Raw genomic sequence first — 57142 nt, forward strand, 5'->3', positions numbered from 1 at the left:
TTGAGCGATGCGTGATACCCGGCGGCCACCTGCTCTTCGGTGATGGCCACATCGATGATCTGACTGGGGTCGGTGCACAACAGCTTGACCTGGCCAGTCGTGACTTTGCGGTTGTCACGGTCTTTGGTAGAGGTGGTGATGTCGGTGGCAGACAGGATTTGAGCAATAATTTTCATTTTCTTACCTCGATTCGTTGCGTTGTGTAGTTGGTGGTTGAGTGCTTAGGGCAGTTATTGACACGGGTCCAAGGGGACAGGAGGCGCGACTGGACAGGAGTCGCCAGCGCTGCGCGCTGCCCACTCCTGCCAGTCGGCCCAGTCCAGGGCGAGGAGCTGGGAGTTATCAAGGTCTTCCAAGAGCTTCTGCCGCCCCTCCTGATACAACTCATCAGCCATGTGGAGGTATTCGCCTGTCTCAGTGGCCGTGATGAAGTAATCGCGAACGGCTTCAAGGATTTTCTTCTTCTGGGCCTCCCACGCTTCCAGGCTCTTGATCTGGTAACGCTTGAGACGGGTGGCGATGTGGATCTGGTTGAACAGAAGGCCATCAATGGTGGCGCGGGCCTTGTCGCCATACTGGGTGATGCGCCCCTCGGGGCTGATGAGGAGTTCGAAATCCTCGGCGTTCTGGTGGTATGGGCGACCCACGTTGCCAGCATTGAGGCGAGTGAAGGCGCGGGGAGTGGAGTAAGCAGGGCGAAGGGCCTGCTGGTCACGGGGGCAGAAAATACCGCCCATGGCAACGCAGAACTCGGCCCAGTCACCAGCATCAGCAGAGCGCCGGCAGGCTTCAAGAAGCAGCCAATCAGCTTGGGAAAGGGATTCAAATCCGGGCATATCGTAATCCTGTGTAGACATGCGGCGCAGCTCACGCCATGAGGTGACAGTGGGGCCGCCTATCTGCTGGAACTGGCGGATGTTATTGGCTCCCTTCCAGGCAAGGACGCGCTGGACGGTTTGAAGGGCAGCCGTACCCGTTTCGTAATCCTCACCAACTGCGAAGCCGTCAACGTTCTTGGCGATGTACTTGGAGCAGTAGCCAACAGCAGAGCCGCGCTTGAGAGATAACGGTTTGCAGGTAAAGCGATGTTTGCGGGCACCCGGCTCATCAGGGGAGTCTTTGAAGCACTCACGGCGGCAGATGGTGCGGAACTCATTGGCCTGCTTGTAAGGGACGAAGATGATGGCGTGCCAGTGGGGGGTGCCATCAGCATGAGGCTCAGCGAATCGAAATCCGTAAACAGAAATCGGCTCTTTGGGGTTGGCATCGGTGCCCTTGTCAGCACAGCGGCGACCAATGTTGCGCCATACGCCGTTGAGATAGGATTGCCCATCTTTGACGGTAGGGCGACCAGCATCCAACCAGTTGGGGTTAGGTTTGCCACCACTGGTCGGATGGAAACGGGAAGGGCAGGTTAAGGTGAGGAAGAGGGCGGCATGGCGCTCTTGCTTGGCGACTTGCTCGAAGCCCTTGAGGCGAGCCATCAGCTCGGCGCGTTGAACCTCGGGATTGGAGACGGAAGCATCTATGGCGTCGGTGAGAGGACAGCCCACAAGTTCATCATCGAGGCAAACAGCTGCAAGACCTGAAAGAGTGGATCGATTCTTATGGATACGATGCCCGCGGCGAGAAACAAGATAGTCAGGTGCGTATGGCTGGGCGAACTTGCCAACCACGCCAGCAAGCCGAGCGGCGTCGAAGAGTCGGCGAGCAGAAACGCGACGAATAAGCCGAACCAGATAAGTAGGGTCACACCAACGATTGAGCCAGTGACACGGGCGAGGAGCATTGGGATTTTCGAAATCGTAATCGAATCCAGCATCCCGAAAATCGTACCCAACGAGTAAGGCGTGAACCACCTTAAACGCCCGATATTCATCTTCATCGCCATCGTAGTAATCCCTCCGAATGGTCATCACATGCTTAGCCAAGCGCTCAGCAAATGCCTCAAACCCTTCATCGTCAGAGGTGAGGGAGAGGGTACCGCAGTCGCCGGACACGTTCATGAGGTCGTAAAGCTCTTTGATACGCTGGTTCGCGGTGAGCAAATCGGCGTACTCAAGGGCTTGACTGTAGGCAGAACGGAACCAGGGCAGGAGGTAGTGATTGCGCACGGTCATGTCATGACGGTACTGGCAGTGCTCGGGGGCATTGATGTCGCCATACTTGAGTAAGGCGGTGTCATCGAGGTAGGCGAACGAGCCTACCTGAATATGATGGGTCTCTTTGTCGGCGTAGTGGGCCTTGAGGTCTAAGGGGAGGGCGGCTGCTTGGTCTTCCGCCCACTGCTGCCGGAGCATCGCCAGATACGGTTCAGAAGAGCGTAATTGGTAGAGGTAACTTTCATGAGCAGACAAACCAAGGTGAGAAAGATCCCTGGAATGACGAAGACCCAGAGAAGGATGTAAGAGAGCATCGACGGCAGATCGTCCATTGATGACAGTACGTCCATTGTTGAGGTCCTTTTGAGCGGAGTAGGAGGGGAAACGAATCATTTTAAGAACCCCTTTTCACGCAAGAGCATGATGGTGGAGTCATCAAACGTCCACAGAACAACTTGCTCAGCAATGAGACCTGCAACTGCAATTGCAAAGAGACAAAGAATGAAGGCAGCGACCAATTCACGCATGACGGTCACCAATATGTGAGATGCGGAAGATGTCGGAATCAACGAAATGACAACCGTCGGCATGATAACCAACGGCGCCACAGTAAACGCACTCATCGGGAAAGGTATCGATTTCACCTTCCAGAATGCAGAGGTCAGAACATGCCTCGCAGCCATCGCCGCCGCATTGCTGGCAGACGTGGTAAACAGGGGGTTCTTGCTGTAGGGTCTGGCGTTCCATGTCACACGCTCACTAAGTAGTAAGTTCGAATGACTTATATGTGAGGCGCTAACTTATTACAACGTGCGGAATGAGAGCGTAAGATGCTGTGATAAGATCGATTTGAATAAAAATGAGGGTAGATAAATGGACTCGAAAACGCTGATGGAGGCCTACATGAGGGCCAAAAACTACACCAGTTATGCACAAGTGTGCCAAGACCTCGGTTTTAGCAGTGCTTACATCGCTGGCATAAATAAAGGTCGAGCACAATTCACTGATGAAACAGCAATTTTTCTTGCTGAAGGGGCAGGACTAGACCCTTTAGAAGTCATGATTTCGCTGCAAGCGGTCAGAGCAAAGACTCCAGGTGTGAAAGCCGCTTGGTACGACGCCCTAAAAAAGTACTGCGCCAGCACAGGGACCGCGCTGGCAGTGGGGTTGATGACGATAGGGGCGAGTAGTCTGGCTGGCACCCAAACCGCGCTTATGCTTTTTTTATGTTAAATGATATCCTGTTGATCTGATGGTATATTCAATCCGTCCTCCACAGACATCATGACGGTGGGGGAGTCGTAATCCGATTTACTTTCGTAGAAGATGCCAACGAAAAATGAGAGATAACATTCGCGACAATAATATGTCAGAGGGTGATGGCAGCCAGGAATTGAAGAAAAGCGCCGCTCAAGAGAACGCCGAACGGCAGCGCCAGCACGTGAAGCGCAAGCAGGAAACCCACTGCCGGTTGCAATGCTGGATAAGCAATCGTCATGCAGAGCGGTTGGCCATGCTGGGGCAACAATTGGAAGACAGTCAGGCCTCCATCATCGAGCAGGCGATCGATCTGCTCTATCAGCACGAACTGCAACAAACGACCAACGCGCAGCAGAGCGATATTCCCGAGTCGGCAGACATGCTCGAATAGACGATGGTATCGTGCCGGCATGGTTGAAAAAGGAAGACAAAAAAAGCCAGGTACGAATTCCTTGTACCTGGCATAGGGGAATTGGCTCCTTGCAGAGCCGTGCGCTAACTGGTATGCGGATAGCCTTAAGCTTAGACAAGGCTCTAGGCATTTCAAGAACCGGATAAAAGTTCAACCAGAGTGGGGGTTTTTCAGACTCGAACAGGCGCTGTTTTTGCTCGAGCGACCCCACTCTCACGCATTGAACAGGTTGTTGTCCCGTACCAGCTCCCGGGGCAGGGCATTCTTGATGCGACTCCCCACCCATTTCCCCATGCCTAGCGGGTGCCCCTGGTAACGAACGATCACTTCCCCAGTCCCGGCATCCTGCTCTGGCCAGAGATCTCGTCCCATCATGAATTCACGGGCATTGGCGGCATCCAGCTCGACGCATCCCTTGCTCGCCTCATGGCCGTAAGCCAGAGCCCATTCATGGGTCAATCGATATCCCTTCTTGAAGGTTTCAGCCAGCTTGATGCCGATGCGATCGAAACGCAGCTTCCCCTGTACCTGCTCGAAGGCGTGAGGGAAGAGCCAAATCTCGTCATTGCGGCTAAACAGTTGGCCATGGGGCACAATGCCAAAATTCCCTTCAATCTCCCGCAGCATGGGGCCGACCTCTTTCTCTGGCAGCGGCGAGAAGGGGAACTTGCCGAGCTTGCCCGGTTTGAACATGGTGTTGGGCACGGAGTGATGCTTGTGCAACCGGGCGACGAAAAAGCCTTCACTGTCGAAGATCTGGGGCCACACATGCAGGTATCCCTCCGGCGTACAGGCTTTCTCCGCCCCCGGAAAGAGATCGGCCAACGAGTCAAAGCTGAAGGCATCGCCGAACTTCTCTTGCAGTGACTGGCAGACGTCCTGGTTCTCTTGCAGGCTCAGGGTGCAGGTGGAGTAGACCAGTACGCCGCCGGGTTTGAGGGCGTGAAAAGCGCTCTCCAGCAGGCCACGCTGCACCGCGGCGATCTCCTCGATGCTCTCCAGGCTCCAGTTGCGCAGTGCGTCTTCATCTTTTCGCACTGTCCCCTCCCCGGAGCAGGGGGCGTCGAGCAGGATGGCGTCGAAGGTTTCCGGCAGCCATTGGCCAAAGACCTTGGCATCGAAATGGGTCATGCCGACGTTGGTCACACCGCAGCGCTGGATATTGGCGCTCAGCACTTTCAACCTGCTGCTGGAAAACTCGTTGGCGATCAGCATGCCGCGGTTCTCCATCAGCGCCGCGATCTGGGTAGTCTTGGAGCCAGGGGCGGCGGCCGCGTCCAGCAACATGCCATCCCCTCTGGTTTGCTCACTGGCAAAGAGCGCCGTCACCGGCAACATGGAGCTCGCTTCCTGGATATAGAAGAGGCCGCACAGATGCTCGGCCGTGTTGCCAAGGGGAACGCTCTCATCACTGCGGATGAGCCAGAAGCCGGTTTCACACCAGGGAACGGGATCCAGCTGCCAGCCAAGCGGCGCCATGCGGGCGACAAACTCGGATACCGTGACCTTGAGGGTGTTGACCCGGATGCTGCGCCGCAGCGGCTGCCGGCAACTCGCCACGAATGCCTCCATGGAGAGATGGGATGGCATGAACTCCGCAATGTGACGCAGGAAGTGATCGGGGAGGTAGGTGTTGTCGTGCACGGCGCAATCTCGCTGACCCAAAATGAGGGGCGACATCTTACCACAGTGCGCCGCCCTTCTTGATGGGAGAGTCCATGAGGCCATAAAAAAACCGGCACAAGGCCGGTTTTTGACGAGCAGGGGAATAACTCAGGGCAAGATGCGGGGACTCCACTCCAGCCACTCTTTTTCCGCCTTGGCATGAAGCGGATAACGATGGCCCGCCTTGACGGTCGCGCCCATCTCCCGCTCCGGCGTATTGAAGGCAATCCCGCCCGCCAGCAGGCTTTGCACCGTTTCGACCTCGATGGTGCCACCGGTCAGCCCGATATCGGCCTTGACCCCGGAGACATTCCAGAAGCGGCTGTTGGCGCGTATCAGATGGGCGTACTGTCCATCCACATTCACATCGATCAGTACCTCGCTGCCATCCCGGGCCAGGGTCACGCCGGTGACGCTGCCCACCACCATCTTGCGAAACAGCAGGGGGCTGCCCACGCTGATGCCATCGACGGAGGGGCTCTTGAGGGTCAGGGCAAGACCGGCGGGGCCACTCTGGCTCAAGGGGAAGGTCTCCTTGCCAGCCCCTCGGCCCGGTGTCGCCTCCACAAAGGCCCCCTTGATCAGGGTATCGAGGTGGGCAACGCCTCCCAGCCCGACCTTGGCCTGCACCAGGGCATAGCGCGCCCCGGATTGCAGGAAGCGCGCGGCATATTGCTCATTCAGCTCGGCCTTGAAGCTTACCTGGCCCAGGGTCGGGTCCAGTTCCACCTGCTCCACCTTGCCGATGTCCACTCCGCGATAGCGGATGGGGCTGCCGACCCCGAGACCCGGGTTGTGATCCGCAGTGAGGGTGAGGGTGCGCACCTGGGAGCTTGCCTGCTCCTTGCTGTCAAAGAGCTGATGACTGCTGCGACCTGTCCCCAGCTTGTCGAATTCGATGGCACCACGTAGCAGGGTGGCGAGGTTCCCCATCTTGACCTGCACGCCGTCGAGCCGGATCTTGCCGTCGATGGCGGCCTTCTTCCAGAACTGGGGTTGCTGCTTGAGCAAAGGGGAATAGATGGCATCGATCTCCAGGGTGATGGCCACCCCGCGATCATCGGCATCCAGCGCCTTGACCTTGCCCGCTTCCAGTCCCAGGTAGAAGACGGGGGAGCCCACACCGATCCCATCAGCCTGAGCGGCACGCAGCGTCCAGCTGACCGCTTTGGCATGGCGGCTCCCAAGCAGGGCCAGCTCCTGGCTGGGGTAGAGGCGGTCAATCCTGTCACCCTTCGCAGCCTGTACCAACTTGATGCCCCCCGCCAACCAGGCACTGGCCGGGCTGGTCTCCACCTTGATACCGCTGAGATCCGCCTCCACCTGCAAGGGGGCGGCGCGATAGAAGCGAGCCCGTTGCAGCAGATGGCGATAACGCTCGTTCACCAGCAACTCGACACTGGCATTGCCGCCGGCATCCAGGGTCAGTGCCCCGAGCTGACCTATCTGCAACCCCTTGAACCAGAGCGGAGCCCCTTCGCTCAAACCGGCGAGATCCTCTGCCTGCAGGGTCAGCTTGATGCCGCCGCGCTGTGCCTGGCTCTCCAGGGTCATGGTGTTTACCCGTTTACCGGGTTCATAGTCCAGACGAATGGCGGGCCCGGCCAGCAGGCGATCCGCATGCTTGATCCCGGCAGGGGAGAGAGAGACCGTCTCCCACACCAGACGACTCTTGCCGGTCACCCGGAACGCCTGTTCGGGGTTGATGAGGGCCGTCACGCTCCGTCCCTGTTCGGTGAGGCGAATAGGGTCGACTCGTCCAATCTCGATGCCCTCATAGAGGATGGGCATCCCTTCCTTGATGGGCAGAGTCCCCGCCTGGATGGTGATGCGCTCACCCCGGGCGGCCTCGGCAAGCCCCTTGTAGAGGATGAAGTTGACCCCTTTTTGCGCCACGGGAGAATCCTTGGGGGAGTCAAACGCAATGCCGCCGCTCAGAATGGAGGTGAGACTGCCCGCTTCCACGCTGACGCCAGCCAGGCTGAAGGAGCCTTTGATGCCGCTGATGTTCCAGAATCGGGTATCCGCCTTGACGAGGTGCTCGAAACGCGGCTCGATCACCAGATCCAGGATCACGTTCTGGTTCTCTTCCCCAAGACGGGTATTGATGACACTGCCCACCTCCAGCCCGCGGAAATAGATCTTGGCGCCGATGCCCACCGATCCCAGAGAATCGGCTGTCAGGTGCAGGGTTCGCCCCTGGGCCTGATAACCGGGGGGAGGGCCATCCAGGGCATCGAACTCATCCTCCAGCGGGTTGTTCTCCCGTCCGGGTTGCAGGTTGATGTAGTTGCCGGACACCAGGGTGTCCAGGCCGGAGATCTCGGTCAGTGACGCCTTGGGACTCACCAGCCAGAAGTCGGAGCCCTTGCGTATGAGGGAGCGGGCACGGCTGTCCACCTTGGCTAGCACCGCAATCTTGCGACCATCCTGTGCCAGTTCCAGCTCCTGGACCACGCCGATGGCGACCCCCTGATAGCGCAGCTGGGTCTTGCCCGGCAAGATACCGTTGCCCTGGGCAAAGTTGATGCGAATGAGTTGACCACTGCTCGTCCACTGCTGGTAGAGAAAGCCTCCCGCCAGCAAGAGGGCGATGAAGGGCAGCAACCAGACCGGGGATAACCAGCGGTGCTTCTCAATGACGGGCTCAGCCCCGACCATACCGACTCCTTACATTGGCTGTGATGCACAGCACGTTTGACACAAAAAACATTAACGGGCCGCCTTGTCCCACAACAGGCGGGTATCGAGCATCCTGGCCGACATCATGGTAAGCACGACCACGCCGGCGAACGCCGTCGCCCCGGGGCCGGCACGCACGTTGAGCAGCACGCCGCGATCCACCAGGGCCACCATCAGCGAGATGACGAACAGGTCCAGCATGGACCAGCGTCCGATGAAATCGATGATGCGGTACATGACGAGCTGGCGTTTGCGGCGCACCGGCTTGCTGCGCTGCAACTGCCAGCAGATCCAGCCAAGACCCAGGATCTTGCCGATGGGCACGATGATGCTAGCCGTCAGTACTATGGTGGCGATGCCGGACATCTTGCTGCGATAGAGCGCCATGATACCGCTGAAAATGGTATCGGACTGCAATAATCCCTTGTTGTAGAAGTGGGTGATGGGCAGCAGGTTTGCAGGCAACAACATGAAGGTGGCCAGCGCCAGCAGGCCCCATGACCAGGCGAGGGAATGGGGGATGCGCATCTGCAAGGGGGTGTGACAACGAGGGCAGCTCATGCCGTGTTGATGGCGCACCAGCAACCCGCAGGTATGGCAGCGGCAAAGCCCCAGTTCACGGGCGCTGATCGGGGACATGGTCCGGCTCCCGGGAGGCGTGTTGCAGCGGAATCCGTTCCCAGTAAGGGGCAGGATCAAAGAGGATCAGCAGTGTCATGTTGAGCAGCATCAGACAACCCAGGCTCAGCAGACCGCCTCCCAGGCGCACGTCGGCGATGTCGATGAGCTTGAACAGGGCGACCAGCAGGCTGACGATGTACACCTCCAGCATGGCCCAGTGGCGAAATACCTCGACCGCTTTGAGGGTCCACGCCAGCAGATGCCAGCGCTTGGCCAGGCCGGAGGCGAGGGCAAAGATCCCGAGCAGCAGCCCTGTCGGCGCCAGCACGGCGCACCAGAGCACCAGTGTTGCCACCCAGAGCTCGCTCTCGGCATACAGCATCATAATTCCCTTGATCAGGTTGGCGTCCGAGTTCACGCCCGCCAGACGAAGATAGATCAAAGGCTCAAAAAACGCGGAAGGCAGCAACAGGAATCCGGTGATGGTCAGCGCCATCAACTGGGAAGGGCGAAAGGCATAGCGCCCATACAGATGCTGATGACAGCGGGGGCAATGGGCGTGACGGCGCAGCGGCAGCAACTTGCGTTCGATCAGCAAGTCACAGGCCGGACAGACAATCACCGAGTGCGGATCCGACATACGATTCAACCTGTTGAAGGAATTGATGAAATTTACCTTAAAACGCCTGCCCTGTCTTGCCGAGCTGCACACCCCCCTTTGAAAAGACGTGTTTTCCGCTGTGAACTGGCCGCCGCCAGCCAAGCAGGAGCTGGCGATGCATGCCGACATGCTGAGGGTATTTGCAATACTGTATATATGTACATATACTTGCAATCACTATCATCAGGAGGGCGCCGCGATGGCCGTTGAGATCAAGTATGTTGTGGTACGTGGGGGAGTGGAGAAGATGACCTTTGCCAGCAAGAAAGAGGCGGATGCCTATGACAAACTGCTGGACACCGCCGATGAGCTGATGACACTGCTGGCGGGTGCGCCGGTCGCGCTTGCACCGGAGCAGCAGGAGAGTCTGGCCTTTTATCTGGCCGAGCAGCGGGATCAGTTGCAGCAGGTATTGCGCGGTGGAAAAGGGCAGGGGAATTCCCCCAAAGAAGACAAGCTGGATACTGAACTGCCAAAGGGGAAACCCCTGAAGAGCGTGGCTTGAGACGAAAGGGCGGGGAAGGGGATGTGAGGCAGAACCCGCTATCTCATTCATGAAAAGTGCAACTTAAGTCATTGTCACGACTCTTTTCCCCGAGAATTTTCCAACCACACCGCATATTTATTGAATATGCCGATTGCTCGTCATCATGGGGTATCACAGCAAGATGCCTCAGGTCGTTGCCCCCAAGGCGCACTGCAACCCCTGATGCCGATAACCCCATTTATCGGCATCAGGGGGGTGCGGCCCCGTTCAAAACATTCAACCGACATCACACACCATCATGACTCATCCAGCACTTCCACCCGCCATGCCACTGTTCGATAGCGTGGACCACCTTGAGGCGGGCAATCCCCAGGTCAACCAGTACCTCGCCACCCTGAGTCTTGGCAAGGTCCCCGACGCGGGGATCGTGTATGAGCTGGCCGTCGACTGGCTGCTGGAGCAGCGCCACAGCGAAAACAACTACAAGACCTATCGCAGTGAGCTGACCACTTTTTTGCACTGGTGTTTTTGCGAGGTGGCCATCAGCCCCAGGGATCTCACCAGGCGCATCATGATGCGCTATCTCGACTATTGCCAGGCGCCACCGTCCGGACTGATTGCCTATCGCAACGTCGCCCAGTTCGTGCTCGACAAGGAGTGGGGGGAACGGTTGCCAAACCCCCTGTGGCGTCCGTTTCTGGGCAAGCGGGAACTGGGCCGGGAGCTGCCGTATCGACTGAGTGAGCAGGCGATGAAGACAAAACTCGCCATTTTGTCCGCCTTCTTCCAGTTTCTCATTCAGGAGGAGTACATGGATCGCAATCCGGCTCTCCTGCTGCAGCGGGTTAAACGTGCGGGCCCCCAGGAGGCTGGTGAAGACGCGCAATCCTTCACTGAGCTGCAATGGTCTTATGTGATGCAAGCCGCCGAACAGCTCGCTGCCGAATGCCCGGCCCAACATGAGCGCAGCCGCTTTCTCATCTGTTTGATGTATGCCTGCTATCTGCGGATTTCCGAGGTGGCGGCCAGGCCGGGTTTCAGCCCCGTCATGGGCCAGTTTCGACGTGACGCCAAAACGGGCGTCTGGGGTTATGACATTCCCCGCAGCAAAGGCGGTAAACGGCGCACCGTGGCCGTTTCTCAGGCTCTGCTCGAAGCCCTGGCTCGCTATCGTACCTTTCTTGGCCTTTCGCCACTGCCGGCCCCCGGGGAGCAGGCCCCGCTGTTCGTACGCCACAAGGCGGCGGCCCATGGCCGCGAACAAGGCGAACTCTATGCCAATCTGGGTATCCGCCAGCTACGAGACCTGGTAATGGCGGTATTTGAACAGGCCGCAAGCCTTGCCGAAGAAGACGGTTTTGATCAGGATGCCGCTGAAATGCGAACCCTGACGCCGCACTCCATTCGCCACACCGGTATCACCCATGACATCAATCTGCACGGCCGACCTTTATCCCACGTACAAGCCGATGCGGGACATGACAGCATCGACACCACCTCCAAGTACCTGCACACCGGCAACCGGGAACGTCACGAGAGTGCCAGCCGCAAGCCGCTGGACCACTTGCTCGACCAGAACCGTACATATGACTGATAACCAATGGTGAACAATAAAACTGCACTCATAACCAAGACACGGGACCTAAAGGCAATCCTTGATTGATCATGCCCTGGGACTCATAAAATACGACACTGCGCATAATGTATATTATGTTAAATGGAATATCTTGGTATTCTGTCACCCTCAACCGAACTGTGTATAATGGTGGCAATTGATCCTATCCCCGACCGGATGTCTTAAGTGGCTGAATTAACATCAGAACAATTAAAACCCGCTTTCTCGATTGAGCAGTTCCCCACACTTGGCGAACTCGACCCCATTCCGTTTGCCGCCCTGCAACCCAGAGCGATTTCGGGTATCAAACGGCTGGCCAGTTTTGATGGTGACTGCCCGGTCATGATCCTCAACGGTTTCCCCGGTGCAGATTACGAGAATGTCTGCCAGACCCTGATCGCCTCTTCGAATGGCAAGGATGGCGACCTGTTCGATCTCTGTTATACCGAGAATCTCAACAACCCTTTCAAGCCCATCTGGCTGCGCCTGCAACCGGGCTCGGGTTTCGAGTTCTGCGAAATGGTCGGTGAGCTGCTCAAGCTGATGAGCCACCATCTCGACGCCGAGCGGCTGGTCACCCGGATCATCCGCAAACAGAACAACGACCCCAAGATCGTGGATTTCCTCTCCGATCTGGCCGCCCATGTCGCCCAGGGCCTCGAGTTCCAGCACCCGGTACTCATCAACCTGCTGATCCATCATGAGGATCAGCAAGCCCCTGTCGTCTACGGCCGTGACCTGAACTGGGATACCTTGTTCGGTTCCATCAACTATCAGACGGAACAAGGCTCCGTTTACGCCAACCAGCATCTTTTGGAACCTGGTCTGCTGCGGGAAGCCAACGGTGGTTACCTGGTACTTCAGCTTGATGAGCTGCTGGATCAGCCTCATCTCTGGTTCAAGCTCAAGAATGCCATGCAAAAAGGCGAGCTGGACTGGAATGCCTATCAGGAAGGCAAGACGCTGACGCCGTTCTTCACCCCGGAGGCGACCCCCATCCGGTTCAAGTTGATCCTGGTCGGTGACAGGCTGGACGTGGCGGAATTCCAGATGTTGGACAGGGACATGGCGGAGCGCATCTTCCTGCGTGCCGATCTGGTCTCCGAAGTGAACATCGAGGAAGATCTCCCCGCCTTCCTGCAATATCTCGCCTGGCTGCGAGCGCGCTGGGCGCTGCTGGATTTCACCCCAAGTGCCCTCCTCGCCCTCTGTCGCCATGCCAGCCGCCTGTGTGACCACCAGGAGTGGCTATCCCTCTCCGAGGTACAGCTCGGCGCCATCATGCGCATGGCCGACAGTCTGGCCCGCGAGCTGGAAGCGACCTGCGTCACTGACGAACATATCCTGCTCGCTCTGGAAGAGCAGGATTACCGCCTCAACTATCTGGTGGAGCAATCGGATCAGGGTGTCATCGACGGCCAGATCCTGCTGCAGACCGACGGTGAAGAGGTTGGCCAGATCAACGGCCTTTCCGTCATCCAGGTGGCCGGCCATCCCTATGACTTCGGGGAGCCGGTACGTCTCACTGCGACCGTCCACCTCGGGGATGGCGATGTGGCTGACATCGAGCGCAAGGCGGAGCTCGCCGGGCACATTCACGCCAAAGCCATGATGATCATCCACGGCTACCTCTCCAACAAGTTCGGCGCAGAGAACCCCTCGCCGCTCTCGGCCAACCTGGTGTTCGAGCAGTCATACCACGAGATAGATGGTGACAGCGCCTCCCTGACCGGCCTGTGTGCCCTGCTCTCCGCCCTCGCCCGCCAGCCCATCTACCAGCACTTCGCCGTGACCGGTGCGGTCGACCAGTTCGGCAATGTGCAGGCCGTTGGCGGCGTGAACGAGAAGATTGAGGGCTTCTTCCGGGTGTGCAAGATCCACGGCCTCACCGGCAAGCAAGGCATTCTGCTGCCAGGCACAAACGCCCAGCAGCTCAACCTCTCTGACGAAGTGATCGCGGCAGTAGAGGCCGGCCAGTTCCACATCCACCCGGTGGATCACGTGGAAGAGGCTATCGAGCTGCTCACCGGCTGCGTTGCTGGCGAACCGGACATGCCGGATACCCTGTTTGGTCGCATCCAGGAGAGACTGGACGAACTCAATGGCACGGCCACCAAGAGTGGCGGCCTGCTGCGCAGCCTGCTGGACCGGCTGCTTGGCCGTTAAATGAAGTGATCGGAGTTGTTTAGCGAACATCTGTAAGCTAAATTGGCCCGGCTTTGACCCATATGAAGGATAAACAGCGTGACCCTAGATAACGACACCACTGATCCCCGCCTCTCCCTGTGCGAACAAGGCAAAGAGTCCTTTACCCGTGAAGAGCTGCTTGCCTGCAGCCGTGGCGAATTATTTGGTGAAGGTAACAGCCAGCTGCCCGCCCCCAACATGCTGATGATGGATCGCATCGTCAAGATCAACGACCATGGCGGCGAGCACGGCAAGGGTGAAATCCTGGCTGAACTCGATATCACGCCGGATCTCTGGTTCTTCGACTGCCACTTCCCCGGCGATCCCGTCATGCCCGGCTGCCTGGGCCTGGATGCCATGTGGCAACTGGTCGGCTTCTTCCTGGGCTGGAAAGGGGGTCCTGGCAAGGGACGTGCGCTGGGTGTCGGTGAAGTCAAGTTCACCGGCCAGATCCTGCCGACGGCCAAGAAGGTCACCTACAAAATCACCTTCAAGCGCGTCATCAACCGCAAACTGGTCATGGGCATTGCCGATGGCGTCGTGGAAGTGGATGGTCGCCCCATCTACAGCGCCACCGATCTGAAAGTGGGCCTGTTCAAAGACACCACCGCATTCTGATCCTGCTCCTGGGTGAGCAGAGACAACGTAAAGGGGCCACGATGGCCCCTTTCCTTTTGTAATGAGTGATGAAGTATCGGTTACTTCATGAAGAGGCCTGAGCCTCGCCCTTCCATGGCATCGCGCCAACCACCAAGCCAATGGCCCCTGGCATCCAGGCACTGGTACGGACACGCTTCTTTCTGTTTGCCGACTACGCCAGCCTGATAACCACGAGCGCGAGCTCTCTCCAGACGGTCCCGTTTCTGTCTCTTCATCATCTACGACCCTCTTCGTGGAACAAAAAAAGCGACCAGTTTTTCACCGGTCGCCTTCATCTTTACCCCAGGGGGGAGGCAGGGTCAAACAAAAAATTCCATGCTATTCAGGGGTTGTGACACAAGATACTGAACTGCATTAATTTTTGATGACACTTATTTATCGCTGATAGCGACGCAGCCAGGCAAAGGGCAGCGCCAGCAGAGTCAACCAGAACAGGCTGCCGCCACCACCCTCGCCGCCATCCTGACCGGTCTGGTTGTTGACCGGCGCATTGCTGACCACATAGCTGGCCGGGGCATTGCCCTGATAATCCGCCACGGCCGGCGTCAGTTTGACGGCGACCACGGTGGCGTTGGCGCGTTTGTTGAGGTCGCTCTCGCTGTCATAGCGATAAGCCGTCGCGGCAATGGTGCCGTCGCTGCTGATGCCGCTGGCGTAAGCGATGTGATAGTACTTGCCGTTCTGGGCACACTGCTTGTTGCCGGCGTCATCCTTGCCACAGATGAGATCGTTCAGATACCAGCTGTTGGCTGGGGCGGCCGCGTTCAGCAGGAAGGCTTCCTGCATGCGGTTGGTGCCATTGACCACCGGTTGGGTCTGATGGCGGGAGTCGCGCCAGCCAACCACCATGTTGTGCTCGTTGATGGCGGCCGCTTCCGAGCCTGCCCCCGAGACCGGCTTGTCCTGGAGAGGAAGGCTGGCCGCCGTACCCGGCTTGCTCAGGTTGAACAGGAACATCTCCACCGGGCGGTTCTGGCCCTTGTTGATGCGATAGCGCTGGTTGCCGATCACGTAGCCGTTGTCGTTGACGGCCACGGCCCAGCTGTGTTGCAGCTTGGCATCGTCCTTGCCAGGCTCGCCATCCGGCAGCGGGATGATCTTGGTGGTGCCCACGGTGCCGGCAGCCGTATCCAGGGTCCAGTAGCTGGCGAGGTTGCGGCCATCCAGATCACCAGTGCCCACCTCCCCGGTGGAGCTGTAGCCCACGCCGTAGAGGGTGCCGTTGTACTTGGCCACGCCCAGTGCAGAGGCGGTTTGCAACACCTCGTCACGCTGATGGCCATAGGTGCCGGCCTGCATCAGCTTGTTGAACCCGCCCGAGCTGTTGAGCAGCCAGAAGCTCGCCTGGGTATCGACCCCGGGGCAGTAGCGGAAGTCACCGTACTGGCTGTCATTGCCCGTCTCGAAACACCACTTGTAGAAGTCACCGCCCACCTTGTGGCGATACTTGTCGCTGGCCGCGGTACCGGTCACCAGATACTGACCGTTGTCCAGCTTCTTGATGGAGGTGGGGACGCTCAGGCCGTGGGTGCTGGCCGCATCCTTGAGCTCGACCGGGTTGCCGTCATTGACCACGGCAAAGGCGGTGCGCAGCTTGCCATTCATCTTGTAACCGACCCGATCCTCCGGAACATCCCCGAGGGCCGTCACCAGGCCATCGACCTCGGAGCTGGTCACGTAGCCCAGGTTGCTGCGTTGATCCACCTTGTCCAGGAAGTCGCGACGCCACTGGTAGGCAAAGCCCGAGTTGTCGCTCCAGAAGGAGTTGCAGACCGAGTTGGAGAGCATGCAGCCCTGCTCGAAACGGAAACGATCGACCAGGAAGTCGGCAAACCGCACGGTGGAGAAGTATTCCGCCATGTTGTTCTTGGTGTTGAGCCCGATGAGGCCGTTGGCATCGCCGCTGATCCCGCTGGCATAGCCTTTGACTTCGTCATCGACGATGGTGAAAAAGGAGCTTTGTGCCGCCTGCGCGTTGAGGCTGGCGCCGACCAGGATGGCCAGCATGGATAATTGCTTTTTCATCTACTTCCTTAGTCTTGATGTTTCAACGCTTCCAACTCCTCCCAACGGGAGAAGGCGTGTTCCAATGCGGCCTCTGCCGCATTCAATGCATCCAGTTTGGGCTGGGTCTGCTCTGCTGGCAGGGAGAAGAAACCGGGGTGGTTAATCTCGGCCTGCAGGGCATCGAGTTCCATTTCCAACTGTTCCAGCCGGGCTGGCAGATTATCCAGCTCCAGTTGCAACTTGTAAGAGAGTTTTCGTGTTTTTTTCGCAGGCTCCGCTGCCGACGCGACAGGCTCTGCCACCTTGACCGGGGCCAACTTGGCCGACTGTTGGGCGGCCTGCAGGGCTCGTGTGGCCATCATGTCGGCGTAGCCCCCGACATAATCGCTGATCCGACCATCCCCTTCAAACAGCCAGCAGCCGGTCACGGTATTGTCGATGAAACGGCGATCATGGCTGACCAGCAGCAGGGTGCCCGGGTAATCGGTGAGCAGCTCTTCCAGCAATTCCAGCGTTTCGACATCCAGGTCGTTGGTTGGTTCATCCAGAATCAACAAGTTACTGGGTTTGAGGAAGAGTTTGGCCAACAGTAGACGGTTTTTCTCGCCCCCTGACAAGGCCTTGACCGGGGTGCGCGCCCGCTTGGGCTCGAACAGGAAGTCCTGCAGATAGCCGAGGATGTGGCGGGAGCGGCCGCGAACCATCACCTCCTGCTTGCCCTCCCCCACGTTGTCCACCACCGTCTTCTCGGGATCGAGCTGCTCACGGTATTGATCGAAGTAGGCCACTTCCAGGTTGGTCCCCTGGCGCACCGAGCCACGGCTCGCCTCGAGCTGGCCCATCAGCAGCTTGATCAGGGTCGACTTGCCGCAGCCGTTGGGGCCCACCAGAGCAATCTTGTCCCCGCGCAGCACCTGCAGATCCAGTCCCTGGAACAGGGTGCGATCACCAAAGTCCAGCCCCAGCCCCTCGGTCTCGAACACCAGCTTGCCGGAGCGGCCCGCCTCGTCCAGTTGCAGCTTGGCCTTGCCCTGCAGTTCCCGGCGCTGGGTGCGCTCCATGCGCATCGCCTTGAGGGCCCGCACCCGTCCCTCGTTGCGGGTACGACGCGCCTTGATCCCCTGGCGCACCCATACCTCTTCCTGGGCCAGCTTGCGGTCGAACTCGGCGTTTTTCAGCTCCTCGACCCGCAGCCACTCCTCCTTGCCTTGCAGATATTCGTCGTAGTTGCCGGGCCAGGAGGTGATCACGCCGCGATCGAGATCGATGATCCGGGTCGCCAGCTTGTGGATGAACTCCCGGTCGTGGGAGATGAAGACGATGGCGCCGCGAAAGTCCTTGAGGAACTCTTCCAGCCAGTTGATGGCATTGATGTCCAGGTGGTTGGTCGGCTCGTCCAGCAGCAACAGATCCGGATCACACGCCAGGGCGCGGGCCAGAGCCACCTTGCGCAGCCAGCCGCCAGACAGACTGTCGAGCGTCACATCAGGGTCGAGATCAAGCAGGGTCAGCACCTGATTGATGCGGGTCTCGTACTGCCAGCCGTTCTGATAGTCGAGCTGCTCCTGCAACTGGCTCATGGTGCGAATGTTGGCATCGGAAGGGTCGTGCGCCAGGGCGTGGGAGACATGGTGGTACTGCTTGAGCAGCTCCCCTACCCCGGCCAGCCCTTCTGCGGCGTAATCGAACACGGTGATCTCGCTCGAGGCGGGCGGATCCTGCTCGAGGCGGGTCACTTTCAAATCTTGTTGCAACACCAGACGGCCGTCGTCCAGCGGCAGTTCGCTGGCAATCACCTTCATCAGGGTGGACTTGCCCGCCCCGTTGCGACCCACCAGACAGAGGCGCTCGCCCCGCTCTATGGTGAGCTCGGCATGGTCGAGCAGCGGAAAATCACTGAACGACAGGGACGCGCCGTGCAATGTCAAAAGAGCCATGTTTGTTCCTTGTTGCTTATGAAAAAACGGGCGGCAGCGTGAGTCTGCCCCCGTTTTGTCGTCAAATCCTGCTCACCCCTGTGCCAGCCAGCCTTGCAGCTCCCCCAGGGTGAAGGGCCAGCCCAGCTCCCGGCCGGCACTGTCTTGCAGCACCGGGATGCGCACCCGGTAAGCCTCGAGCCAGGCCTCCTCCTCCAGGATGTCGCAGCGGCGGGTCTGCGCGGCCACCCCGGCCTGTTCCACCAGCGCCCACGCCTGTTCGCACAGGTGGCAGCCGTCGGTGTGAAACAGGGTCAGCATCAGCCTTGTGCCTCGGCGTGAGTGATGATCCAGCAGTTGTGGATATGCTGGTTGCGCTCGAAATCCTTGGGCCGGGTCTTGTTCGTGATGTTCTGCGCCTTGAGACCGATGGCGCCAAGGCCGGCCAAGTCCATCTTGAAGTGGCGCTTGTTGTTGGAGAAGACCAGGGTGCCGTCCGCCGCGAGCAGGCGCTTGAGGTGCTGCATCAACAGCAGGTGATCCCGCTGCACGTCGAAGCTCTCGTCCATCCGCTTGGAGTTGGAGAAGGTGGGCGGATCGATGAAGATGAGGTCGTACTGCTCGTCGGCTTCCGACAACCACTTCAGGCAGTCCGCCTGCACGAACTTGTGCTCACGGCCCACCAGCGAGTTGAGGCGCATGTTGTCCTGGGCCCAGTTGAGGTAGGTGCGCGACATGTCTACCGTGGTGGTTTCGCGGGCGCCGCCGAGCCCCGCGTGCACGGTGGCACTGCCGGTGTAGGCAAAAAGGTTCAGGAAGCGCTTGCCCCGAGCCATCTGGCCCAACATGCGGCGGGTCTGACGGTGGTCGAGGAAGAGGCCGGTGTCCAGATAGTCGTAGAGGTTGACCCAGAGGCGTGCACCGTACTCCTGCACCTCCATCCGGTGCTGCTCTTCGGAAAGCTTCTGGTACTGCTGTTTGCCTTCCTGGCGCTCGCGCACCTTCAGGATCACCTTCTCGCCGTCCATGCCGGTCACCTTGATGGCGGCCTGCACCATGTCCAGCAGACGCTGGCGGGTCTTCTGGGCGGGAATGTCCTTGGGCGCCGCGTACTCCTGTACCACCAGATAGTCCTGATAGCGGTCGATGGCGGCGTTGTATTCCGGCAAGTCGGCGTCATAGAGGCGGTAGCAATCGAGGTTCTCCTTGCTCGCCCATTTCTCGAGGGTCTTCAGATTCTTGCGCAGACGGTTGGCAAAGTCCTGGGCCACCTCTTTCTGGGAAGCGACGGCATCGAGGGCGATCTGATAGTTGCGCAGCTGGCACTCGAGGGCGCCGTTGAACAGGCGATACTGCTTGTCGGCACGCAGGCGCAGGCAGCTCAGGAGTTCGGGAGAGGCGGAGAGAATGGTGACCTTCCACCCCTGGAAGCCGCGGCGCAGGGCATCGCCAAGGGCCTGATGCACTTCCAGCAACGCCGGGAACTCCCCAAGGCGCTCGCCATAGGGCGGGTTGGAGATGAGCATGCCGACCTGACGGCTCTCCCCTTCCACAGCCGGCATCGGCAGCGGGTTTTCCAGCTTGGTGACATCGGCCTGCTTGAAGGTGATGAGATGGGCCACGCCGGCGGCCTTGGCGTTGTCACGGGCCTTCATCAGGACCCGGGTATCCGCATCGCAACCGAACAGCTTCACCTCGCAGCGTTGCATGCCGCGCTTGGCACGCACCTGGGCTTCCATCATCAGACTCTGCCACAGTTCACCATCGTGTTGCAGCCAGCGATCGAAACCAAAGCGCTCGCGGCGCAGCGCAGGCGCCATGTCGGCAGCGATGAAGGCCGCTTCAATCAGCAGGGTACCGGAGCCGCACATGGGGTCCATCATGGGCTCGCCGGCCCAGCCACTGCGGGCAATCATGGCCGCCGCCAGGTTCTCTTTGAGGGGCGCCTCGCCGGTGCCCTGGCGATAGAAGCGCTGGTGCAGCGCCGGGCCTGACAAGTCCAGCGTGATATTGGCCTTGCCTTTGCCAAGGTGCGCCATGATGCGAATGTCCGGAGACTTCTTGTCCACATCCGGGCGCACGTGACCGCGCTTGGTGAAGCGATCGACGATGGCGTCCTTGATCTTCAGGGCGCCGTACTGGGTATTGCGAATGGAGGCGTTGGTACCGGTAAAGTCCACCGCGATGGTGGCGGTACCGGAGAAGTGCTCCTCCCAGGGAATGGTATGAGCCCCGAGGTAGAGGTCCAGATCGTCGTTCATCTGGAACTCGGAGAGCACCAGCACGATACGGGAGGCGAAACGGCTCCACAGACAGGCCTTGTAGCCGATGGCCAGTTCGCCCTTGAAGTGGACGCCGGCCACGGTCTCACGGACCTGCTCCGCACCCAGATTGGTCAGCTCGACGGCCAGCAGGTTTTCCAGCCCCTTGGGGCAGGTTGCAAAAAATTCTTTCATCACGCTCACGGGGATGCCATAAAAATAGTGCCGCATTATACCTTATCGGCCCGCACTCGGCACTCGAACCTTGGACAAAGGCGCCATATAAACGGCAAGAGGTGCGGCAAACTCTCTCCTCCCCCCCTTGCGGGCGACAGGATCCCTCCCCTGGCTGGCAGTTGTCTACCATCACATTCGTAAAGAATTCGAAAATCTTGCCCGGGCCAGGCAGAAAACGGTCGTGACGACCAGACGAAGGAGAAAATACAAATAATGGAACAAGAGAGAGACTGAGCGCTTAAATATCAGACCAATATAGCAGGCCTATAACGGACTTATTCGTCGCCATATAACGGCCCCGTCGTCAGCCCACTTCCCGATATTGTGTCTGTGCCCGGACTCTGGCTTGCATCCGGTTATTCATCACCTTGATCACGGCAAAGCGCGGCAGCGTCTTGCTGTTGGTCAGCACCAGCTCGTCGGTCAGGTTCAGGCAAACGCTCGCCTGATCGCCGGCTTCGATGACCATGAATTCCCCCCGACCGTGGGGCGTATCCATCCACACCAGGGATCCCATCTCTGGAATAACATGAGCCTGCTGTTCATGAAAGAACCAGCTTTGCGGCATCAGGGGTTTATAAAAACGGCTGACGGCGATGGCATTGAGGACCAGCTGGACCTGGTGGGGCGTACTCCAGTCGAGTTCAGCGGCCTTGTCCATCAACTGGTAATAGAGGGCGGCATCATCCACGCAAAAAGGCTGGGTGGTGAAAGAACAGGGAACAAGTTGCCGACCTTTATATTCAGTGGCAAATATCATGCGATCGGACAAATCCAGCATCAGGCGATCATCCTGAGCGTCATAATGCCACTGCCAATTGTCATTGGGTTGAATACACATGGTGGTGCCCTTATCTAAGCCGTCCCTCGACTTTATTCCATGTCGAGAATTTGAGCAACGTTAAATAAGGGCAACCGGTTATTTTTTAAATATGGGTAACGATCTCTTTGACCAGACTCGGCCCTTTATAAATAAAGCCGCTGTAAATCTGGACAAGACTGGCACCCGCCGCCAGTTTTTCCCGAGCCGCCATGGCGCTGTCGATACCACCCACACCGATAATGGGCAGGGCGCCGTCGAGGGCCTTGGCCAGGTGGCGGATCACCTCGGTGCTCTTGTGCTGGAGCGGACGACCGCTAAGCCCGCCAGCCTCTGCGGCATGGGGCATGTCATATATCATCTCCCGCTCCAGAGTGGTATTGGTGGCGATGACACCGTCAATACGGTTCTTGATCAAAGAGGCGGCTACCTGATCTATTTCATCGAGTGACAGATCCGGGGCAATTTTCACGGCCAGCGGCACATACTTTTTATATTTTTCGGCCAGCTCCTGTTGACGCTGTTTCAATGCGGCCAGCAGTTCATCCAGTGCATCGCCATATTGCAATTGACGCAGACCCGGGGTGTTTGGTGAGGAAATATTGACCGCAATATAACCGGCGTGGTCATACACCTTGTCCATGCAGAGAAGGTAATCATCCTTGCCCTGCTCGATGGGGGTGTCCTTGTTCTTGCCGATATTGATGCCGATCACCCCCTGATATTTGGCCTCTTTCACCTTGGCCACCAGATGATCGACGCCCTTGTTGTTGAAGCCCATGCGATTGATGATCCCCTCGGCCGGGATCACCCGGAAGAGACGAGGCTTGTCATTGCCGCTCTGGGGTCTGGGGGTCACGGTACCGACCTCGATGAAACCGAACCCCATGGCGCCGAAGGCATCGATGCACTCCCCGTCTTTATCCAGACCGGCGGCCAACCCCACCGGATTGGCAAAATTAAGCCCCATGACGGTGACGGGGCGTTTGGGCAGAGAGTGGCGGAAGAAACAATCAAGCGGGGTACCAAGAAGGCGGGGCAAATATTTGATGGAGAGATCGTGAGCCTGCTCCGGATTGAGTTTGAACAGGAAATGCCTGGCGAGTGGGTACAGCATGCTTGCTCCTTAAAAAAAGCCCCGGCAACTGGCCGGGGCTTTTGGGGTTATGCCGAGGTTCGGCAATTCAACTGGAGCAGGTTCAACTCTCGCAAGGCCACCGAGAACTTGGCGAACTCGTGCGTGCTCGTGGTCTTGAAGTCGGCCAACATGTGGGTCCAACGGGACAAGAGTTGCTCATGCTCCGAAATCCAGTCGGCCAGTATGGTAGCGCATTCCCCCTGCTCTTTGCACCCTTCCAGTACCACGGAGGTGAGGCTGCGTTGCTGCCAGTCCAGATCTTCGCGGAAGGAGGCCCGCGCCATCGCCTGCCAGTGATTGCCCACCGGCTGATGGTTGATCTGCTCGAGGAACCAGTGCAGATCCAGTTTGGCGCCCAGGCGGTAGTAGACGTTGGCAACCCGCAGGATGTCGGTCTTGTGCTCCGCGGCAATCTGCGCCAGATCCAGGCAGGAGAAGAGGCTGCTCATGTGGGCCACGCGACGGGCGATGGCCTCCGGCACCTGTTTCTCCATCAGGGCGGCGACCGCCTGGCTGTGTTCGGCCACTTCGCTCTCGTCCATTACCTCATAAAGGTGCTGACTCAGGGTCTCGAAGGCCGGGCGGAAGAAGGCGATGTTCTCGCCGATGCTCCAGCTGCGGTTGCGGGCGCGCAGGAACCAGCGGGTGGCGCGGCGCACGATGCGGCGGCTGTAGAACATCAGCTCGAGCTGGGTCTGGGCATCCACCCTGTTGTCACACCCTTCGATGTCACGCCACAGGGCGCCGAGGCCGAACACTTCCCGGGCCATGGCGAAGCAGCAGGCCACTTCCGCCACCGAGGCACCGGTCTCGTCCTTCATCCGGCTGGCGAAGTTGAGCCCCATGTCGTTGACCAGCATGTTGGCCACCCGGGTCGCGATGATCTCGCCTCGCAGCGGGTGCAGGGCCAGGGCCGCGCCAAATTGCTGCTGCAACTGGGTCGGGAAGCTGGTGACCAGCATGTTGGCGAGGAAGGGCTCGTCGGTCACTTCCGGGCAATTGAGCTGCTCTTTGAGCACCATCTTGCCATAAGCCACCAGCACCGCCAGCTCGGGTCGGGTCAACCCCTGCCCTGCAGCCATCCGCTCGGAGAGCTCCTCGTCGGAGGGGAGGAACTCGAGCGCCCGGTCCAGCTTGCCTTCCCGCTCCAGCCCCTGGATGAAGCGCTGCTGCTCTTTCAGCTGCTCGGCACCACGGAAGGCGGTCACCGAGATGGACTGTGACTGGCGGTAGGCGTTGGTGATGACCACCTGGGCCACCGCATCCGTCATCTCGTAGAGCATCTGGTTGCGCTGCTTGAGGGTCAGATCCCCGGCGGCCACCAGCTGGTTGAGCAGGATCTTGATGTTGACCTCGTTGTCGGAGCAATCCACCCCGCCCACGTTGTCGGTGAAGTCGGTGTTGATGCGACCACCCTGGCTCGCATACTCCACCCGGCCAAGCTGGGTGAAGCCCAGGTTGCCACCCTCGCCCACGATGCGGGCACGCAGATCGCGGCCATTGACCCGCAGCACGTCGTTGCTGCGATCCCCGACATCGGCGTCGCTCTCGCGGGCGCTCTTCACATAGGTGCCGATGCCGCCGTTCCAGAGCAGGTCGACGTTCAGGCAGAGCAGCGCCTTGATCAGCTCGTTCGGGGCCATGCCGCTCTTGTCGGTGCCGAGCAGGGTCTGCATTTCCGGGCTCAGCTTGATGGACTTGGCAGAGCGCAGGAAGATGCCGCCCCCCTTGGAGATGAGTTCACGGTTGTAGTCATCCCAGCTGGAGCCTGGCAGCTCGAACAGGCGCTTGCGCTCGACGAAGCTCCTGGCCGCATCCGGGGTCGGGTCGACGAAGATGTGCATGTGGTTGAAGGCGCCCACCAGCTGGATGTGCTCGGAGAGCAGCATGCCGTTGCCGAACACGTCGCCGGCCATGTCACCTATCCCCACGCAGGTGAAGTCGGTGGTCTGGCAGTTGATGCCAATCTCACGGAAGTGGCGCTTGACCGATTCCCAGGCGCCGCGGGCGGTGATGCCCATCTTCTTGTGGTCATAGCCCACCGAGCCGCCGGAGGCAAACGCATCGCCGAGCCAGTGGCCGTATTCGAGGCTTATCTCGTTGGCGATGTCGGAGAAGGTCGCGGTGCCCTTGTCGGCGGCCACTACCAGGTAGTAGTCATCCTCGTCGTGACGCACCACGGATTTTGGCGGGATCACCTCGCCCTGGATGATGTTGTCGGTCACATCGAGCAGGCCGCGGATGAACAGACGGTAGCAGGCCTTGCCCTCCTCCTGGATGACGGCACGGGGCGCTCCCGCTGGCATCTGCTTGCAATAGAAGCCGCCCTTGGCACCCACCGGCACGATGACGGTGTTCTTCACCTGCTGGGCTTTCACCAGACCCAGCACTTCGGTGCGGAAGTCCTCTTTGCGATCGGACCAGCGCAGGCCGCCACGGGCCACCTTGCCCCAGCGCAGGTGTACCCCTTCCACTCGCGGGGAGTAGACGAAGATCTCGAACTTGGGCAGCGGCAGCGGCATGTCGGTGATGCTGGAGGGGGCCAGCTTGAAGGAGATGTAGGGCTTGATGTTGCCCGCCTTGTCCAGCTGGTAGTAGTTGGTGCGCAGGGTGGCGTCGATCATCTCCACATAACGGCGAATGATGCGATCGTCATCCAGGTTGGCGACTTGATCCAGCTTGGCCGCAAGCTCCTCGTGCAGCTTGGCCTGCACCTTGGCATCCTGCTTGATGGCCGGATCCAGGCGCTGTTCGAACAGAGTGAACAGCAGCTGGGCGATGTCCGGATAACGGGTCAGGGTCTCCTCGATGTAGGACTGGCTGAAGGAGACGCCGGTCTGGCGCATGTATTTGGCATAGGCCCGCAGCACGGATACCTGACGACCGGTGAGGCCGGCCCCCAGTACCAGACGGTTGAAGCCGTCATCTTCCAGGGTCTTGTTCCAGATGGCGGCGAAGGCCTGCTGGAAGCGCTGCTGGCTCTGCTCCAGATCGAACGGTTGCTCACCGCGCAGCAGCATGGAGAAATCGAGGATCCAGAACACCTCGCCGGTGGGGGTCCGTACCTGATACGGTGTCTCGCCGATGACGCGCAGCCCCATGTTTTCCAGCATGGGCAGGACGTCGGAGAGGTGGATGGGTTCGCTTCGGTGGAACAGCTTGAGGCGTACCCGGCGATCGTTCTCCTCCTCCTGGGCGCGGTAGAACAGCATGCCAAGCGGCTCGGCCTCGCTCAATCCATCCAGGGCCATGATGTCCGCGACGGCAGAGCCCGGCAGCACATCTTCCTTGTAGGCGCGGGGGAAGGCGGTGCTGAAACGGCGGCGCAGCTCGTTGCCGCGGGCCTCGCCATAGTGGGAAAGCAGCACGGAATCCAGGCGGTCATCCCAGCTGCGGGCCGCTTCAATCAGGTTGTTCTGTACTTCGTTCACATCCACATCCACGTTGTTGTTGTTGACCCGCACTATGTAGTGGGTCCGTGCCAGCACGCCCTCGGTGAAGTAGACGTTGAACTCCACATCGATGCTGCTGCCAAAATATTTCTGCAAAATCTGCTGGGTCTTGACCCGCAGCGCCGTGTTGTAGCGCTCCTTGGTGACATAGACCATGCAGGAGAAGAAGCGGCCGTAGACGTCGCGGCGCACGAACAGGCGCAGCATGTCCCGCTCCTGCATCTCCAGCACCCCGAGACCGGTGGCCAGCAGCTCCTCTTCACGGGCCTGGATCAGCTCGTCGCGCGGGTAGGTTTCCAGTACGTTCAGCAGCGCCTTGTAGGCATGGGAGCCCGATTCAAAGCCGGAGGCGGCCATGATGCGCTCGAGGCGGTGGCTGATGAGGGGGATCTGGGTCGCACTGGTGTTGTAGATGGAGGAGGCATACAGGCCGATGAAGCGATCCTCTCCCACCACCTTGCCGTGCTCGTCGAAACGCTTGATGCCGATGTAGTCCACATAGGCCGGACGATGCACCCGGGACTTGCTGTTGGACTTGGTGAGGATCAGCAGGTCGGAACTGAGGGCAGCGTGACGGGCGCTGGCGGGCATGGTGCCGAGGCGCTGGCCTTCGTCCTTGATGGAATTCTTCATCAGCCCCAGGCTGGACTCAGGCTGCGGCAGGATCTCGTGATCCCCCTCCACCGCCTTGACGTCGTAGCGACGATAACCCATCAGGGTGAAGTTGTGGGCGGCCACCCATTTGAGGAAGGCGACGCAGGAGTCCACCTCGGCTTGGCTGACCGGGTTCTTGCGTTTGGGCAGCTCCTCGATGATCTCGTTCAGGCGCGCCAGCATGGGCTGCCAGTCTCCCACCGCCAGGGCTACTTCCCGCGCCACCGAGTTGAGCTCGGCAGTCAGGGCGTCCATCTCCTCTTCACCGGTCAGGTGATCGATTTCGATGAGGAAGGCGGTTTCCACCGAGGTCTGCTCTGCGGTGTTGTCCAGATCCAGGATGGCGCCAATCTTGCCGCCTTCGCCGCGGATCAGGTGCAGCGGCTGGTGCAGCATCATGTGTGCGGTGATATTGAGACGCTTGAGCGCCATGCGGATGGAGTCCACCAGGAAGGGGGAATCCTGCAGGATGATCTCGACGATGGTATGGGGAGACTGCCATCCGTGGCGGGTCAGCTCGGGGTTGTAGACCCGGATATAGGGCTCGATGCCGGTACGGTGGTTGAGGGCATTCCACAGACTGAGGGCGGCGCCATAGAGATCGCTGTCATTGCGGTCATGCAGATCAGTGCTGGCCATGTTGCCGTAGAACTTGGCAACGAAACATTCGACCAGGGAGGCACTGTTTTTCGGCAATTTCTGGTGGATCAGACTGAGAACGTTTTCGAGCAGAACGGAGGTAGGGGCGTCTTTCAATGCCATTGCTAGTTTCCTTATCGGACGACATCACAGACACGGCGACATCCACCCAGGATGCCCACCGGTACAGAGTTGCAGCGAAGTGTAATGGCTTGGATCAAGGAAGGCGAGCAAAGGTGATAACGGGATGTTAAAAACAAGGGACAGATCACGGCTTGGGTTGTGATAAATTTTGCCAAGTTGGCAAAATTCAGAAAATCGCACTGGATGCCGCGCCATTTACCGGATAGATAGTGACTTAAAGCAGATATTTACCCGGATTGATGTTCAAGTTTTGTTAATTTATGCGTTCCAGGGAAATGAAGCGATGATCGTCCTGGGTTTTCAGTCGAAAGTAGCCGTGAACGCCGCTCTCCGACACAAAACGCCGGATTTTCTCCAACCCCAGCTCCAGGGTCAGACCCTGCTCGGTACGTACCACCAGGCGGTTCACCTGCCCTTGGTACATCAACATGATCTCGTCGCGGCCAAGGGAGAGCCGAAAAGTGTATTGCCTCATGTCACCTCCTGGTCATCCATGAAAAACGGGCAGGAGAGCCAGGCTCCCCTGCCCGCCGTCGTGACGCTTACTGTGCCAGCGCCTTGCTCACCTTCTCGAACAGATCCCGCGCCAGCCCCTCGAGGTTGGCCAGACGGGTCAGCTCGGTGCGGATCAGCACCTTGCGCCCCTCATCGAGCCGCTTGAACTGGATGAGCGGGGTGATGAGGCGGGAGGCCACCTGGGGATTGACCTCGTTGAGCTCGATCAAGAGATCGGTCAGGAAGCGATAGCCGCTGCCATCGGCGGCGTGGAACTGCACCTGGTTGCTCATGGCGAAGCTGCCGATGAGCGCCCGCAGCCGGTTCGGGTTGCGGATGCTGAAGGTCGGGTGCGCCATCGCCTGCTTCACGTCATGGAGCACATCCTTGGCCGGCTTGGCCCCCACCAGCCGCAGCCAGTTGTCCAGTACCAGGCCATCATGGGCCCACTTGACTTCGAAGTCGGCCAAGAGCGCAGCGCGGCACGGCAGCAGATGGCTGTTGGCCACCTGGAGCGCCGCCAGGGTGTCGGTCATGTTGTCGGCGGCCCCGTACTGCTCGCGCACCAGAGTATCGGCCTTCGCGGCATCCAGCGCCGCCAGATAACCCAGCACCACACCCTTGAGGGCCCGCTTGGCCATGTCGGCATGGACCACCTGATAAGCCGGCAGACGCAGGCTCTCGTAGCACGCCAGCAGGCGGTCGCCAAAGGCGTGGGCCAATGCGGTCTGAATGCCGTTGCGCACCTGGTGGATGGCGTCGATGTCGGCCACCTCGAACAGCTCGGCCAGGGTCGCCTCCCCCGGCAGGGCCAGGATCTCTGCCTTGAGGGCGGGATCCAGTGCAGCCTCGTCCAGAATGGCGACAAAGGCCGCCAGCAGGGTGTGGGAGAGTTCAACCCTCTGCCCGTGCTGGACCCGGGCAACCCCGTCGATCACCGCCTTGTTGATCAGCATCTGGGCGGCGTCCCAGCGGGCAAACTCGTTGCGGGCATGGCGCATCAGGAAGGCCAGGGCCTCGTCGCTGTAGTCATAGTGCAGCTTGACCGGGGCGGAGAAGTCCCGCAGCAGGGAGGGTACCGGTCTGACCGGCACCCGGTCGAATTCGAAAGTCTGCTGTGCTTCCAGCACGTCCAGCACATTGCCGATGGCCTTGCCTTGGTATTGCAGCGGGATGACGGCACCCTGTGCATCGTAGAGCTCGATGTCGAGGGGGATATGCAGCGGCAGCTTTTGTGGCTGATCCTGGGTCGGCGGGGTGTGCTGGCTCACGTGCAGACGATAGACACCGCTTTCGGTATCGTACTCGTCGGCCACGGTGAGCTCGGGGGTACCGGACTGGCTGTACCAGCGGCGGAAACGAGCAAGATCCACCCCGGAGGCATCCTCCATCGCCTGCACGAAGTCGTCGCAGGTGGCAGCAGAGCCGTCGTGACGCTCGAAGTAGAGGCGCATGCCCGCCTGGAAGGCGTCCTCCCCCAGCAGGGTGTGCATCATGCGGATCACTTCAGAGCCCTTCTCGTAGACGGTCAGGGTGTAGAAGTTGTTCATCTCGATCACCACATCCGGGCGGATGGGGTGGGCCATGGGGCCGGCATCTTCGGCAAACTGCGGACCGCGCACGGTGCGCACGTTGTTGATGCGGTTGACGCCGCGCGACCCCAGATCGGAAGAGAACTCCTGATCCCGAAACACCGTCAGCCCCTCTTTGAGGCTTAACTGGAACCAGTCGCGGCAGGTGACGCGGTTGCCGGTCCAGTTGTGGAAGTATTCGTGGCCGATCACCCGCTCGATGCCGTGGTAGTCCGCATCGGTGGCAGTGGCCGGGTTGGCCAGCACGAACTTGGAGTTGAAGATGTTGAGCCCCTTGTTCTCCATGGCTCCCATGTTGAAGAAGTCCACCGCCACGATCATGTAGATGTCGAGGTCATACTCGAGGCCGAAACGCTGCTCGTCCCAGCGCATGGAGTTGATGAGGCTCTCCATGGCGAAACCGGCGCGGTCCAGGTTGCCCTTGTCCACGAAGATCTCGAGCGCCACCTGGCGGCCGCTTTTGGTAATGAAGTGGTTGCGCTCCACGTCGAAGTCACCGGCCACCAGGGCAAACAGGTAACTCGGCTTGGGGAAGGGATCCTGCCACTGCACGAAGTGGCGACCGTCGTCCAGATCGCCGCTCGCGACCTTGTTGCCATTGGAGAGCAGATAGGGGTACTTGGCCTTGTCGGCGGTGATGCGGGTACTGTAACGGGCCAGGATGTCCGGCCTGTCCATGTAATAGGTGATACGACGAAAGCCCTCGGCCTCGCACTGGGTGCAATAGGCATCGCCGGATTTGTAGAGCCCCTCCAGCGCCGTGTTGGCGGCGGGATCAATGTCGGTGACCACGGTCAGCACGCACTCGGCCGGCAGGTTGAACAGAGTCAGGCTGCTCTCTCCCTGCTCGTATTGCTGATAGGGCACGCCATCCACACTGACACTGACAAGGTCAAGCCCCTCGCCGTCCAGCACCAGGGGCTCGTTGTGATCGCCGCTGCGACGCAAACGGGAGATGGCGGTGACCCGGGTCAGGGGCTCTTGCAGCTGAAAATCGAGATCCAGGCTGTCACACCAATAGAGGGGAGCCTGGTAATCCTGGCGATATTTGGCCGTCATGGCCTGAGGTTGTTCAGTCATTATTGTGTGCTTCCACGCTTTGTTATTGACGTGTCAGAGGCTGTCACAAGGCTCGGACAGGGTCAAATAGTTTGCATTCAGGCAAAAGAAAGGGCGACCCGAGTCGCCCTTGTCATTTCGTTGCCAGCATCAGCTCTTCTTGCTGAGGGTGGCCAGATCCGCCGTGATGTTGGCCGCTTCCACCTGGTATTCGTCAGGTGCCTCGAAATCGGTCGGCAGTTCATCCAGGCTCTTCACCGTCGGCTTGCCAAGACGGGTCAGCCGCTCGTTGGCTCGCGCCAGCGCCTTCTCGTCCTGTTTGGCCTGTTCAGCCAGCCGCTCGGCTTCGTTCAGGGAGACCGACTTCTTGTCCTTGTCCGCCTGATACTCCTTGATGTCCTGCAGCACATAGGCAAATTCCGGATCCTTGGTGATCCGTGCCTCGTGGGCCGCTTTCAGCTTGGGCAGCAGGCTGGAGAAGTCCCCCAGTCGCTCGTAGCTGGCCGAGGCAATCTTGTCCCAGGGCAAGGCGTTGAACTCGCGGCTCTCCCCCGTCTCACCCGGCGCCACTGCGGTCGGGAAGGCGATATCGGGAGCAACTCCCTTGTTCTGGGTGCTGCCGCCATCGATACGGTAGAACTTGGCGATGGTGTACTGCACGTGACCCAGCGGCTGCTCGTAGAAGTCATAGACCTTGGCGAGGCTGCGATGCTGCTGCACCGTCCCCTTGCCGAACGAGTTTTCGCCGAGGATCAGCGCACGACCATAGTCCTGCATGGCGGCGGCGAAGATCTCGGAGGCCGAGGCGCTGTAGCGGTCGATCATCACCGACATGGGGCCACCGTAGTAGACATTGCCGTCGTCGTCGCCATTGACGGTGATGCGACCCATGTGATCACGGATCTGCACCACGGGGCCGCCGGCAAAGAAGAGACCGCTCAGGGCGGAAGCTTCCGTCAGGGCACCGCCACCGTTGCCGCGCAGATCGACGATGAGGCCGTCGATCTTCTGCTTGTTGAGGCTGGAGATCTCCTTGATCACGTCGTCGTGCAGGTTGACGTAGAAGCTCGGGATCTCGAGCACGCCGATCTTCTTGCCCTCGGCGGTGATCACCTTGGACTTGGCGGCTCTGTCTTCCAGACGCACCTTGTCACGCACCAGCTCCACCAGCTCGGTCTTGGCGGTCGCGCCCTTGCCGCGCTGGATCTCCAGCTTCACCTTGCTGCCCTTGGGCCCCTTGATGAGCTCGACCACGTCGTCAAGACGCCAGCCTATGACATCCACAATCTTGCCGTCGTCCTGCCCCACCCCGGTGATCTTGTCATCGGGTTTCAGGTGATTGGACTTGGCCGCCGGGCCGCCGGGCACCAGGGAGCGGATGACGGTGAAGTCATCTTCCGCCTGCAGCACGGCACCAATCCCCTCCAGCGAGAGGTTCATCTCGGTGTTGAACCGATCGGCACTGCGCGGAGACAGATAGCTGGTGTGCGGTTCGATGGCGCGGGCGAAGGAGTTCATGAAGAGCTGGAACACGTCCTCGCTCTCGGTCTGGGACATCCGCTTGATGGCGTTGTTGTAACGCTTGCCAAGCAGCTCCTTGATCTCGGGCCACTCCTTGCCGCTGAGCTTGAGGCTCAGGGCATCGAACTTGACCCGCTGACGCCACAGCTCGTTGAGCTCGGCTTCATCCTTGGGCCAGGGAGCCCCTTCCCGATCGAAGACGTAATTGTCTTTCTGGGTAAAATCGAAGGGAGTGTCGAGCAGTTTGAGGGCGTATTCGAACCGCTCGTACCGCCGCTGCTGACTCAGGTTGAACATCTCGTAGGCCGGAGCCAGCCGCCCTCGCTCGAGGTCGGTGTCAAAACCGGTACGATATTTCTCAAAACGGCTGATGTCAGAGGCCAGAAACAGGTTGCGGCTGTAGTCCAGATTCTCCAGATACTTGTCAAAGATCACGGAGGAAAAGGCGTCGTCCAGCTTGAACTGTTTGTAGTGGGAGCGGGTAAACAGATTGGCAATTCGCTTGCTGGCCGTAGCATGTTGGCTCTCTTGAGCCAACACAGGCAAATCACTTTCCTTGAGCACCGGCTCGATGGCCTGTGCGAGCCCGGCAAGCGCCAGGCTACAGGCAACGAGTGAAAAACGAATCACGCCATGCTTCAACATTCGTCTCCTTAGAGAACCAGATGCTCGAACTTGACCCGCAACATCATGCCGGTCTGCAATTGAACCTGTACGTCATCCTTGGTCACTTCCTTGATGGTCGCAGGCACAGGGGACTTGCCCAGCACGACGCGCACGCCCTGCTCGACTTTCAGAGTAGCGGCATCCACTTTCACCAGCGGCGCATCGGCGACCGGTGCAGCCTTGGGAGCAGGGGCGGACTTGGGCTTGTCGGAGCGGGGAGCGTCAGCCTTGCGCGGCGCGTTGCGACGCGGCTGCTTGGGCTTGTCTTCCTTCTCCTTGGTGTTGGTGCGGCGGCTGGCAAAGACACGTTCCTTGCTCTCCTTGAGCGCCTGTTTGGCATGCTCGATGTGCTCTTCGGTGAGCAGCTCGCCCGGGTTGCCGTCCAGATCGACACGGGCCTGGCCAGCCTTGAGGCCATGCAGGTAACGCCAGCTGGAGGTGTATTGACGCAGAGCAGAGCGCAGCATGGTCTTGGAGACTCTCTCGTCATCAGCAAGACGCGCGGCCAGATCCTGGAAGATGCCAATCTTGAGTGGCTTGGCCTCTCCTTCAGCGATGAAGCAGGCCGGGAATTTCTCGACCAGGTAGGCGACGATCTCTTTACTGTTCTTCAGCTTTTCAGTGTTTTCCATGTATAACCTTGGCTTTCATATAGACGCACGGGCATGCCCGAACACAACAAAGGCCCCATTATAGAGAGCTTGGGACCTTTTGCGAACCATCTAGCAATGACTTAGAGCATGCTTTCCAAAATTTGCACCGTTTCTTCGAGGCCAATCCGGTCCTGCTCGTCAAAGCGGTTAAAGATTGGACTGTCGATGTCCAGCACCCCGATGATCTCCCCGCCACGGCGCAGCGGGATCACGATTTCCGAGTTGCTGGCACCGTCGCACGCAATGTGCCCCGCGAACTGGTGCACGTCGTCCACCAGCTGGGTCTTGCCCTCGGCAACCGCTGTGCCACAGACGCCGCGCCCGACCGGGATGCGCACACAGGCCGGCTTGCCCTGGAACGGGCCGAGCACCAGGGTCTCGCCCTGCAGCAGGTAGAAACCAACCCAGTTGATGTCAGCTAGTTCCTGATTGAGCAGGGCAGACAGGTTTGCCAGGGTGGCGATCATGTCGGGTTCGCCCTCTAGCAATGCCTGGGCCTGCTGGTTGAGCGTGCGATAAAATGCTTGTTTTTCAATCATGATTAAATGAACTTCACTCCTTGATAATCAATGCAAGGTACCGTCCTGCCTGAAAATTTCAAATCAATTTTGATTTATCCCCCCTCCTGGGTCCCGATGAGAGTCCATTCAACGTGCCGCGCCCAGCGTCAGTTGATGGCGCTGGCCATTGCTCCACTCGATGGTCAGCAGCCAGTCCATCGCCTCGGTCGTACAACTTCCCACCTGGGTCACCCCTCGCCACCCCGCATCGCTGGCTTCAAACAGCACGGGGATGAGCCCCATGAACATCTCCTTGCCCTCGAGCCAGGCCTTGACCGGCGTGATGGCCGGCACACCCCCTTGAAGGCGCAGGACAAAGTCATGTTCAGGGCGGATCGGCAAGCCATCGATGCTGACCGTCAGCGGGCGATCCCCGACGATGAGGCGGCAGGGGCTGTGGGACAGATCACAAATCTGAACATTGGTGCCCTCTGCATGGTCGCTTCCTGCGCCTGAAAACCAGGTTCGATAGGCCATCAGGGAGAGCAAAATGACCAGCACCATGGACAGGTGGACGATTTTGCGTGAAGTGAGTCTCTCTTTCATGAAAAAACAGCTCTGTAAGGTACGTTGAAAATGTAATTTTCGTGATCTGGCGCAAGGTAAAAACTGGCGGGCATGAGACCCGCTGGAGCCAAATATATCACTGTTTGTACTGTTATTTTACCGGTCATTTCAGTATCATTCTCAATGGATTTTCATTTAACCACCTTTTGCTTTTCCTTTTATTAACAGATGTTAACGAGAGGATTTTGCAAAACCGGGGTGAAAATGGCCCAGGACACCGGGCAACACAAACAACAGCATCGGAAGCGGAATACAACGATGAGCCATACAACAAACCACCCTGAGTACAACTACACCGTTGTGCGCCAGTTCACCGTCATGACGATTGTCTGGGGTATCGTCGGCATGTCGGTGGGTGTATTGATTGCAGCCCAGCTGATCTGGCCTGCCCTCAACTTCGACACCCCCTGGCTGACGTACAGCCGTCTGCGTCCCCTGCATACCAATGCGGTCATCTTCGCATTTGGTTGCAGCGCCCTGATGGCCACCTCCTTCTACGTGGTGCAACGCACCTGTCAGGTCCGGCTGTTTGGTGGTCCCCTCGCCTCCTTCGTGTTCTGGGGCTGGCAGGCGATCATTCTGTCTGCAGCCATCTCGCTGCCGCTGGGGTACACCACCTCCAAAGAGTACGCCGAGCTGGAGTGGCCCATCGACATCGCCATCGCCGTGGTCTGGGTGAGCTATGCCATCGTCTTCTTCGGCACCCTGGTCAAGCGCACCACCTCCCACATCTATGTGGCGAACTGGTTCTTCGGTGCCTTCATCATCACGGTTGCCGTGCTGCACATCGTCAACAACATGGAAGTGCCCCTCTCCGGCATGAAGTCCTACTCCATGTACTCCGGCGCCATGGATGCCATGGTGCAGTGGTGGTATGGCCACAACGCGGTGGGCTTCCTGCTGACGGCGGGCTTCCTTGGCATGATGTACTACTTCGTGCCCAAGCAGGCGGGTCGCCCCGTCTACTCCTACCGCCTCTCCATCGTGCACTTCTGGGCGCTGATCTCCCTCTATATCTGGGCCGGTCCGCACCACCTGCACTATACCGCCCTACCTGACTGGGCCCAGTCGCTGGGCATGGTGATGTCCCTCATCCTGTTCGTGCCCTCCTGGGGCGGCATGATCAACGGCATCATGACCCTCTCGGGTGCCTGGCACAAGCTGCGTTATGACCCCATCCTGCGCTTCCTGATCGTCTCCCTGTCGTTCTACGGCATGTCGACCTTCGAAGGCCCCATGATGGCGATCAAGACCGTCAACGCCCTCTCCCACTACACCGACTGGACTATCGGTCACGTTCACTCCGGTGCCCTGGGCTGGGTTGCCATGGTGTCCATCGGTGCCGTCTACCACCTGATCCCGAACCTGTTCGGGCAGGGGCGCATGTACAGCATCAAACTCATCAACGTCCACTTCTGGCTGGCCACCGTGGGCACCGTGCTCTATATCGTCGCCATGTGGATTTCCGGTGTGATGCAGGGCCTGATGTGGCGTGCGGTCAACGACGACGGCACCCTGACCTACAGCTTCGTGGAGGCGCTGCAAGCTTCCTATCCCTTCTACTTCGTGCGCTTCCTGGGTGGCTGCTTCTTCGTCACCGGCATGCTGCTGATGGCCTACAACGCCTATCGCACCGTCACTGCGCCCAAGGGTTCTCTGGAACCCGTCGCACAGCCAACCTGATTTGAAGGGGTTTAAAGCATGAGCAACAACAACCGTCACGAGATTTTTGAAAAAAGCGTCCCCATGCTGGTCATTGGCATCATCTTCGCCATCAGCCTGGGGGGCCTGGTGGAAATCACCCCCCTGTTCTTCCAGAAGCAGACCAACGAGCCGGTGGAGGGCCTCAAGCCCTACACCGCCCTGCAGATGGAAGGACGCGACATCTACATCCGCGAAGGCTGCACCGTCTGCCACAGCCAGATGATCCGCCCGTTCCGCGCCGAGACCGAACGCTACGGCCACTACTCGGTTGCCGGCGAGAGCGTGTGGGAGCACCCCTTCCTGTGGGGCTCCAAGCGTACCGGCCCGGATCTGGCCCGGGTCGGCGGCCGCTACTCCGATGACTGGCATCGCGCCCACCTCATCAACCCGCGCGACGTGGTGCCCGAGTCCAACATGCCGGCCTTCCCCTGGCTCGAGACCAATGTGCTGAGTGGCGAGCTGACCGGCAAGAAGCTGGCTCTGTTCCGGGATCACTTCGGCGTGCCCTATACCGATGCCGACATCGCCGGCGCCGGTGAGGCCGTCAAGGGCAAGACCGAGCTGGATGCGCTGATCGCCTATCTGCAATCACTGGGCCATGCCCTGAAATAAGGAGTCGGGATATGGATTACGGCACATTTCGCGGCCTGTACACCCTGCTGCTGATGGTCATCATGATTGGCATCATCGTCTGGGCCTACAGCAAGCGCCGCAAGGCTTCTTTCGACGAGGCCGCCAACCTGGTTTTTGCCGATGACGAGCAACCCAGTGCTGATAACAAGAACGCAGGAGCGAAGCAATAATGAGCACTCTGTTTAGCATTTTTGTGACCGTCATAAGCCTTGGCACCATTCTCGGCTGCTTCCTGCTGCTGGCCTGGTGCATGAAGGACAAGATGGGGGCCGAAGAGGGCAAACCCATGGGTCACACCTTCGACGGCATTGAGGAGATCAACAATCCCCTGCCGAAGTGGTGGTCCTATATGTTCCTCTTCTTCATCGTCACCGGGCTCATCTACCTGCTCGCCTTCCCGGGCCTTGGCAACTTCAAGGGTCTGCTGGGCTGGCAGAGCTCCAACCAGGATGTGCGTTCCCTGGCCGAGTCCAAGGCAGCGGCGGCTTCCGCCAAGGCCGAAGGACGCGCGGTGGAATACGACCGGGAACTCGCCAAGGCCGACGAGATCTACGGCGCCAAGTTCCGCGAGCTGACCTATCAGGCTGACGGCAAGAGCTACAAGGAGATCACCGAGATCGCCAAGGATCCGGAAGCCCTGAAGGTGGGTCAGCGCCTGTTCCTGCAAAACTGTTCCCAGTGTCATGGCTCCGATGCCCGCGGTGGCCGCGGTTTCCCGAACCTGACCGACAGCGAATGGCAGTGGGGCGGCGCCCCCGACCAGATCAAGACCACCATCATGGGCGGTCGTCAGGGGATCATGGCAGCCTGGGGCGAGATCCTGGGTCAGGACGGGGTGAAGGAGGTGGCCTCCTATGTGCTGAGCCTCTCCGGTCGCAAGGTTGATCTGGTGGAAGCCAAGAAAGGGGAAGCACGCTTTGCCCTGTGCGCCGCCTGCCACGGCCCGGATGCCAAGGGCGGCATCGCCTTCGGCGCACCGGATCTCACCAACAACATCTGGCTCTATGGCGGCTCCCGTCAGGTGGTCGAACAGACCATCACCCACGGGCGCCACGGCGTGATGCCGGCCTGGAAGGACATTCTGGGGGAAGACAAGGTACACCTGCTCGCCTCCTACGTTTACAGCTTGTCCCACAACGATCGGCAGAATCAGCAGTAACATGTGATAAGCACGTGATTAATCAGCAAAAAGCCTCGACTCTTCGAGGCTTTTTGTTATCTTGTGTTGGCTGAATTACCGCCATTTCGTTAACCATTTGTTTCGGTAGCATCATGACCCAACCCTGGTATCGCCAATTCTGGCCCTGGTTCATCATCGCCCTCCCCTGTGCCGCCGTGGTAGGCAGCATCGCCACCGCCATCATTGCCAGCAAGGATGGGGTCAACCTGGTGGCGGAGGACTACTACAAGCAGGGCAAGGAGATTAACCAGGATCTCAGCAAGTTCGATCGCGCCGAGGCGCTCGGCATCCGTATCGCCCTCAATGTCAGCGACAAGGAGCTGACGTTAAATCCACTGTCCGGGGATTTCCCCCCCGGGCAGGCACTGCACCTCTCCCTGTTTCATCCCACGTTGGCGGGCCTGGACAGCGAACATCTGTTGACGGCCGATGGCAAGGGAGTCTATCGCCTGATGCTGGACAAGCCCCTCACCGGTAAGTGGCACGTGCGGGTCGATGCCTTCAACCATGAATGGCGCCTCCAGGAGACGGCACAACTGCCGACTCAGACAGCGATTGAGCTCGATCCCAAGGGACGTTGAATCACGAAGGCAGGGTGATCGGCACGCCGGTCAGCCGCCCTTCTCCCCGACCCGGCCTGCAGGGCTGCATCAAAGAGGGATGATCACCATGACCGGCTGTTTTCACTGTGGTGAACCGGTTCCCACTGGCAGTAACTTTACTCTCGAGATCAAAGGCATCGTTCAGCCGATGTGCTGCCCTGGCTGCCAAGCCGTGGCACAGACCATTCTCGAATGCGGCCTCGCCAGTTATTACGAACACCGCACCGCTCCCGGCATCAAGGGGGAGCTGGTGCCCGAAGAGCTCGCCGCCCTTACCCACTACGATCTGGCGGAGGTGCAGCAGGAGTTCGTCACCGACACCGGTACGGGTCGCGAAACTACGCGCGAGATCCAGCTGACGGTGGAAGGCTTGACCTGCGCCGCCTGTGCCTGGCTCATCGAGCGGCACCTGATGACCCTGCGCGGTCTGCGTTACATCAACGTCAATACCACCACCCATCGCGCCCGCATCAAGTGGGATCCGGCCCAGCTCTCTTTGAGCGACATTCTCAAGGGCTTTGCCAGGGTCGGCTATCGCGCCTATCCCTTCCAGACTCATCAGCAGGAAGCGCTCTACGCCAAAGAGGTGCGCAGCTACATGTTCCGCATGGCGCTGGCCGGGCTTGGCTCCATGCAGGTGATGATGTGCGCCGTGGCACTCTACATGGACCTCTTCATCAGAGTGGAAGAGGAGTTCATGATCTACTTCAAGTGGATAAGCCTTCTGCTCTCCACCCCCATCATGATCTACTCGGCCCAGCCTTTTTACGTGGGGGCATGGCGCAGCCTGAAGCAGGGGCACCTCTCCATGGATGTGTCGGTATCGCTGGCACTGATCGGCGCCTTCGTCGCCTCCATCTGGGCCACGGTCTTCAACACGGGTGAGGTCTATTACGACTCCATCACCATGTTCGTCTTCTTCCTGCTGTTGGGCCGTCTGCTGGAACTGCGAGCGAGGCGCAAGGCGTCGGAATCGAGCTCCAACCTGGCGCGCCTGGTGCCCATCATGGCGACCCGCATCGATGATGACGGCGAACACGAGGTGGCCGCCAAGACGCTGCGAGTCGGAGACAGGGTGCGGGTACTCGCGGGGGCCACTCTGCCAGCCGACGGCATCGTCACCCTGGGCCAGGCCAGCCTCAACGAATCCATGCTGACTGGCGAACAGTTGCCCCTGCTCAAGCAGGCCGGGGATCCCGTCTATGCAGGCACCATCAACACCGATGCCCCCCTGGAGATCCGGGTCAGCCATCCCATTGAAGAGTCACGTCTCGCCCAGATCATGCGCCTGCAGGATCATGCTCTGGACGACAAGCCCGCCATCGCCCAACTGGCGGACGTGCTGTCGCGCCACTTTATCCTGGTGCTCCTGATCATTGCGGCCGCGGTCTGGACCTTCTGGCATTTTCATGAGCCCGAGCGGGCCTTCTGGGTCACCCTGGCGGTGCTGGTGGCGACCTGTCCCTGCGCCCTCTCGCTGGCCACCCCGACCGCACTGACCTCGGCCACTGCCAACCTGACCCGCAGCGGCATCCTGCTGCGCCGCGGCCACGTGCTGGACATTCTGACCCGGGCCAACCGCATCGTGATGGACAAGACGGGAACCCTGACCACGGGCAACATCAGCCTGGTGAGCACCCAGCCCCTCGGCGAGCTCGACGCAGCCCGCTGCCTCGCCCTCGCCCAGGCCCTGGAGACCTACTCCGAGCACCCCATCGCCCGTGCGTTTCGAAGCAAACCACTGGCGGACGGGGTGCCGCTCACCGCCAGCGACGTCACCCCCGTCATCGGCCACGGCATGCAGGGGGTGATTGAGGGCAAGCATTACCGCATCGGCAGTGCACGCTGGCTAGAACTGGCGCAGGAAGAGAATGCCGTTCAAGGGCTGGCCATCTATCTGGCCGATGAACACGGACTGCTGGCCCGTTTCATCCTGGCCGACACGCTGCGCCCCGATGCCGGTGCACTGATCCAGGCCTTCAGGGAGGCAGGCCTGCAAACCACCATTCTCACCGGCGACGGTTCGGACCAGGCGGACATGCTGGCCCGCGAGCTGGGGGTCGATGAGCTGGTAAAAGGGGTCACCCCGGACGGCAAGCTGGCCTATCTCAAGGCCCGGGAAGCGGCCGGGGATATCAGCATCATGGTGGGAGATGGCATCAACGACGCCCCTGTGCTGGCCGGCGCCCACGCGTCCTTTGCCATGGCGGGGGGCACGGATCTGGCCAAAAACAGTGCCGACGCCATCCTGCTGGCCGACGATCTCTCCCGTCTGCTGGCCGCCCGGGCCCTGGCCCTGCGCACTCGCAAGATCATCAAGGAGAACTTTGCCTGGTCCATCGGCTACAACCTGCTGGTGCTGCCGCTGGCGGCCAGTGGCTGGCTCCCCCCTTATCTGGCGGCTGCTGGCATGTCCCTGAGCTCCCTCATCGTGGTCACCAACTCCATGCGGCTCAACCGGTGAGCAGCCGTCTGGCATCCTCCCGGGTGGCGGCACCTCTTGCCTCGCCGGGTTATCATCCCCCTTTCACCACAGGGTCCGCACCTTGAACATCATCTTCGTCCTCATCCCCATCGCCATCCTGTTCGTTGTCATCGCCGGCGCCGTCTTCTTCTGGGCCATCCGCTCCGAGCAGTTCGAGGATCTCGACAGGCAGGGCTCCAACATCCTGTTTGACGAGGAGCAACGCCCCTTGCCCCCCCCTGAACAACAAGCAGAACAGGAAAGCAGGCCCCATGACCAGCAGCCTTGACCTCATGGGCGCCCTGCTGGTCGGGCTTGCCGGTGCCGGCCACTGTATCGGCATGTGCGGCGGCGTGTCCGCAGCGCTCTCCATGGCCATACCTACCGAGAAGCAGCATTTTTTGGGCAGGCTCGGTTATCTGCTCAACTACAACCTGGGGCGCATCCTGAGCTATGTGCTGGCGGGCGCGCTGGTGGGCGGCTTGCTCGCCACCACCACGGAGATAGGCGCTGGCAAACACGCCCTGGCAGGGCTTCGCCTCATCGCCGCCCTGCTGATGATAGCGCTCGGCCTCTACTTGGCTGGCTGGTGGCATGGCGTCTTGCTGCTCGAGCGCATCGGTGCGAAGTTCTGGCCTCTCATCAAGCCGCTGGCAGGCAGGTTTCTCCCGTTTACATCAGCCTGGCAGGCTCTCCCCTTTGGCATGATATGGGGCTGGCTCCCTTGCGGCCTCGTCTACTCCATGCTGACCTGGAGCGCTGCCGCAGGCTCCGCGAGTGGCGGGGCACTCATCATGCTCTTTTTCGGCCTCGGCACGCTGCCGACCCTGTTTGCGCTGGGGGGGCTGGCAGACCGATTGCGCTACTGGCTCACCCTGCGCAGCCTGCGCCTTGGGGGCGCCTTGCTGCTTATTGCCTACGGGATCCACACCCTCTGGATCGGGATGGCGTCCTTTTGAAACCCTATCCAAAACGGATGAGATGGTGGTAAACTTGTTTGATATAAATCAATTATTCATTTGAGCCTATGATCCCGGACAAGAAACCTGGCAGACGTATTCAGAGCGGTGGCTGTGCAATTCATTGCCAGGATTGCAGCATCAGCCAGCTCTGCATCCCCTTCACCCTGAACGACAACGAGCTCGATCAGCTGGACAGCATCATCGAGCGCAAAAAGCCGATCCAGAAGGGTGAAGAGTTGTTCAAGGCCGGCGATGAGCTCAAGTCGCTCTATGCCATACGTTCCGGGACCATCAAGTCATACACCATCACCGAACAGGGTGACGAACAGATCACCGCCTTCCACCTCGCCGGTGATCTGGTCGGTTTCGACGCCATCCACAAGCAGGCCCACCCCTCCTTCGCCCAGGCGCTGGAAACCGCCATGGTGTGCGAAATACCGTTCGATGTGCTTGACGACCTCTCTGGCAAGATGCCCAAACTGCGCCAGCAGATCATGCGGCTGATGAGCAACGAGATCATGGGCGACCAGGAGATGATACTGCTGCTCTCCAAAAAGAACGCCGAAGAGCGCCTCGCTGCTTTCCTGCACAATCTCTCGGTTCGTTTCTCCGAGCGCGGCTTCTCCGCCAAGGAGTTCCGCCTCTCCATGACCCGTGGGGACATCGGCAACTACCTCGGTCTCACCGTCGAGACCATCAGCCGCCTGCTGGGCCGTTTCCAGAAATCCGGTCTTATCAGCGTCAAAGGCAAATACATTACTGTACTGGACAACGTTGCCTTGGGCGTCATGGCCGGAGCCACTCGTCCTCCCTGCGGTTAATCCCCGTTTATTTCCTCTTTTGCCGGATCGGAGCACCCTGAAATTTGATCCGGCACACCTTCCCGCCTCCCCCCTTGGACTAAGCTGTAATAGCTAAAGAGTTGCCATCATTGGCCTTTTTGCCAAGGAGGAGAACATGGTCAAGTACCGAAACATTCTGGTGGTGATCAATCCCGAGGAGGAGCGCCAGATCGCGCTCGAGCGCGCGGTCAAGGTCGCCGAGCTGGATGAGGGCGCCCAGCTGACCCTGCTCCTGACGATTTACGACTTCTCTTACGAGATGACCGCCATGCTCTCGGCAGACGAGCGGGAAGAGATGCGCCATGGTGTCATCGCCCAACGTCGGGAGTGGCTCGACGAGATCCTCGCTCCCTATCGGGCCAGAGGGCTGGAATGCGAGGTGAAAGTGCTCTGGCACAACCGTCCCTTCGAGTGCGTCATTCAGGAAGTGCTGGAACAGCGTCACGATCTGGTCGTCAAGGCGACTCACAAACACTCCTTCCTGCAAACCTTCATCTTCACCCCCACCGACTGGCACCTGCTGCGCAAATGCCCCTGTCCGGTTCTGCTGGTAAAAGAAGGGCACTGGCAACGGGGGGGCAACCTGATTGCCGCCATCAACTGCTCGAGCGATGACAAGGAGCAGAAGGTGCTCAACGAGCGGATCACCCGCGAGGGGATCGCCATCGCCGAGCTGCTTGGTGCCAGTCTCTATCTGGTCAACACCTACCCGGGCACCCCGGTCAATGTCGCCATCGAACTGCCAGAGTTCGATCCCAACGCCTACAACGATGCCATTCGCAAACACCATGAAGATCTGCTGCGGGAGCATGCCGATCAGTTCGGCATCAACCACATGTGGACCAAGGTGGCGGAAGGCTTGCCGGAGGAGGTGCTGCCGGACATGGCGGACGATCTGAATGCCACCCTGATGATCATGGGATGCGTCGGCCGTACCGGCCTCTCTGCCGCCCTGCTTGGCAACACCGCCGAGCACGTGGTGGACAGGCTCAACTGCGACATTCTCATCCTCAAACCCGACGATTACAGCTGCCCTGTGGATGACAGGCGTCATCCTGCATAAGCGTTTCTTGCCCTCCCCCGGGACATGGCTATAATAAGCCGCTTATTTTTGTCCCGGGTTTGAGGCCATGCTAGAAGAGCTTAACGCCAAAGAGAAATACAGTTTCAACAAGCTGCAGAAACGCCTGCGGCGCAACGTGGGCCAGGCCATCGCCGACTTCAACATGATTGAAGAGGGTGACAAGATCATGGTCTGCCTGTCTGGCGGCAAGGACAGCTTTGCCATGCTCGACATCCTGATGAGCCTGAAGGCCAGCGCCCCCATCCATTTCGATCTGGTGGCCGTCAACCTGGATCAGAAGCAACCCGGCTTCCCCGAGCACGTGCTGCCTGAATACCTGAGCACCCTCGGCATCGACTTCAAGATCGTGGAAGAAGATACCTACTCCATCGTCAAGGAGAAGGTACCAGAGGGCAAGACCACCTGCGCGCTCTGCTCCCGCCTGCGTCGTGGCATTCTGTATCGCACCGCCCAGGAGCTGGGTTGCACCAAGATCGCCCTTGGCCATCACCGTGACGACATCCTCGAGACTCTGTTCCTCAACATGTTCTACGGTGGCAAGCTCAAATCCATGCCCCCCAAGCTGGTGAGCGACGATGGCAAGAACGTGGTGATCCGCCCCCTGGCCTACTGCAAGGAGAAAGACCTGGTGCGCTATGCCGAGGTCAAGGCCTTCCCCATCATCCCCTGCAACCTGTGCGGCTCCCAGGAGAACCTGCAGCGCCAGGCCATCAAGCAGATGATGCAGGAGTGGGATCGCCGCTTCCCGGGCCGTCTCGAGACCATGTTCACCGCCATTCAGGACGTGATCCCGAGCCACCTGCTCGATCACCAGCTGTTTGACTTCAAGAGCATCAACCGCGACTCCGGCATCATCGACGGTGGCGACAAGGCATTTGATCCGCCCGAGCTGCCCAAGGCGCCGCTGCTGGACATCGACGAGATGGACATGCTGGACGTGATTGAGGTGCGCTAAGCCCCGTCACCCACAGAAAAGGAGCGCCAGGCGCTCCTTTTTTCATTCTGGCAATCTGCGGACTCGGGTCGCTACCCCTTGTGCAGCCAGGGGGTCAGACGCAGGATCTCCCCTTGCAGTTGCAGCTTGCCCTGGGCAAACCCCTTCAGCTGCGCATTGCTGAGCAGCAGTTGCCCCTGCTGCCAGGAGACGGCCTCCTGACGGGCCCCCTCCACAAGGTAGGCTGTGCCTGCGGGCGCCACCATGGAGATCCGCACCCCTTCCATCTTGGGCAGGAAATACTGGCCGACCATGCCGGCCATCTTGTCGAGCAATCGCTGCATCTGCTGCTGGCGCGAGACGAGCTCGGCCAGCGGCACCTCGGGTGTGGCGGGGGCGTCAGCCATCACCTGTACCGACAGATCGCAGGCGGCATGGGCCTCGGTGAGCCCCACCACCACGATCGCCTTGTCGAGGTTGAGATCTTCGTCATAGGGCAGACGCAGTTCGCCATCCACCGTGACCTCGGCGGGCACATCCCTGTCCGGGGTCGAGACCCGGGCCGAGGTGAGCCCGCATCGCCGACCGTTCTGTTGACTGGCCAGATAAAAGCCCAGTCTGGCATGGCCAAATTCCCCCTTGGCGAAGGTCTTCATCTGGCTGTAGAAGGTGCCGTAGTCGAGTTCAAGGGACGGCTCAGCCTGTCCCAGCATGGGCATCAGCAGGAGCGCCGCCATCCCGTATCGCTTGTTCATATGCCATCCTTTTGCATCATGTTCCGGGCGGGTCGACACCGGCTGATCCCCTGGTATCCCGTTATGCGTTGAAATGATCCGGGCCCTGCCCGTCGTTGCCACTGGCAACCTCGGTCACTTCGACTGCCACCCCACACAGATCCCGGTAGAGAATGCCCTTGCAGTTGAAGTAGAGCGGCGCCACCCAGATAAGTCCCAGCCCCATGGGGATGAGCGCCAGGAAGAAGAGTGCCAGCATGACCCCGTGCAGCAGCACTATGCTGGGCCATCCCCGGGCAAAGAGCTTGAGGGAGACCAGAATGGCCTGAGCCGGGGAAAGACCGCGCTCCAGCACCAGAGGTACGGTAAACACCAGCCCCATGCCCACCAGGGCGGAAGGGATGAAGGCCAGCATCACCGGCACGCCCAGCAGCTCGAACAGGGGGCCAAACAGGCTGGTGATGAGGCTGCCGAGCAGACTCAGGCTGCCCAGGCGCAGGAAGTGGCGGAAGAAGTCGAATACCTGGCTCGGCCGGGCGCGCACCCCCACCGACTGCTGCAACCCCAGCATGTCGAGGGAGGAGGTCATGGGTGACATGATCACCGTGACCAGCAGGCTCAGGATCAGGGCCATATCCATATCCCCCCCTTCACGGGCGACATAGGGTGTCAGCAAGGTATTGCTCAGCAGGATCCAGATTGCCATGACCCCGGCGATGGCCAGCGCCAATCCGAAACCGGTACGACGAGTCTGTTGCCACCCCTCTTTCAACACCCCTTGCAGGTCCAGACGATATCCCTGGCTGAGGGACTGTTCGAGGGTTCCACCGATCCGCATTCTATTACTCAATTGACTGTCCAACATTCACTGACGACTGATCCAAGGTGGCACATTATAGCGGTTTGAACCGGCATGCGTAGCCGTTTTTCCTGTTATCTTCCGTTCAGAAAGCCATTGATACCAAAGGCCTTGCAGCCCTTCTTGATGAAGTTCCCCCTCACCCTTGGCCCCTCTGTCCAACGGGGGTAGGATAATGGCGCGCGCTGGCGGACGAGATGTCCACTGGCTCTTCTCTCTCACACAAGGAAAACGGTCATGTCCGAACTGACGCTCTATCTTGCCCCGGGTACCTGTGCCATGGCGGTGCGCATCGCTCTGGTGGAGGCCGGTGCCCCTCACCTTGTCAAGCGCCTGGATCTGGCCGCTGGTGAACAGCGCAGCCCCGACTACCTCGCCATCAATCCCAAGGGGCGAGTCCCGGCACTGGTGACGGATCATGGCGTGCTGACCGAAACACCGGCCCTGCTGCTCTACGTGGCCCAGCGTTTTCCTAACGCCGGGCTGGCCCCATTGGATGACCCCTTCCTCCTGGCCAGGATGCAGGAGGTACACAGTTTCCTCGTCTCCACCGTCCATGTTGCCCATGCCCATGGACGCCGTCCCGGCCGCTGGGCCGACGATGAACAGGCCATGGCTGCCATGCAGGCCAAGATGCCCCAGAACATGCGCGATGGCTTTGACCAGATTGAGCGCCACTATCTGGCCGGCCCCTGGGTACTGGGGGAGCGCTTCAGCCTGGCCGACATCTACCTCTTCGTGATTGCAGGCTGGCTCGAGAGCGACGGGGTGGCCATCAGCGAGTTTCCCAAGGTGGCGGATCACTATCAGCGCATGCTGGCCCGCCCCGCAGTGCAGGCGGCGCTCGCCCTCTGATCTCCTCGCGCCGGGTACGCCTTTTTGTACGGGCAACATCCGGCGACGCCTCTCAGACGGGTGCTCTTCTGGCACCCGTTTCTTCTGAAATTGCCCTGTCACTGAGATCGTTTTCACATTTTCGTCATCACTGCCTAGACCCGTTAACGGTTAACACCTATCTTTCGCCCTAATGACGCAACCGGTTGCGTAACCGATTGCCCAACTCAATATCCATATGCGGTCCCAGGCCGCCGAGGTGCTGTATGAAACGAGGCAAGCTGCTCAATGCTCCCTTAAGCGCGCTGGTCGCGCAGATGGGCCACACCGACGAGATCACCGTCTGCGACGCTGGCCTGCCCATTCCGGCAGGCCCCGAGCGCATCGATCTGGCGCTGATGGCGGGGACGCCGAGCCTTGAAACCGTGCTGACCGCCTTGCTCACCGACCTGGTGGTGGAGAAGGTGATCATGGCAAGCGAGATCAAGGCGATCAGCCCCGCCACCCATCAGGCGCTGGTGGATCAGCTGGAGGCGCACGCCGCGGCTCAAGGCAAGCCCATCACCATCGAGTACTGCCTGCACGAAGCGTTCAAGGCTCGCTCCCGCCAGAGCAAGGCGATCGTGCGCAGCGGCGAGGTGACTCCCTACGCCAACCTGATCCTCTGCGCCGGTGTGGCGTTCTGAATCCTTCAAAGAAGGCCTCTTCAAGGAAGCTGCAAATGAGCACAACCTCCCCCCTCTCACCCATTCTGGAGCTGACCGGGATCGTCAAGATCTTCCCCGGGGTACGCGCCCTCGACGAAGCGGGTCTTCGGGTCTATCCGGGCCAGGTGATGGCCCTGCTCGGCGAAAACGGCGCTGGCAAGTCGACCCTGATGAAGGTGCTGACCGGCATCTACCAGGCCGATTCGGGCAGCATCAGCTATCGCGGCCAGCCGGTTCACTTCAAGGGCCCCCGCGACTCCCAGGATCAGGGGATCAGCATCATTCACCAGGAGCTGAACCTGCTGCCGGAATTGTCGATTGCCGCCAACATCTTCCTCGGCCGCGAACCGCGCACCCGTTTTGGCAGCATCGACCACAAACAGCTGCGCGAACGGGCCAGCACCCTGCTGGCGCGACTTGGCGTCAAGCATGGGCCGGATACCCGACTCGGGGATCTCTCCATCGGCGAACAGCAGATGGTGGAGATCGCCAAGGCGCTGTCGTTCGATGCCAGCGTCATCATCATGGACGAACCCACCGATGCCCTCACCGACACCGAGACCGAGCAGCTCTTCACCGTCATTCGCGAACTGCGCGAGCAGGGGTGCGGCATCGTCTACATCTCCCATCGCTTGAAGGAGATCTTCGAAATCTGCGATCGGGTCACCGTGCTGCGTGATGGCAAGTGGATCGGCGAGCAGGCGGTGAGCGATCTCGATGAAGACAGGATCATCGAGATGATGGTGGGCCGTCGGCTGGAAGAGCAGTATCCGCGCCTGGTGCGCGAGCTCGGCCCGGTCAGCCTGCAGGTGAAAGATCTGGCCGGCCCCGGCGTGCGCGGGGTGAGCTTCTCCCTGCGTCAGGGGGAAATTCTGGGCTTTAGCGGCCTGATGGGCTCCGGCCGCACCGAGCTGATGAAGCTCATCTACGGTGCCAGCCCCATCAGCGCCGGTGAAGTGCAAGTTGACGGCCATGCTCTGGTGCCCAAAAGCCCGGCGGATGGGTTGGCCGCCGGCATCGCCTATATCTCTGAAGATCGCAAGGGCGATGGGCTGGTGCTGGAGCTGTCGGTGCGCGAAAACATGAGTCTGTGCGCCCTCGGCGAGTTCATTCGTGGCGGCAAGATTGACGGCAAGGCCGAGCGCCAGGCGGTAGGGGACTATGTGCGTCTGTTCAACATCAAGACCCCGAGTCAGGATCAGCTGATAAAACTGCTCTCCGGCGGCAACCAGCAGAAGGTGGCCATCGCCAAGGGGCTGCTGACCCGGCCCAAGGTACTGATCCTGGATGAACCGACCCGCGGCGTCGATGTCGGCGCCAAGAAGGAGATCTATCAGCTCATCAACCAGTTCAAGAAGGAGGGGATGAGCATCATCCTGGTCTCCTCCGAAATGCCGGAAGTGCTCGGCATGAGTGATCGCATCATGGTGATGCACGAAGGGCGCATCAGCGCAGAATTCAACACCCGCGATGCCAATCAGGAGAAGCTGATGGCAGCGGCAGTCGGTAAACAGTGGCAAGCAGAGCAAGAGGCAGCACAATGACAACCCAAACCCTTTCCCGCCGCGGCGTCATGAGCAAGGCCTGGTGGATCGAGAACAAGTCCCTGGTCGCGCTGCTGGTGCTGATCGGCGTGGTCTCCTTCCTGAGCCCCAACTTCTTCACCGCCGACAACCTGCTCAACATCCTGCGCCAGACATCGGTCAACGCCATCATGGCGGTCGGCATGACGCTGGTCATCCTCACCGCCGGCATCGATCTGTCGGTCGGCTCGGTACTGGCCCTGTGCGGCGCCCTGGCCGCCACCATGGTGGCCATGGAGCTGCCCATCGGCCTGGTGATCCCCCTCACCCTGGGGGCCGGCGCCCTGCTTGGCAGCATCAGCGGCCTCATCATCGCCAAGGGCAAGGTACAGGCGTTCATCGCCACCCTGGTCACCATGACCGCCCTGCGCGGCGTCACCATGGTCTACACCGAGGGGCGCCCCATTTCCACCGGCTTCAGTGACGGCGCCGATCACTTCGCCTGGCTCGGGACCGGCTACCTGCTGGGTCTGCCGGTGCCCATCTGGCTGATGGCCATTGTCTTCCTGCTGGCCTGGTACCTGCTCAACCACACTCGCCTGGGCCGCTACATCTATGCCCTCGGCGGCAACGAATCGGCCACCCGCCTCTCCGGTATCAATGTGGATCGGGTCAAGCTCGCGGTGTATGGTCTGTGCGGCATGCTGTCGGCACTGGCCGGACTCATCGTCACATCCCGCCTCTCCTCCGCCCAGCCCACAGCCGGCATGGGGTACGAGCTGGATGCCATCGCCGCCGTGGTGCTGGGGGGCACCAGCCTGATGGGGGGCAAGGGCCGTATCATGGGTACCCTGATCGGTGCCCTCATCATCGGCTTCCTCAACAATGCCCTCAACCTGCTCGACGTCAGCTCCTATTACCAGATGATCGCCAAGGCCAGCGTGATTTTGCTTGCCGTGATGATCGATAACAAAAGCAACCGTTAACAAGCCACGCCACACACAAGGAATGAAATGATGAAAAAGCTCAATACCCTGCTCGCTGCCGCCATCATGTCCGTGCTGGGCACCGCCCAGGCCGCGGATCACACCCTGGCGATGGTGGTCTCCACCCTCAACAACCCCTTCTTCGTCACCATGAAGGAGGGCGCCGAAGCCAAGGCCAAGGAGCTTGGCTACGAGCTGGTGGTGCTGGACTCCCAGAACGACCCGGCCAAGGAGCTCTCCAACGTGGAAGATCTCACCGTGCGCAAGGTCAACGCCATCCTGATCAACCCGACCGACTCCGAAGCGGTGGGCAACGCCATTCGCCTGGCCAACAAGGCGAACATCCCGGTGCTGACCCTGGACCGCGGCGCAGCCCAGGGTGACGTCAAGGCCCACATCGCCTCTGACAACGTGGCCGGTGGCAAGCTGGCTGGCGACTTCATCGCCGAGAAGCTGGGCAGCGGTGCCAAGGTGATCCAGCTGGAAGGGATCGCAGGTACCTCCGCCGCCCGTGATCGCGGCGAAGGCTTCGCCCTGGCGGTCACCGCCAACAAACTGCAGGTGCTGGCCTCCCAGCCCGCCGACTTTGATCGCACCAAGGGTCTGAACGTCATGGAGAACCTGCTGGCCGCCCATCCGACCGTGCAGGCGGTGTTCGCCCAGAACGACGAGATGGCGCTGGGTGCCATCCGCGCCGTGCAGGCCGCCGGCAAAGAGGTGATGATCGTGGGCTTTGACGGCACCGACGATGGCAAAGCCGCCGTGGCCAAGGGTAAACTGGCCGCCACCGTGGCCCAGCAGCCCGCCCTCATCGGCGCCATCGGCGTGGAAACCGCCGACAAGGTGCTCAAGGGTCAACCGGTGGAAAAATCCATCCCGGTACCGCTGCAAATCGTCAACAAGTAAGTTGACGGGGGGAGGTTCGCCTCCCCTCTCTTTTTCCGCCAGTGCCGCCTGGTCTGGGCCCACCCAGACCAGGATGTACTCAACCAAGGGTGATAGGAATGAATCGTCTCGTAGTCCTCGGCAGCGTGAATGCGGATCATGTGCTGCGCGTCCCCCACTTTCCCCGCCCCGGTGAAACCCTGACCGGCCACAGCTATCAGGTGGTGCCCGGCGGCAAGGGTGCCAATCAGGCGGTGGCCGCCGCCCGCCTCGGCGCCCCTGTCTCCTTCATCGCCCGCATCGGTGATGATGCCATCGGCCACCAGATGAAAACCGGGTTTGCCAACGACGGCATCGATGTCAGCGCCGTCGAACTCGACCCCAGGCTCCCCACCGGCATCGCCATCATCTATGTGAGCGACGAGGGGGAGAACAGCATCGGCATCTCCGCCGAAGCCAATGGCGCCCTCACCCCGGCCGTGGTGCAAGGTCACGAGGCGATGATCGCCGCCGCCCACACCCTGCTGCTGCAACTGGAAGTGCCGCTCGAGAGCGTGGAGGAAGCGGCCCGTCTGGCTCGTGCCCACGGCACCCGGGTGGTGCTCAACCCCGCCCCCGCTCGCCCGCTCTCAAGGGATCTGCTGGCGCTGGTGGACCTCATCACCCCCAACCAGACCGAGGCCGAGATGCTGACCGGCATCAAGGTGACGGACGAAGCGAGCGCCCGTGAGGCTGCCGCCCGCTTCCACCAGATGGGCATCGGTGAGGTGATGATCACCCTGGGGTCTCAAGGGGTTTATTGCAGCAAGGGGCAGCAACAGGCGCTCATGCCGGGTTTTCGGGTCAAGGCGGTGGATACCACGGCGGCCGGGGATACCTTCAACGGCGCCTTCCTGGCGGCCGAGCTCGCCGGCGCCGACTTTGACGCTGCCGTACGCTTTGCCCACGGCGCGGCGGCTCTCTCCGTCACCCGGTTTGGTGCCCAGAGCTCCATCCCGAGCAAGCAGGAGGTCGACGCCTTCCTGCTTGAACAGACTGCGCAGGGGCACTGATGGCCAATATCAAGGAGGTGGCCGCGCTGGCGGGGGTGTCAACCACCACCGTCTCCCACGTCATCAACGAGACCCGTTTCGTCGCCGAAGAGACCCGGGAGCGGGTCTTCGCCGCCATGCGCGATCTCAACTATGCCCCGAGCCTGGTGGCCCGCAGCCTCAAGGTAAAGGAGACCAACAGCATCGGCATGCTGGTCACCACCTCCAGCAACCCCTTCTTCGCCGAGGTGGTGCGCGGGGTGGAGCGCTACTGTTTCGAGCAGGGTTACAACCTGATGCTGGGCAACACCGAAGGACAGGCCGAGACGGCGCTCTCCTACCTCAAGATGATGCTCAGGAAACGGGTCGACGGCCTGCTCATCATGTGCAGTGAAGGGCAGCAGGAGGTGTTCAACCAGCTCGACTGGCTCAAGAGCCTGCCGGTCGTGGTGATGGACTGGGGCATGGAGAGCGGCGAGGTGGATCTCATCGCCGACAACTCCCATCGTGGCGGCTACCTGGCAACCCGCCACCTGCTGGGACTGGGTCACACTGCCATCGGTTGCATCACGGGCCCCCACAGCCGCGCCCCGGCCAACCAGCGCCAGGCGGGTTTCGAGCAGGCGATGCAGGAGGCCGGGCTCACCGTCAATCCGGGCTGGATCCAGGAGGGAGACTTTGACTGCGCCAGCGGCGCCGCCGCCATGACCCGCCTGCTGGCACTGCCAGAGCGTCCCACCGCGCTGTTTGTCTGCAACGACATGATGGCCATGGGGGTCATCAGTGCCGCCCATCAGGCGGGGCTGGTGATCCCGCGCGATCTCTCCATCGTCGGCTATGACAATGTGGCGCTGGCCCAATTCATGTCCCCCCCGCTCACCACGGTCAATCAACCGAAAGAGGAGCTGGGCCGCCTCGCCGTCACCCGGCTGCTGGCGCGCATCAACGGCGAGCCCATCGCAAACCGCATGATCACCGTGGATCCGGACCTGGTGATCAGACACTCCTGCGCTCCCTTTTCGTCACCGGACAGCAAACCAGTTTAAGTGCCAGCAAGCAGCAGAAGGGCGGCCATGAGCCGCCCTTCTGTGTATTGTCTCCTTGGCATCGGCCCCGAGACTGCACAAGCCACCACTCAACTCAGCTTGAGATCATCCTCTTGCTGCGCCTCTCCCCGGGGAGCCAGGCGCAGCAGCCCCAGCGCCGTTGCCAACGGCTGGAGCAGCGCCTCGTACCCGGAGGGTGCTGGCAGCCAGTAGCGAATTGGCCAGCCCGCCTGCAGCAGTTCGGGGGCGCTGCTGCCAAGCTCGCTCAGCGCCAGCATGCAACCACACTCGCGCACCTTCTCAAGCAGGGTGGCATCCTGTATCAGCGCAGGCAATGCCAGGATCAGCCTCCCCTGTGGCAAGGGGGGCAGGCTCGCCAGCAGAGGGGCCAGCTGGGCAGGCTGATGAAGCCTTACCAGCAAGGTGCCACTGCATGGCTCTTCTGTCAGCCATCGCGCCATCACGGGCCCAAGGACACCACGCTCCTGCATCCAGCCCACATCACAGGGCTGCTGGCTCACCCGCCAGCGCAGGCTGACCACCGTCACCGGCACGCCCTGCTCGTCTCTCATCGGCTCGCAGAGGGTCTCCAGGGGTGAAGGGGCGGCCCCCGCCAGCCATTCCCGCAGTTGGTGCAGCTGCCGCTGGGCCATGTGGAGATCAGCCTTCATCGCACTCTGATACCACACCAGGGTGGTCCCCTCACGCTTGGCCTCGTTCAATGCCAATATGGCCTGCTCCAATAGCTCATCGGCATCCTCGCCACCCTCGCACCTGGCCACTCCGAAGCGACACGCCAGATCAAAGCTGCTTTCCCGGGTCACGAACTCAAACTGCAACAGGCTCACCATGGCCGCCATGCGGGCATCGAGATCTCCCTCTTCGTCGTCCAGCACCACGGCGAACTCATCGCCCCCCAGCCGGTACGCACGGCCGGGGCATGCCTGACGCAACCGGGCCGCGACCGCCTGCAGCAGGCGATCACCAACCTGGTATCCGAGCAGATCATTAACCTGCTTAAACCGCTTCAGATCCAGCACCGCCAGCGCCTGGACCCGATCTTGCAGCAGGGATTGCCTGAGCTGCCCCTGCAAGGCCCGACGGTTGCCAAGCCGGGTCATGGGATCGAGCAGGGAGAGGCGACGATTCTGCAGATTGGTTCGAATGAGGGCAAAGACCAGCACACAGCCCATCACCAGCAGGATCAACTGCCAGATCTGGATCCAGAACAGGCTCTGCCGCAACTGGTTGAGGGAGGCTTCCCGCTCCTGGCCGGAGAGGATCTGATCCCCAATCTGCTCCACCTGATGGGTCAAGCCGGTCAGCCGGACGAGGGTAAGATCGAGGGCTTTCCCCCTCTTCAGCTCCCCGGACTGCATCTGGGGATCCAGCCCCTTGAGTTCGTCAAAGAGCCGTTCAAGCACCTCCCCCAACCCATGCCTCGCTCGCGCATCGGCGGTCTCGGTACTGATCAGGAACACATCCAGCCGGTTCCACAGCAGGTCGTAATCCAGGCTCAGGGCCGCCATGTCGAGCGCCCCGGCACGATAGAGGCGCACATCATAGAGAAATCGCTGGGACTCCTGCATTACCTGGCTGATGTTCCAGTGGGTGTTGCGGTAGAACATGTCAACGAGCTGCTCGTGCCGACTCTGCAGCAGCAGCCCCCAGAGGGACGAGAAGAGAAACAGCAGGGAAATGGCTGCAAGCAGCAGGTTATCTCGCTGGCGTCGCGTCACGGGACAACCTCGATGCGGATCACCTGCCAGACCATGTTGTTGTGGATGGCGGACACATCCATGTCGGGATGGGCCGAGAGGGGGACCAGCAGCCAGAGCGGCCCTTTATTGCGACGGGTGAGCGGTTTGTCATCCTGGTAACGCACCAGGGTCAGCGGCACCTTGGCAAACAGGGAGAGATCGACCCGCTGCTGGTAGCCATTGAGTGCGGCGACATCGATGGCGCTGGCACTATCCACCTGCTGCGCCGCCAGCACGCTCTTCAGGGTCGGTCCACGATAGCGGTGGGTGCCGAGGGTCCAGGGCGTCGCCGTCTCGAACTCCACTTGTGGCAAGGCGGCCAACGCCGCCTCATCCAGGGTGATTTCCCGCTTATCCGGCAGGATCAGTTGCAATAGCGAAGAGGAGGAAGCCTGGGTACCGAACGAGAAAAGCACCAGCAGGAGAGAGGCCATCCCGCGCATTGGAAAGTTCATGACATGTTGTGCCAGCTGCATCTTGAAGTTAGGTGTCAGTGTGGCGATTTCAGTGGGTCAATGCAACTGTGTGAAAAATCAATAATTATGGGCCCCGCATCTCCATCCAGTTATGTCCCTCGACGGTGAGAGGCTGATGCACACCGCAACTTTGCAGGAGTTCATCCACAAAAGCGGGCACCAGCAAGGAAGCCGGACCATAACGTTTTTCATCGAACTGGCTGCCCACTTCGCTCGGCTCCAGATTGAGCTCCACCGTATGGGCACCGTTCAGGCCGGCCTCATGGACGAATCCGGCGGCAGGGTAGACCGCCCCGGAGGTCCCGATGGAGATGAAGAGATCGCACTGGGCCAGGGCCGAGTAGATGCGGTCAAGCCCGAGGGGCATCTCCCCGAACCAGACCACATGGGGGCGCAGCGGGTGGGGAAACTGGCAGCAGGAACACAGCTCTTCCTGATGGAGATCCCCGCGCCACTCGATCACCTGACCCGAGCCCGGGCAGCGGGCCTTGAGCAACTCGCCGTGCATGTGGATGAGGTTCTTGCTGCCGGCACTCTCGTGCAGGTTGTCGATGTTCTGGGTGACCAGGGTGACGCGCCCCGGCAGCAGGCGCTCCAGCCGGGCCAATGCATAGTGGGCCGGATTGGGGTGGATCTCGGCGCGCTGCAACTGATGGCGCCGCGCATTGTAGAAACGTTGTACCAGTTCGGGATCCCGCGCATAGCCTTCAGGGGTGGCCACGTCCTCCACCCTGTGCTCTTCCCACAGGCCATCACAGGCCCGGAAGGTCTTGATACCGGATTCGGCCGAGATGCCGGCACCGGTGAGGATCACGATATGTTTGGCTGACTGCACCATGGTTGTTCTCCTCCAACGGGTAACAGGCTGACCTTAGCACAGGAGCAAGAAGCGGCCCATTCGCCCTTGGTCTTAGGCCGACGGGAGCACAAAGCTCGCCATGGGCGCGAGATCCAGCCTGGCAAAGACCATCTCCCGTCCCGTCACCAGGGTAAGCGGCAACCCGAGCCCCTTGAGCAGAGCCAGCATGGGGCGATTCTGGCCGAGCACTTCCGCCGTCCACTCCCGGATCCCCTCCCCGTATGCCAGTTGCGCAAGCGCCAGCAGGATGCGACGCCCGGCGCCGCGATGTTGAAAATGATCCGCGACGATGCAGGAGAACTCG

Annotated in this window: 52 protein-coding genes (2 of these 52 only partly in view); 24 read left to right on the plus strand and 28 right to left on the minus strand. The window is 60.3% G+C overall.

What is annotated here, in order from left to right:
* The 4 genes in view from OKC41_RS02225 to OKC41_RS02240 are tightly spaced (at most 54 nt apart) and all read right to left on the minus strand, a layout consistent with a single transcriptional unit that may run on beyond the window.
* Positions 1-176, minus strand: the 5' portion of a protein-coding gene (locus OKC41_RS02225) for a hypothetical protein (protein ID WP_270671675.1). Its footprint begins 139 nt before the window's first position; 176 of the gene's 315 nt are visible here — the first part of the coding sequence; it begins with the start codon at positions 174-176; its stop codon lies beyond the left edge, outside the window.
* Between the two features lie 54 nt (positions 177-230).
* The gene (locus tag OKC41_RS02230; RefSeq protein ID WP_270671676.1) at positions 231-2495 is read right to left on the minus strand and encodes a replication endonuclease; all 2265 of its coding nucleotides are present in this window, start codon (positions 2493-2495) and stop codon (positions 231-233) included.
* A complete protein-coding gene (locus OKC41_RS02235; RefSeq protein WP_270671678.1) occupies positions 2492-2629 on the minus strand; it encodes a hypothetical protein in 138 nt (45 codons plus the stop codon). Before OKC41_RS02235 ends, OKC41_RS02230 begins: the two co-directional genes overlap by 4 nt.
* Positions 2622-2849 (minus strand): hypothetical protein, encoded by a 228-nt coding sequence (locus OKC41_RS02240; RefSeq protein WP_270671679.1) that lies wholly within the window; start codon positions 2847-2849, stop codon positions 2622-2624. Before OKC41_RS02240 ends, OKC41_RS02235 begins: the two co-directional genes overlap by 8 nt.
* A 126-nt stretch (positions 2850-2975) precedes the next feature.
* Between OKC41_RS02240 and OKC41_RS02245 the strand changes: the two genes are divergently transcribed.
* Positions 2976-3335 (plus strand): transcriptional regulator, encoded by a 360-nt coding sequence (locus OKC41_RS02245; RefSeq protein ID WP_270671681.1) that lies wholly within the window; start codon positions 2976-2978, stop codon positions 3333-3335.
* Positions 3336-3468: 133 nt separating this feature from the next.
* Entirely contained in the window at positions 3469-3753 is a 285-nt protein-coding gene (locus tag OKC41_RS02250) for a RepB family protein (RefSeq protein WP_113070258.1), read from the plus strand.
* A 234-nt stretch (positions 3754-3987) separates the two neighbouring features.
* On the opposite strand, the gene rsmF is transcribed toward OKC41_RS02250, so the two are convergent.
* The 4 genes from rsmF to OKC41_RS02270 form a co-directional block, all read right to left on the minus strand.
* Positions 3988-5418: a 16S rRNA (cytosine(1407)-C(5))-methyltransferase RsmF gene (gene rsmF / locus OKC41_RS02255; RefSeq protein ID WP_201894262.1), complete on the minus strand. Its 1431-nt coding sequence runs from the start codon at positions 5416-5418 to the stop codon at positions 3988-3990.
* A 129-nt stretch (positions 5419-5547) separates the two neighbouring features.
* A complete protein-coding gene (locus OKC41_RS02260) occupies positions 5548-8100 on the minus strand; it encodes an MlaD family protein (RefSeq protein ID WP_201893966.1) in 2553 nt (850 codons plus the stop codon).
* A gap of 51 nt (positions 8101-8151) precedes the next feature.
* The gene (locus tag OKC41_RS02265; protein WP_010674753.1) at positions 8152-8760 is read right to left on the minus strand and encodes a paraquat-inducible protein A; all 609 of its coding nucleotides are present in this window, start codon (positions 8758-8760) and stop codon (positions 8152-8154) included.
* A complete protein-coding gene (locus OKC41_RS02270; protein WP_010674754.1) occupies positions 8738-9382 on the minus strand; it encodes a paraquat-inducible protein A in 645 nt (214 codons plus the stop codon). Before OKC41_RS02270 ends, OKC41_RS02265 begins: the two co-directional genes overlap by 23 nt.
* Positions 9383-9602: 220 nt before the next feature.
* Here OKC41_RS02270 and OKC41_RS02275 point away from each other — a divergent pair, with 220 nt between their 5' ends.
* From OKC41_RS02275 to fabA, 4 genes are all read left to right on the plus strand, one after another.
* Positions 9603-9908 (plus strand): YebG family protein, encoded by a 306-nt coding sequence (locus OKC41_RS02275; protein ID WP_010674755.1) that lies wholly within the window; start codon positions 9603-9605, stop codon positions 9906-9908.
* Positions 9909-10188: 280 nt separating this feature from the next.
* On the plus strand, positions 10189-11484 hold the full coding sequence (locus tag OKC41_RS02280) for a site-specific integrase (protein WP_270671682.1): 1296 nt from the start codon (positions 10189-10191) through the stop codon (positions 11482-11484).
* Between the two features lie 207 nt (positions 11485-11691).
* A complete protein-coding gene (locus tag OKC41_RS02285; RefSeq protein ID WP_041215150.1) occupies positions 11692-13671 on the plus strand; it encodes a Lon protease family protein in 1980 nt (659 codons plus the stop codon).
* A gap of 78 nt (positions 13672-13749) precedes the next feature.
* Entirely contained in the window at positions 13750-14310 is a 561-nt protein-coding gene (gene fabA, locus OKC41_RS02290) for a 3-hydroxyacyl-[acyl-carrier-protein] dehydratase FabA (protein WP_010674758.1), read from the plus strand.
* Positions 14311-14390: 80 nt separating this feature from the next.
* Here fabA and rmf read toward each other — a convergent pair whose 3' ends face one another.
* From rmf to OKC41_RS02360, 14 genes are all read right to left on the minus strand, one after another.
* Complete coding sequence (gene rmf, locus OKC41_RS02295; protein WP_010674759.1) at positions 14391-14567, minus strand: ribosome modulation factor; 177 nt, start codon at positions 14565-14567, stop codon at positions 14391-14393.
* A gap of 160 nt (positions 14568-14727) precedes the next feature.
* The gene (locus OKC41_RS02300) at positions 14728-16377 is read right to left on the minus strand and encodes a DUF3466 family protein (RefSeq protein WP_010674760.1); all 1650 of its coding nucleotides are present in this window, start codon (positions 16375-16377) and stop codon (positions 14728-14730) included.
* An 8-nt stretch (positions 16378-16385) separates the two neighbouring features.
* Entirely contained in the window at positions 16386-18296 is a 1911-nt protein-coding gene (locus OKC41_RS02305) for an ABC transporter ATP-binding protein (RefSeq protein ID WP_201893932.1), read from the minus strand.
* Positions 18297-18368: 72 nt separating this feature from the next.
* On the minus strand, positions 18369-18596 hold the full coding sequence (locus tag OKC41_RS02310) for a glutaredoxin family protein (protein ID WP_042879480.1): 228 nt from the start codon (positions 18594-18596) through the stop codon (positions 18369-18371).
* Positions 18596-20767 carry a bifunctional 23S rRNA (guanine(2069)-N(7))-methyltransferase RlmK/23S rRNA (guanine(2445)-N(2))-methyltransferase RlmL gene (gene rlmKL / locus OKC41_RS02315; RefSeq protein ID WP_201893930.1) on the minus strand — a complete coding sequence of 724 codons (2172 nt, stop codon included), beginning with the start codon at positions 20765-20767 and terminating at the stop codon, positions 18596-18598. Before rlmKL ends, OKC41_RS02310 begins: the two co-directional genes overlap by 1 nt.
* A 310-nt stretch (positions 20768-21077) precedes the next feature.
* Positions 21078-21614, minus strand: coding sequence for a cell division protein ZapC (locus OKC41_RS02320; protein WP_041211431.1), 537 nt, complete (start codon positions 21612-21614; stop codon positions 21078-21080).
* An 85-nt stretch (positions 21615-21699) separates the two neighbouring features.
* A complete protein-coding gene (gene pyrD / locus OKC41_RS02325; RefSeq protein ID WP_039040791.1) occupies positions 21700-22710 on the minus strand; it encodes a quinone-dependent dihydroorotate dehydrogenase in 1011 nt (336 codons plus the stop codon).
* Positions 22711-22757: 47 nt separating this feature from the next.
* On the minus strand, positions 22758-27599 hold the full coding sequence (locus OKC41_RS02330; RefSeq protein ID WP_270671684.1) for an NAD-glutamate dehydrogenase: 4842 nt from the start codon (positions 27597-27599) through the stop codon (positions 22758-22760).
* 274 nt (positions 27600-27873) lie between these two features.
* Positions 27874-28095 carry a DUF2835 family protein gene (locus tag OKC41_RS02335; protein WP_010674767.1) on the minus strand — a complete coding sequence of 74 codons (222 nt, stop codon included), beginning with the start codon at positions 28093-28095 and terminating at the stop codon, positions 27874-27876.
* A gap of 67 nt (positions 28096-28162) precedes the next feature.
* On the minus strand, positions 28163-30787 hold the full coding sequence (pepN, locus tag OKC41_RS02340) for an aminopeptidase N (RefSeq protein ID WP_201893918.1): 2625 nt from the start codon (positions 30785-30787) through the stop codon (positions 28163-28165).
* Positions 30788-30916: 129 nt separating this feature from the next.
* A complete protein-coding gene (gene prc / locus OKC41_RS02345) occupies positions 30917-32932 on the minus strand; it encodes a carboxy terminal-processing peptidase (RefSeq protein ID WP_201893917.1) in 2016 nt (671 codons plus the stop codon).
* Positions 32933-32940: 8 nt separating this feature from the next.
* Positions 32941-33585 carry an RNA chaperone ProQ gene (gene proQ / locus OKC41_RS02350; RefSeq protein WP_010674770.1) on the minus strand — a complete coding sequence of 215 codons (645 nt, stop codon included), beginning with the start codon at positions 33583-33585 and terminating at the stop codon, positions 32941-32943.
* Between the two features lie 101 nt (positions 33586-33686).
* Positions 33687-34145, minus strand: a complete 459-nt coding sequence (locus OKC41_RS02355) for a GAF domain-containing protein (protein ID WP_010674771.1) — start codon at positions 34143-34145, stop codon at positions 33687-33689.
* A 108-nt stretch (positions 34146-34253) separates the two neighbouring features.
* Positions 34254-34712 carry a hypothetical protein gene (locus OKC41_RS02360; RefSeq protein WP_201893916.1) on the minus strand — a complete coding sequence of 153 codons (459 nt, stop codon included), beginning with the start codon at positions 34710-34712 and terminating at the stop codon, positions 34254-34256.
* Positions 34713-34991: 279 nt separating this feature from the next.
* Between OKC41_RS02360 and ccoN the strand changes: the two genes are divergently transcribed.
* The 11 genes from ccoN to ttcA all read left to right on the plus strand — a co-directional run bounded on the left by ccoN (position 34992) and on the right by ttcA (position 45159).
* A complete protein-coding gene (ccoN, locus tag OKC41_RS02365) occupies positions 34992-36416 on the plus strand; it encodes a cytochrome-c oxidase, cbb3-type subunit I (RefSeq protein WP_270671686.1) in 1425 nt (474 codons plus the stop codon).
* A gap of 18 nt (positions 36417-36434) precedes the next feature.
* Positions 36435-37049: a cytochrome-c oxidase, cbb3-type subunit II gene (ccoO, locus tag OKC41_RS02370; RefSeq protein WP_010674774.1), complete on the plus strand. Its 615-nt coding sequence runs from the start codon at positions 36435-36437 to the stop codon at positions 37047-37049.
* Positions 37050-37060: 11 nt separating this feature from the next.
* Positions 37061-37240 (plus strand): CcoQ/FixQ family Cbb3-type cytochrome c oxidase assembly chaperone, encoded by a 180-nt coding sequence (locus OKC41_RS02375; RefSeq protein WP_010674775.1) that lies wholly within the window; start codon positions 37061-37063, stop codon positions 37238-37240.
* On the plus strand, positions 37240-38229 hold the full coding sequence (gene ccoP / locus OKC41_RS02380; protein ID WP_201893914.1) for a cytochrome-c oxidase, cbb3-type subunit III: 990 nt from the start codon (positions 37240-37242) through the stop codon (positions 38227-38229). The genes OKC41_RS02375 and ccoP overlap by 1 nt, the downstream gene beginning before the upstream one ends.
* A 113-nt stretch (positions 38230-38342) precedes the next feature.
* Entirely contained in the window at positions 38343-38831 is a 489-nt protein-coding gene (locus OKC41_RS02385) for a FixH family protein (RefSeq protein ID WP_201893912.1), read from the plus strand.
* A gap of 88 nt (positions 38832-38919) precedes the next feature.
* Entirely contained in the window at positions 38920-41316 is a 2397-nt protein-coding gene (locus OKC41_RS02390) for a heavy metal translocating P-type ATPase (protein WP_201893910.1), read from the plus strand.
* Positions 41317-41398: 82 nt separating this feature from the next.
* Positions 41399-41605 (plus strand): cbb3-type cytochrome oxidase assembly protein CcoS, encoded by a 207-nt coding sequence (ccoS, locus tag OKC41_RS02395; protein WP_045524885.1) that lies wholly within the window; start codon positions 41399-41401, stop codon positions 41603-41605.
* A complete protein-coding gene (locus OKC41_RS02400) occupies positions 41589-42275 on the plus strand; it encodes a sulfite exporter TauE/SafE family protein (RefSeq protein WP_113070249.1) in 687 nt (228 codons plus the stop codon). The genes ccoS and OKC41_RS02400 overlap by 17 nt, the downstream gene beginning before the upstream one ends.
* A 68-nt stretch (positions 42276-42343) precedes the next feature.
* Complete coding sequence (locus tag OKC41_RS02405) at positions 42344-43099, plus strand: FNR family transcription factor (RefSeq protein ID WP_041215139.1); 756 nt, start codon at positions 42344-42346, stop codon at positions 43097-43099.
* Between the two features lie 136 nt (positions 43100-43235).
* On the plus strand, positions 43236-44183 hold the full coding sequence (gene uspE, locus OKC41_RS02410) for a universal stress protein UspE (RefSeq protein WP_042863884.1): 948 nt from the start codon (positions 43236-43238) through the stop codon (positions 44181-44183).
* Positions 44184-44250: 67 nt separating this feature from the next.
* Positions 44251-45159 carry a tRNA 2-thiocytidine(32) synthetase TtcA gene (gene ttcA, locus OKC41_RS02415; protein ID WP_010674783.1) on the plus strand — a complete coding sequence of 303 codons (909 nt, stop codon included), beginning with the start codon at positions 44251-44253 and terminating at the stop codon, positions 45157-45159.
* Between the two features lie 71 nt (positions 45160-45230).
* Here ttcA and OKC41_RS02420 read toward each other — a convergent pair whose 3' ends face one another.
* Positions 45231-45893 carry a DUF2987 domain-containing protein gene (locus OKC41_RS02420; protein WP_041215137.1) on the minus strand — a complete coding sequence of 221 codons (663 nt, stop codon included), beginning with the start codon at positions 45891-45893 and terminating at the stop codon, positions 45231-45233.
* A 61-nt stretch (positions 45894-45954) separates the two neighbouring features.
* Positions 45955-46710: a hypothetical protein gene (locus OKC41_RS02425; RefSeq protein WP_042017089.1), complete on the minus strand. Its 756-nt coding sequence runs from the start codon at positions 46708-46710 to the stop codon at positions 45955-45957.
* A gap of 258 nt (positions 46711-46968) precedes the next feature.
* Between OKC41_RS02425 and OKC41_RS02430 the strand changes: the two genes are divergently transcribed.
* From OKC41_RS02430 to OKC41_RS02460, 7 genes are all read left to right on the plus strand, one after another.
* Positions 46969-47586: a glutathione S-transferase family protein gene (locus OKC41_RS02430; protein WP_201893908.1), complete on the plus strand. Its 618-nt coding sequence runs from the start codon at positions 46969-46971 to the stop codon at positions 47584-47586.
* A 245-nt stretch (positions 47587-47831) separates the two neighbouring features.
* Positions 47832-48251 carry a D-ribose pyranase gene (gene rbsD, locus OKC41_RS02435; protein WP_048207718.1) on the plus strand — a complete coding sequence of 140 codons (420 nt, stop codon included), beginning with the start codon at positions 47832-47834 and terminating at the stop codon, positions 48249-48251.
* A gap of 35 nt (positions 48252-48286) precedes the next feature.
* The gene (rbsA, locus tag OKC41_RS02440; protein WP_201893906.1) at positions 48287-49816 is read left to right on the plus strand and encodes a ribose ABC transporter ATP-binding protein RbsA; all 1530 of its coding nucleotides are present in this window, start codon (positions 48287-48289) and stop codon (positions 49814-49816) included.
* Positions 49813-50781, plus strand: coding sequence for a ribose ABC transporter permease (rbsC, locus tag OKC41_RS02445; protein ID WP_039040774.1), 969 nt, complete (start codon positions 49813-49815; stop codon positions 50779-50781). Before rbsA ends, rbsC begins: the two co-directional genes overlap by 4 nt.
* Before the next feature lie 30 nt (positions 50782-50811).
* A complete protein-coding gene (gene rbsB, locus OKC41_RS02450; RefSeq protein WP_010674790.1) occupies positions 50812-51687 on the plus strand; it encodes a ribose ABC transporter substrate-binding protein RbsB in 876 nt (291 codons plus the stop codon).
* 98 nt (positions 51688-51785) lie between these two features.
* Entirely contained in the window at positions 51786-52718 is a 933-nt protein-coding gene (gene rbsK / locus OKC41_RS02455; RefSeq protein WP_102983868.1) for a ribokinase, read from the plus strand.
* A complete protein-coding gene (locus OKC41_RS02460; RefSeq protein WP_201893905.1) occupies positions 52718-53743 on the plus strand; it encodes a substrate-binding domain-containing protein in 1026 nt (341 codons plus the stop codon). The genes rbsK and OKC41_RS02460 overlap by 1 nt, the downstream gene beginning before the upstream one ends.
* A gap of 89 nt (positions 53744-53832) precedes the next feature.
* Here the strand turns inward: OKC41_RS02460 and OKC41_RS02465 are convergent, their stop codons facing one another.
* The 4 genes from OKC41_RS02465 to OKC41_RS02480 form a co-directional block, all read right to left on the minus strand.
* A complete protein-coding gene (locus OKC41_RS02465) occupies positions 53833-55482 on the minus strand; it encodes a diguanylate cyclase (protein ID WP_270671693.1) in 1650 nt (549 codons plus the stop codon).
* Positions 55479-55946: a hypothetical protein gene (locus OKC41_RS02470; protein WP_162183363.1), complete on the minus strand. Its 468-nt coding sequence runs from the start codon at positions 55944-55946 to the stop codon at positions 55479-55481. The genes OKC41_RS02465 and OKC41_RS02470 overlap by 4 nt, the downstream gene beginning before the upstream one ends.
* 97 nt (positions 55947-56043) lie before the next feature.
* A complete protein-coding gene (cobB, locus tag OKC41_RS02475; protein WP_041215132.1) occupies positions 56044-56817 on the minus strand; it encodes a Sir2 family NAD+-dependent deacetylase in 774 nt (257 codons plus the stop codon).
* 72 nt (positions 56818-56889) lie between these two features.
* A protein-coding gene (locus OKC41_RS02480; RefSeq protein ID WP_201893904.1) for a GNAT family N-acetyltransferase crosses the window boundary here: on the minus strand, positions 56890-57142 show its final stretch. Its footprint extends 362 nt past the window's final position; only the last 253 of its 615 coding nucleotides appear in the window; the start codon falls outside the window, past its right edge; it ends in the stop codon at positions 56890-56892.

This window comes from Aeromonas sp. QDB17 (assembly GCF_027705305.1).
Taxonomy (GTDB): domain Bacteria; phylum Pseudomonadota; class Gammaproteobacteria; order Enterobacterales; family Aeromonadaceae; genus Aeromonas; species Aeromonas caviae.

Excerpts from the sequence above, each read along its gene's own strand:
- OKC41_RS02230 (WP_270671676.1), bottom strand. The coding sequence starts at position 2,495 with ATGATTCGTTTCCCCTCCTACTCCGCTCAAAAGGACCTCAACAATGGA.
- OKC41_RS02235 (WP_270671678.1), bottom strand. The coding sequence starts at position 2,629 with ATGCGTGAATTGGTCGCTGCCTTCATTCTTTGTCTCTTTGCAATTGCA.
- OKC41_RS02240 (WP_270671679.1), bottom strand. The coding sequence starts at position 2,849 with ATGGAACGCCAGACCCTACAGCAAGAACCCCCTGTTTACCACGTCTGC.
- OKC41_RS02245 (WP_270671681.1), top strand. The coding sequence starts at position 2,976 with ATGGACTCGAAAACGCTGATGGAGGCCTACATGAGGGCCAAAAACTAC.
- OKC41_RS02250 (WP_113070258.1), top strand. The coding sequence starts at position 3,469 with ATGTCAGAGGGTGATGGCAGCCAGGAATTGAAGAAAAGCGCCGCTCAA.
- OKC41_RS02260 (WP_201893966.1), bottom strand. The coding sequence starts at position 8,100 with ATGGTCGGGGCTGAGCCCGTCATTGAGAAGCACCGCTGGTTATCCCCG.
- OKC41_RS02265 (WP_010674753.1), bottom strand. The coding sequence starts at position 8,760 with ATGTCCCCGATCAGCGCCCGTGAACTGGGGCTTTGCCGCTGCCATACC.
- OKC41_RS02270 (WP_010674754.1), bottom strand. The coding sequence starts at position 9,382 with ATGTCGGATCCGCACTCGGTGATTGTCTGTCCGGCCTGTGACTTGCTG.
- OKC41_RS02275 (WP_010674755.1), top strand. The coding sequence starts at position 9,603 with ATGGCCGTTGAGATCAAGTATGTTGTGGTACGTGGGGGAGTGGAGAAG.
- OKC41_RS02280 (WP_270671682.1), top strand. The coding sequence starts at position 10,189 with ATGACTCATCCAGCACTTCCACCCGCCATGCCACTGTTCGATAGCGTG.
- rmf (WP_010674759.1), bottom strand. The coding sequence starts at position 14,567 with ATGAAGAGACAGAAACGGGACCGTCTGGAGAGAGCTCGCGCTCGTGGT.
- OKC41_RS02300 (WP_010674760.1), bottom strand. The coding sequence starts at position 16,377 with ATGAAAAAGCAATTATCCATGCTGGCCATCCTGGTCGGCGCCAGCCTC.
- OKC41_RS02305 (WP_201893932.1), bottom strand. The coding sequence starts at position 18,296 with ATGGCTCTTTTGACATTGCACGGCGCGTCCCTGTCGTTCAGTGATTTT.
- OKC41_RS02310 (WP_042879480.1), bottom strand. The coding sequence starts at position 18,596 with ATGCTGACCCTGTTTCACACCGACGGCTGCCACCTGTGCGAACAGGCG.
- rlmKL (WP_201893930.1), bottom strand. The coding sequence starts at position 20,767 with ATGCGGCACTATTTTTATGGCATCCCCGTGAGCGTGATGAAAGAATTT.
- OKC41_RS02320 (WP_041211431.1), bottom strand. The coding sequence starts at position 21,614 with ATGTGTATTCAACCCAATGACAATTGGCAGTGGCATTATGACGCTCAG.
- pyrD (WP_039040791.1), bottom strand. The coding sequence starts at position 22,710 with ATGCTGTACCCACTCGCCAGGCATTTCCTGTTCAAACTCAATCCGGAG.
- OKC41_RS02330 (WP_270671684.1), bottom strand. The coding sequence starts at position 27,599 with ATGGCATTGAAAGACGCCCCTACCTCCGTTCTGCTCGAAAACGTTCTC.
- OKC41_RS02335 (WP_010674767.1), bottom strand. The coding sequence starts at position 28,095 with ATGAGGCAATACACTTTTCGGCTCTCCCTTGGCCGCGACGAGATCATG.
- pepN (WP_201893918.1), bottom strand. The coding sequence starts at position 30,787 with ATGACTGAACAACCTCAGGCCATGACGGCCAAATATCGCCAGGATTAC.
- prc (WP_201893917.1), bottom strand. The coding sequence starts at position 32,932 with ATGTTGAAGCATGGCGTGATTCGTTTTTCACTCGTTGCCTGTAGCCTG.
- proQ (WP_010674770.1), bottom strand. The coding sequence starts at position 33,585 with ATGGAAAACACTGAAAAGCTGAAGAACAGTAAAGAGATCGTCGCCTAC.
- OKC41_RS02355 (WP_010674771.1), bottom strand. The coding sequence starts at position 34,145 with ATGATTGAAAAACAAGCATTTTATCGCACGCTCAACCAGCAGGCCCAG.
- OKC41_RS02360 (WP_201893916.1), bottom strand. The coding sequence starts at position 34,712 with ATGAAAGAGAGACTCACTTCACGCAAAATCGTCCACCTGTCCATGGTG.
- ccoN (WP_270671686.1), top strand. The coding sequence starts at position 34,992 with ATGAGCCATACAACAAACCACCCTGAGTACAACTACACCGTTGTGCGC.
- ccoO (WP_010674774.1), top strand. The coding sequence starts at position 36,435 with ATGAGCAACAACAACCGTCACGAGATTTTTGAAAAAAGCGTCCCCATG.
- OKC41_RS02375 (WP_010674775.1), top strand. The coding sequence starts at position 37,061 with ATGGATTACGGCACATTTCGCGGCCTGTACACCCTGCTGCTGATGGTC.
- ccoP (WP_201893914.1), top strand. The coding sequence starts at position 37,240 with ATGAGCACTCTGTTTAGCATTTTTGTGACCGTCATAAGCCTTGGCACC.
- OKC41_RS02385 (WP_201893912.1), top strand. The coding sequence starts at position 38,343 with ATGACCCAACCCTGGTATCGCCAATTCTGGCCCTGGTTCATCATCGCC.
- OKC41_RS02390 (WP_201893910.1), top strand. The coding sequence starts at position 38,920 with ATGACCGGCTGTTTTCACTGTGGTGAACCGGTTCCCACTGGCAGTAAC.
- OKC41_RS02400 (WP_113070249.1), top strand. The coding sequence starts at position 41,589 with ATGACCAGCAGCCTTGACCTCATGGGCGCCCTGCTGGTCGGGCTTGCC.
- OKC41_RS02405 (WP_041215139.1), top strand. The coding sequence starts at position 42,344 with ATGATCCCGGACAAGAAACCTGGCAGACGTATTCAGAGCGGTGGCTGT.
- uspE (WP_042863884.1), top strand. The coding sequence starts at position 43,236 with ATGGTCAAGTACCGAAACATTCTGGTGGTGATCAATCCCGAGGAGGAG.
- ttcA (WP_010674783.1), top strand. The coding sequence starts at position 44,251 with ATGCTAGAAGAGCTTAACGCCAAAGAGAAATACAGTTTCAACAAGCTG.
- OKC41_RS02420 (WP_041215137.1), bottom strand. The coding sequence starts at position 45,893 with ATGAACAAGCGATACGGGATGGCGGCGCTCCTGCTGATGCCCATGCTG.
- OKC41_RS02425 (WP_042017089.1), bottom strand. The coding sequence starts at position 46,710 with ATGCGGATCGGTGGAACCCTCGAACAGTCCCTCAGCCAGGGATATCGT.
- OKC41_RS02430 (WP_201893908.1), top strand. The coding sequence starts at position 46,969 with ATGTCCGAACTGACGCTCTATCTTGCCCCGGGTACCTGTGCCATGGCG.
- rbsD (WP_048207718.1), top strand. The coding sequence starts at position 47,832 with ATGAAACGAGGCAAGCTGCTCAATGCTCCCTTAAGCGCGCTGGTCGCG.
- rbsA (WP_201893906.1), top strand. The coding sequence starts at position 48,287 with ATGAGCACAACCTCCCCCCTCTCACCCATTCTGGAGCTGACCGGGATC.
- rbsC (WP_039040774.1), top strand. The coding sequence starts at position 49,813 with ATGACAACCCAAACCCTTTCCCGCCGCGGCGTCATGAGCAAGGCCTGG.
- rbsB (WP_010674790.1), top strand. The coding sequence starts at position 50,812 with ATGAAAAAGCTCAATACCCTGCTCGCTGCCGCCATCATGTCCGTGCTG.
- rbsK (WP_102983868.1), top strand. The coding sequence starts at position 51,786 with ATGAATCGTCTCGTAGTCCTCGGCAGCGTGAATGCGGATCATGTGCTG.
- OKC41_RS02460 (WP_201893905.1), top strand. The coding sequence starts at position 52,718 with ATGGCCAATATCAAGGAGGTGGCCGCGCTGGCGGGGGTGTCAACCACC.
- OKC41_RS02470 (WP_162183363.1), bottom strand. The coding sequence starts at position 55,946 with ATGCGCGGGATGGCCTCTCTCCTGCTGGTGCTTTTCTCGTTCGGTACC.
- cobB (WP_041215132.1), bottom strand. The coding sequence starts at position 56,817 with ATGGTGCAGTCAGCCAAACATATCGTGATCCTCACCGGTGCCGGCATC.